This window comes from Streptomyces sp. NPDC030183 (assembly GCF_055573455.1).
The window spans coordinates 169,883-217,642 of sequence record NZ_JBVIBK010000017.1; the positions used below are offsets into that span (position 1 = coordinate 169,883).

Annotated in this window: 41 protein-coding genes and 1 rRNA gene (1 of these 42 running past the window's edge); 16 read left to right on the forward strand and 26 right to left on the reverse strand. The window is 70.9% G+C overall.

The window, feature by feature from the left end:
- On the forward strand, positions 1 to 170 hold the end of the coding sequence (locus ACZ4Z2_RS21795) for a glycosyltransferase family 4 protein (protein WP_468078321.1). 1,135 nt of this gene lie to the left of the window's left edge; the window shows 170 of its 1,305 coding nt (coding positions 1,136–1,305); its start codon lies beyond the left edge, outside the window; its stop codon occupies positions 168 to 170.
- A gap of 83 nt (positions 171 to 253) precedes the next feature.
- Here ACZ4Z2_RS21795 and ACZ4Z2_RS21800 read toward each other — a convergent pair whose 3' ends face one another.
- Positions 254 to 1,333 (reverse strand): LLM class flavin-dependent oxidoreductase, encoded by a 1,080-nt coding sequence (locus tag ACZ4Z2_RS21800; protein WP_468078322.1) that lies wholly within the window; start codon positions 1,331 to 1,333, stop codon positions 254 to 256.
- Positions 1,334 to 1,472: 139 nt separating this feature from the next.
- On the opposite strand from ACZ4Z2_RS21800, the gene ACZ4Z2_RS21805 reads away from it, so the two are divergent.
- Positions 1,473 to 2,285, forward strand: a complete 813-nt coding sequence (locus tag ACZ4Z2_RS21805) for a DUF6597 domain-containing transcriptional factor (RefSeq protein ID WP_468078281.1) — start codon at positions 1,473 to 1,475, stop codon at positions 2,283 to 2,285.
- Here ACZ4Z2_RS21805 and ACZ4Z2_RS21810 read toward each other — a convergent pair.
- Positions 2,269 to 2,478: a hypothetical protein gene (locus ACZ4Z2_RS21810; RefSeq protein ID WP_468078282.1), complete on the reverse strand. Its 210-nt coding sequence runs from the start codon at positions 2,476 to 2,478 to the stop codon at positions 2,269 to 2,271. The two genes, ACZ4Z2_RS21805 and ACZ4Z2_RS21810, sit on opposite strands and share 17 nt — an antisense overlap.
- Positions 2,478 to 3,254, reverse strand: coding sequence for an SDR family NAD(P)-dependent oxidoreductase (locus ACZ4Z2_RS21815; protein ID WP_468078283.1), 777 nt, complete (start codon positions 3,252 to 3,254; stop codon positions 2,478 to 2,480). Before ACZ4Z2_RS21815 ends, ACZ4Z2_RS21810 begins: the two co-directional genes overlap by 1 nt.
- A 104-nt stretch (positions 3,255 to 3,358) precedes the next feature.
- Here ACZ4Z2_RS21815 and ACZ4Z2_RS21820 point away from each other — a divergent pair, with 104 nt between their 5' ends.
- On the forward strand, positions 3,359 to 3,802 hold the full coding sequence (locus ACZ4Z2_RS21820; RefSeq protein ID WP_468078284.1) for an ester cyclase: 444 nt from the start codon (positions 3,359 to 3,361) through the stop codon (positions 3,800 to 3,802).
- Between the two features lie 45 nt (positions 3,803 to 3,847).
- Here the strand turns inward: ACZ4Z2_RS21820 and ACZ4Z2_RS21825 are convergent, their stop codons facing one another.
- Complete coding sequence (locus ACZ4Z2_RS21825) at positions 3,848 to 5,041, reverse strand: RtcB family protein (protein WP_468078285.1); 1,194 nt, start codon at positions 5,039 to 5,041, stop codon at positions 3,848 to 3,850.
- 214 nt (positions 5,042 to 5,255) lie between these two features.
- On the opposite strand from ACZ4Z2_RS21825, the gene ACZ4Z2_RS21830 reads away from it, so the two are divergent.
- The 3 genes from ACZ4Z2_RS21830 to ACZ4Z2_RS21840 all read left to right on the forward strand — a co-directional run bounded on the left by ACZ4Z2_RS21830 (position 5,256) and on the right by ACZ4Z2_RS21840 (position 8,818).
- Positions 5,256 to 6,149: a DUF3558 domain-containing protein gene (locus ACZ4Z2_RS21830; protein WP_468078286.1), complete on the forward strand. Its 894-nt coding sequence runs from the start codon at positions 5,256 to 5,258 to the stop codon at positions 6,147 to 6,149.
- Between the two features lie 142 nt (positions 6,150 to 6,291).
- On the forward strand, positions 6,292 to 7,230 hold the full coding sequence (locus ACZ4Z2_RS21835) for a hypothetical protein (protein ID WP_468078287.1): 939 nt from the start codon (positions 6,292 to 6,294) through the stop codon (positions 7,228 to 7,230).
- Positions 7,231 to 7,471: 241 nt separating this feature from the next.
- Positions 7,472 to 8,818, forward strand: coding sequence for a DUF2637 domain-containing protein (locus ACZ4Z2_RS21840; protein WP_468078288.1), 1,347 nt, complete (start codon positions 7,472 to 7,474; stop codon positions 8,816 to 8,818).
- A 72-nt stretch (positions 8,819 to 8,890) separates the two neighbouring features.
- Here ACZ4Z2_RS21840 and lysS read toward each other — a convergent pair whose 3' ends face one another.
- A complete protein-coding gene (lysS, locus tag ACZ4Z2_RS21845; RefSeq protein WP_468078289.1) occupies positions 8,891 to 10,636 on the reverse strand; it encodes a lysine--tRNA ligase in 1,746 nt (581 codons plus the stop codon).
- A gap of 426 nt (positions 10,637 to 11,062) precedes the next feature.
- On the opposite strand from lysS, the gene argS reads away from it, so the two are divergent.
- Positions 11,063 to 12,850: an arginine--tRNA ligase gene (gene argS / locus ACZ4Z2_RS21850; RefSeq protein WP_468078290.1), complete on the forward strand. Its 1,788-nt coding sequence runs from the start codon at positions 11,063 to 11,065 to the stop codon at positions 12,848 to 12,850.
- Positions 12,851 to 13,175: 325 nt separating this feature from the next.
- Positions 13,176 to 14,042, forward strand: coding sequence for a DUF4253 domain-containing protein (locus tag ACZ4Z2_RS21855; protein ID WP_468078291.1), 867 nt, complete (start codon positions 13,176 to 13,178; stop codon positions 14,040 to 14,042).
- 85 nt (positions 14,043 to 14,127) lie between these two features.
- Here ACZ4Z2_RS21855 and ACZ4Z2_RS21860 read toward each other — a convergent pair whose 3' ends face one another.
- The gene (locus ACZ4Z2_RS21860) at positions 14,128 to 15,279 is read right to left on the reverse strand and encodes an aminotransferase-like domain-containing protein (RefSeq protein ID WP_468078323.1); all 1,152 of its coding nucleotides are present in this window, start codon (positions 15,277 to 15,279) and stop codon (positions 14,128 to 14,130) included.
- Between the two features lie 261 nt (positions 15,280 to 15,540).
- On the opposite strand from ACZ4Z2_RS21860, the gene ACZ4Z2_RS21865 reads away from it, so the two are divergent.
- Complete coding sequence (locus ACZ4Z2_RS21865) at positions 15,541 to 16,473, forward strand: phosphotransferase family protein (protein ID WP_468078292.1); 933 nt, start codon at positions 15,541 to 15,543, stop codon at positions 16,471 to 16,473.
- A gap of 55 nt (positions 16,474 to 16,528) precedes the next feature.
- Here ACZ4Z2_RS21865 and ACZ4Z2_RS21870 read toward each other — a convergent pair whose 3' ends face one another.
- Positions 16,529 to 17,956 carry a helix-turn-helix domain-containing protein gene (locus tag ACZ4Z2_RS21870; protein ID WP_468078293.1) on the reverse strand — a complete coding sequence of 476 codons (1,428 nt, stop codon included), beginning with the start codon at positions 17,954 to 17,956 and terminating at the stop codon, positions 16,529 to 16,531.
- Positions 17,957 to 18,231: 275 nt separating this feature from the next.
- Here ACZ4Z2_RS21870 and ACZ4Z2_RS21875 point away from each other — a divergent pair, with 275 nt between their 5' ends.
- Positions 18,232 to 18,948 carry a DUF4232 domain-containing protein gene (locus ACZ4Z2_RS21875; RefSeq protein ID WP_468078294.1) on the forward strand — a complete coding sequence of 239 codons (717 nt, stop codon included), beginning with the start codon at positions 18,232 to 18,234 and terminating at the stop codon, positions 18,946 to 18,948.
- Between the two features lie 150 nt (positions 18,949 to 19,098).
- On the opposite strand, the gene hemB is transcribed toward ACZ4Z2_RS21875, so the two are convergent.
- A complete protein-coding gene (hemB, locus tag ACZ4Z2_RS21880) occupies positions 19,099 to 20,091 on the reverse strand; it encodes a porphobilinogen synthase (RefSeq protein WP_468078295.1) in 993 nt (330 codons plus the stop codon).
- Positions 20,092 to 20,263: 172 nt separating this feature from the next.
- Here hemB and ACZ4Z2_RS21885 point away from each other — a divergent pair, with 172 nt between their 5' ends.
- Entirely contained in the window at positions 20,264 to 22,075 is a 1,812-nt protein-coding gene (locus ACZ4Z2_RS21885; RefSeq protein WP_468078296.1) for an APC family permease, read from the forward strand.
- Here the strand turns inward: ACZ4Z2_RS21885 and ACZ4Z2_RS21890 are convergent.
- From ACZ4Z2_RS21890 to ACZ4Z2_RS21905, 4 genes are all read right to left on the reverse strand, one after another.
- Complete coding sequence (locus tag ACZ4Z2_RS21890; protein WP_468078297.1) at positions 22,059 to 23,888, reverse strand: hypothetical protein; 1,830 nt, start codon at positions 23,886 to 23,888, stop codon at positions 22,059 to 22,061. The genes ACZ4Z2_RS21885 and ACZ4Z2_RS21890 overlap by 17 nt on opposite strands.
- Positions 23,885 to 24,913, reverse strand: a complete 1,029-nt coding sequence (locus tag ACZ4Z2_RS21895) for a hypothetical protein (protein WP_468078298.1) — start codon at positions 24,911 to 24,913, stop codon at positions 23,885 to 23,887. The genes ACZ4Z2_RS21890 and ACZ4Z2_RS21895 overlap by 4 nt, the downstream gene beginning before the upstream one ends.
- Before the next feature lie 5 nt (positions 24,914 to 24,918).
- The gene (locus ACZ4Z2_RS21900; RefSeq protein WP_468078299.1) at positions 24,919 to 25,398 is read right to left on the reverse strand and encodes a hypothetical protein; all 480 of its coding nucleotides are present in this window, start codon (positions 25,396 to 25,398) and stop codon (positions 24,919 to 24,921) included.
- A gap of 158 nt (positions 25,399 to 25,556) precedes the next feature.
- Positions 25,557 to 26,678, reverse strand: a complete 1,122-nt coding sequence (locus ACZ4Z2_RS21905) for a helix-turn-helix domain-containing protein (RefSeq protein WP_468078300.1) — start codon at positions 26,676 to 26,678, stop codon at positions 25,557 to 25,559.
- A gap of 417 nt (positions 26,679 to 27,095) precedes the next feature.
- On the opposite strand from ACZ4Z2_RS21905, the gene ACZ4Z2_RS21910 reads away from it, so the two are divergent.
- Together ACZ4Z2_RS21910 and ACZ4Z2_RS21915 are read left to right on the forward strand one after the other, a co-directional pair.
- Complete coding sequence (locus ACZ4Z2_RS21910) at positions 27,096 to 29,699, forward strand: hypothetical protein (RefSeq protein ID WP_468078301.1); 2,604 nt, start codon at positions 27,096 to 27,098, stop codon at positions 29,697 to 29,699.
- On the forward strand, positions 29,696 to 30,556 hold the full coding sequence (locus ACZ4Z2_RS21915) for an immunity 49 family protein (RefSeq protein ID WP_468078302.1): 861 nt from the start codon (positions 29,696 to 29,698) through the stop codon (positions 30,554 to 30,556). Before ACZ4Z2_RS21910 ends, ACZ4Z2_RS21915 begins: the two co-directional genes overlap by 4 nt.
- Positions 30,557 to 30,789: 233 nt before the next feature.
- Here ACZ4Z2_RS21915 and ACZ4Z2_RS21920 read toward each other — a convergent pair whose 3' ends face one another.
- From ACZ4Z2_RS21920 to ACZ4Z2_RS21940, 5 genes are all read right to left on the reverse strand, one after another.
- A complete protein-coding gene (locus tag ACZ4Z2_RS21920) occupies positions 30,790 to 32,538 on the reverse strand; it encodes a bifunctional uroporphyrinogen-III C-methyltransferase/uroporphyrinogen-III synthase (protein WP_468078303.1) in 1,749 nt (582 codons plus the stop codon).
- Positions 32,535 to 33,527, reverse strand: a complete 993-nt coding sequence (gene hemC / locus ACZ4Z2_RS21925) for a hydroxymethylbilane synthase (RefSeq protein WP_468078304.1) — start codon at positions 33,525 to 33,527, stop codon at positions 32,535 to 32,537. The genes ACZ4Z2_RS21920 and hemC overlap by 4 nt, the downstream gene beginning before the upstream one ends.
- Positions 33,524 to 35,239, reverse strand: coding sequence for a glutamyl-tRNA reductase (locus ACZ4Z2_RS21930; protein ID WP_468078305.1), 1,716 nt, complete (start codon positions 35,237 to 35,239; stop codon positions 33,524 to 33,526). Before ACZ4Z2_RS21930 ends, hemC begins: the two co-directional genes overlap by 4 nt.
- Positions 35,236 to 35,991 (reverse strand): redox-sensing transcriptional repressor Rex, encoded by a 756-nt coding sequence (locus ACZ4Z2_RS21935; RefSeq protein ID WP_468078306.1) that lies wholly within the window; start codon positions 35,989 to 35,991, stop codon positions 35,236 to 35,238. Before ACZ4Z2_RS21935 ends, ACZ4Z2_RS21930 begins: the two co-directional genes overlap by 4 nt.
- Before the next feature lie 316 nt (positions 35,992 to 36,307).
- Positions 36,308 to 36,586, reverse strand: coding sequence for a glutaredoxin family protein (locus tag ACZ4Z2_RS21940; RefSeq protein WP_468078307.1), 279 nt, complete (start codon positions 36,584 to 36,586; stop codon positions 36,308 to 36,310).
- A 158-nt stretch (positions 36,587 to 36,744) separates the two neighbouring features.
- Between ACZ4Z2_RS21940 and ACZ4Z2_RS21945 the strand changes: the two genes are divergently transcribed.
- The 3 genes from ACZ4Z2_RS21945 to ACZ4Z2_RS21955 all read left to right on the forward strand — a co-directional run bounded on the left by ACZ4Z2_RS21945 (position 36,745) and on the right by ACZ4Z2_RS21955 (position 40,406).
- Positions 36,745 to 37,683, forward strand: a complete 939-nt coding sequence (locus ACZ4Z2_RS21945; protein ID WP_468078308.1) for an HAD family hydrolase — start codon at positions 36,745 to 36,747, stop codon at positions 37,681 to 37,683.
- 419 nt (positions 37,684 to 38,102) lie between these two features.
- Positions 38,103 to 38,879, forward strand: a complete 777-nt coding sequence (locus ACZ4Z2_RS21950) for an ECF subfamily RNA polymerase sigma factor, BldN family (RefSeq protein WP_468078309.1) — start codon at positions 38,103 to 38,105, stop codon at positions 38,877 to 38,879.
- 294 nt (positions 38,880 to 39,173) lie between these two features.
- Positions 39,174 to 40,406 (forward strand): DUF5667 domain-containing protein, encoded by a 1,233-nt coding sequence (locus ACZ4Z2_RS21955; RefSeq protein WP_468078310.1) that lies wholly within the window; start codon positions 39,174 to 39,176, stop codon positions 40,404 to 40,406.
- Between the two features lie 114 nt (positions 40,407 to 40,520).
- Here the strand turns inward: ACZ4Z2_RS21955 and ACZ4Z2_RS21960 are convergent, their stop codons facing one another.
- From ACZ4Z2_RS21960 to rrf, 9 genes are all read right to left on the reverse strand, one after another.
- On the reverse strand, positions 40,521 to 41,600 hold the full coding sequence (locus tag ACZ4Z2_RS21960) for a lysophospholipid acyltransferase family protein (protein ID WP_468078311.1): 1,080 nt from the start codon (positions 41,598 to 41,600) through the stop codon (positions 40,521 to 40,523).
- A 14-nt stretch (positions 41,601 to 41,614) separates the two neighbouring features.
- Positions 41,615 to 42,682 carry an NAD-dependent epimerase/dehydratase family protein gene (locus ACZ4Z2_RS21965; RefSeq protein WP_468078312.1) on the reverse strand — a complete coding sequence of 356 codons (1,068 nt, stop codon included), beginning with the start codon at positions 42,680 to 42,682 and terminating at the stop codon, positions 41,615 to 41,617.
- 274 nt (positions 42,683 to 42,956) lie between these two features.
- Positions 42,957 to 43,055, reverse strand: coding sequence for a 30S ribosomal protein bS22 (locus ACZ4Z2_RS21970; RefSeq protein ID WP_003948845.1), 99 nt, complete (start codon positions 43,053 to 43,055; stop codon positions 42,957 to 42,959).
- Between the two features lie 167 nt (positions 43,056 to 43,222).
- Positions 43,223 to 43,435: a helix-turn-helix domain-containing protein gene (locus ACZ4Z2_RS21975; RefSeq protein WP_004984898.1), complete on the reverse strand. Its 213-nt coding sequence runs from the start codon at positions 43,433 to 43,435 to the stop codon at positions 43,223 to 43,225.
- A gap of 129 nt (positions 43,436 to 43,564) precedes the next feature.
- Entirely contained in the window at positions 43,565 to 44,380 is an 816-nt protein-coding gene (locus tag ACZ4Z2_RS21980) for a phosphatase (RefSeq protein ID WP_468078324.1), read from the reverse strand.
- A 161-nt stretch (positions 44,381 to 44,541) separates the two neighbouring features.
- Positions 44,542 to 45,714, reverse strand: coding sequence for an acetoin utilization protein AcuC (locus ACZ4Z2_RS21985; RefSeq protein WP_468078313.1), 1,173 nt, complete (start codon positions 45,712 to 45,714; stop codon positions 44,542 to 44,544).
- Positions 45,665 to 46,882 carry an MFS transporter gene (locus ACZ4Z2_RS21990; protein WP_468078314.1) on the reverse strand — a complete coding sequence of 406 codons (1,218 nt, stop codon included), beginning with the start codon at positions 46,880 to 46,882 and terminating at the stop codon, positions 45,665 to 45,667. Before ACZ4Z2_RS21990 ends, ACZ4Z2_RS21985 begins: the two co-directional genes overlap by 50 nt.
- Positions 46,883 to 46,936: 54 nt before the next feature.
- Positions 46,937 to 47,581: an HAD family hydrolase gene (locus tag ACZ4Z2_RS21995; protein WP_468078315.1), complete on the reverse strand. Its 645-nt coding sequence runs from the start codon at positions 47,579 to 47,581 to the stop codon at positions 46,937 to 46,939.
- 84 nt (positions 47,582 to 47,665) lie between these two features.
- Positions 47,666 to 47,760: ribosomal RNA gene (rrf, locus tag ACZ4Z2_RS22000) — 5S ribosomal RNA — on the reverse strand; the annotation flags it as partial.

A 47,760-nucleotide genomic window follows, 5' to 3' on the forward strand; every position in this document is an offset into this window, starting at 1 on the left:
CCCGGCTCCAGCGCACCTGGGAGAAGGAGACGACAAGGGCGAGCGGCTGGCTGCGCCGCAGGGCCGCTTCCTGGAAGAGGACGGCCCTGGCGCCGCTGAGGGGCGCGGGGCTGTCACCTGTACGGCTCCGCCGCACGGCCACGACCAACTCCGGACAACGCCCGGCCTGACCGGAACCCCCTGGCCCCGCGCGGCGGTTCTCAGCCCTCGGCCCCCCGCGGCGGTTCTCAGCCCTCGGCCCCCGCGGCAGTGCTCAGCCCTTGGCGTCGGCGGTGGTCAGCGCCTTGTGGGTCGGGGCGTCCGGCACGCCCGCCGGGCGCCCCTTCGCGAACTCCTCCCGCAGCACCGGCACGACCTCCTCGCCCAGCATGTCGATCTGCTCCAGCACCGTCTTCAACGGCAGCCCGGCGTGGTCGACGAGGAACAACTGCCGCTGGTAGTCGCCCGCGTACTCGCGGAAGGCCAGCGTCTTCTCGATCACCTGCTGCGGCGACCCCACGGTCAGCGGCGTCTGCTCGGTGAACTCCTCCAGGGACGGCCCGTGGCCGTACACCGGCGCCACGTCGAAGTACGGGCGGAACTCCCGTACCGCGTCCTGGGAGTTCTTCCGCATGAACACATGCCCGCCGAGCCCGACGATCGCCTGCTCGGGCGTGCCGTGCCCGTGGTGGGCGTACCGCTCCCGGTACAGCTCCACCATCCGCTGGGTGTGCTCGGCCGGCCAGAAGATGTTGTTGTGGAAGAAGCCGTCACCGTAGAACGCGGCCTGCTCGGCGATCTCGGGCGAGCGGATCGACCCGTGCCAGACGAACGGCGGCACCCCGTCCAGCGGCCGCGGCGTGGAGGTGAAACTCTGCAACGGCGTACGGAACTTGCCCGCCCAGTTCACCACGTCCTCGCGCCACAGCCGGTGCAGCAGCGCGTAGTTCTCGATGGCGAGGTTGATGCCCTGGCGGATGTCCTGCCCGAACCACGGGTAGACCGGCGCGGTGTTGCCGCGCCCCATCATCAGGTCCACCCGGCCGTCGGCCAGGTGCTGGAGCATCGCGAAGTCCTCGGCGATCTTCACCGGGTCGTTGGTGGTGATGAGGGTGGTCGCGGTGGAGAGGATCAGCCGCTCGGTGCGGGCGGCGATCCAGCCCAGCATGGTCGTGGGCGACGACGGCACGAACGGCGGGTTGTGGTGCTCACCGGTGGCGAAGACGTCGAGCCCGACCTCCTCCGCCTTCAGCGCGATCTCGACCATCGCCTTGATGCGCTCGCGCTCGGTCGGTGTACGGCCCGTCGTGGGGTCCGGCGTCACGTCACCGACGCTGAAGATCCCGAACTGCATCATCGTTGCCACCCTCTCAGGTTGTTTACGATTCAACCATAGCGCCAAACAGGTGCTCCGCTTCCACTATTCCGCCGGCGCCCCGCACCGGCCTCCCCACGCCCCGCAGAATGTCAGTCCCCGTCCCTACCCTCTCCATATGGCCGCCCCACGCCGTGACACCCGAGGCATCGTGGACGCCGCGGAACTCTTCGCACGCGTCCGCTTCCGCCGCCGCGAACCCGCGGCGCCGCTCCGCCCCTACCTGGAGCACTACTGGCTGATCGACTGGGACCTGCCCGAGCCGTACGTCTCCCAGGTCGTCCCGCACCCCTCGGTCAACGTCGTCTTCCAGCGGTACGAGGGGCAGGCCCCCTTCGCCGAGGTCTCCGGCGTCGGCCTCGACCTCTTCACCCAGAAGCTGGAGGGCAGGGGCCGGGTCTGCGGCATCCAGTTCCGGCCGGGCGGCTTCCGCCCCTTCGCCCCCGGCAGCCCCGTGTCCGACTGGACCGGCCGCCGCGTACCGCACCCCGAGGTGTTTCCGGGGACCGACCCCGACACCGTCCTCGGCCCCGACGACGAGGACGCCCGCGTCGCCGCGCTCGACGCGTTCCTGCTGGGCCTCGACCCCCGCCCCGACCCCCAGGCCGACCTCGCCATGGCCCTCGTCGACCGTGTCCGCACCGACCGCGCCGTCCGCCGGGTCACCGACCTCGCCCGTGCCGAGGGCCTCTCCGTACGGCTGCTGCAACGCCTGTTCGCCACGTACGTCGGGGTCGGGCCCAAGTGGGTCATCCTCCGGTACCGCATCCACGAGGCCCTGGAACGCGCCGAGACCGAACGCGCGGTCGACTGGGCCGCGCTCGCCGCCGACCTCGGCTACGCGGACCAGGCCCACCTCGTCCGTGACTTCACGGCGACGGTGGGTGTCCCGCCGAGGGCGTACGCGGAGGCGGTCACTTGGCGTGCGTGACCGCGTAGATCATCACGAACGCCACGAGGTGGATGCCGAAGAGGAAGTACGCCAGGTACCACCACACGTACCGCTCGTTCTTCTTCTCCTCGACGAGCCGGCGCCGCTCGGCGTCGAGGTCCCGCTCGGTGTCGAGGTCCCGCTCGGAGTCCAGGTCCCGCTCGGCGCCGGGATCCCGCTGCTCGGGCGGCATCACAGTTCCCGGTGGACCTTGGTGTTGGACGCCTGGGCGCGGGGGCGCAGCACCAGCAGGTCGACGTTGACGTGGCTGGGCCGGGTGACGGCCCAGGTGATCGTGTCGGCCACGTCGTCGGCGGTCAGCGGCTCCGCCACCCCCTGGTACACCCGCGCCGCCTTCTCCTCGTCGCCGCCGAACCGGGTCAGGGCGAACTCCTCGGTCTTCACCATGCCGGGCGCGATCTCGATGACCCGCACCGGCGTCCCGACGATCTCCAGCCGCAGCGTCTCCGCGAGGACGTGCGCCCCGTGCTTGGCGGCGACGTAGCCCGCGCCGCCCTCGTACGTCCCGTGCCCCGCCGTCGACGACACCACGACGACCGTGCCGTCACCGCTCGCGGTCAGCGCGGGCAGCAGGGCCTGGGTGACGTTGAGGGTGCCGATGACGTTCGTCTCGTACATCCGGCGCCAGTCGGCGGGGTCACCGGTGGCCACCGGGTCGGCGCCGAGGGCGCCGCCCGCGTTGTTCACCAGCACACCGATCGTCCGGAAGGCCGTCGCGAACTCGTCCACGGCCGCCCGGTCCGTGACGTCCAGGGCGTACGCCGTGGCCTGGCCGCCCGCCGCGTTGATCTCCTCCGCCAGCGCCTCGATCCGGTCCTTGCGGCGCGCCGTCAGCACGACGCGGTACCCCGCGGCGGCAAGCTGCCGGGCCGTGGCGGCGCCGATGCCGCTGCTCGCACCCGTGACGACGGCGATACGGGAGGCGGCGGACGGTGTGGCGGTGGCCATGAGCTGCTCCTGGGGCGCGACGACTGAGTTGCCCGGCCAGGATAGGCGTGCGGTGGGACAATGAGATGAACGAGACGGGTGATCCCCTGTTCAGGAGGTGGATCATGGGACAGGCGCGCGAGGTCATGGACCAGCTCACCGAGGCCCTCACCACACACCAGGACCCGAAGACCATCGGCAACCTCTTCGCGGAGGACGCGGTCGCCTACACGCCCGACGGCGGGGAGATCCACGGCCGGGAGAACATCGCCGAGTACTGGCGCCAGATGACGGACGCCGTACCGGAGGCCCGCTTCGAGACGCTCAGCTCCTTCGAGATCGGCGACACGGCGATCGACGAGGGCATCTACAGCGGCAGGAACACCGGCCCCATGGCGTTCCCCGACGGAACGACCCTCCCGGCGACCCAGAAGGACATCAGCATCCGCGGCGTGGACTTCGCCAAGGTGGAGAACGGCCGGATCACCAGCTACCGGCTGTACTTCGACCAGCTGGACTTCCTCGCCCAACTGGGCCTGCTCCCCGAGGAACTGACCAGCGATCAGTGAAGCCGAAAGGGCCCGAGCCGGTGACGGCTCGGGCCCCGGCACGGGTCATCCCTTGACGCAGACGACCTGCTTCAGCTTCGCCACGACCTCGACCAGGTCCCGCTGCTGGTCGATGACCTGCTCGATCGGCTTGTAGGCGCCCGGGATCTCGTCGACGACCCCGGAGTCCTTGCGGCACTCCACGCCCCTCGTCTGCTCCTCCAGGTCCTTCGTCGTGAAGCGACGCTTCGCCGCGTTGCGGCTCATGCGCCGACCCGCGCCGTGGGACGCGGAGTTGAACGCCTTCTCGTTCCCGAGACCCTTCACGATGTACGACCCGGTGCCCATCGAGCCGGGAATGATCCCGTAGTCGCCGGAGCCGGCACGGATCGCGCCCTTGCGGGTCACGAGGAGGTCCATGCCGTCGTAGCGCTCCTCGGCCACGTAGTTGTGGTGCGCGCTGATCTCGGGCTCGAAGGTCGGCTTCGCCTTCCGGAACTCCTTGCGGACGACGTCCTTGAGGAGCGCCATCATGATCGAGCGGTTGTACTTCGCGTACTCCTGCGCCCAGAACAGGTCGTTGCGGTAGGCCGCCATCTGCGGGGTGTCCGCGACGAAGACAGCGAGGTCGCGGTCGACCAGGTCCTGATTGTGCGGCAGCTTCTGGGCCACGCCGATGTGATGGTCCGCGAGTTCCTTGCCGATGTTGCGGGAGCCGGAGTGCAGCATGAGCCAGACAGAACCGGTTGAATCCGTGCAAATCTCGACAAAGTGGTTTCCGCTGCCCAGGGTTCCTATCTGCTTCCGCGCCCGCTCCTGACGGAACCTCACCGCCTCCGCCACCCCGTCGAAGCGCCCCCAGAAGTCGTCCCAGCCCGCCGCGGGGAAGCCGTGCACGTGCCCGGGGTCGACGGGGTCCTCGTGCATCCCCCGCCCCACCGGAATCGCCTGCTCTATCTTCGAGCGCAGACGGGAGAGGTCGCCCGGCAGGTCGTTGGCCGTCAGGGACGTCTTCACCGCGGACATGCCGCAGCCGATGTCCACACCCACGGCCGCGGGGCACACCGCACCCTGCATCGCGATGACCGACCCGACCGTCGCGCCCTTGCCGTAGTGGACGTCCGGCATGACCGCCAGGCCCTTGATCCAGGGGAGCGTCGCGACATTGCGGAGCTGCTGGAGGGCGACGTCCTCCACCGACGCGGGGTCGGTCCACATCCGGATCGGCACCTTCGCGCCCGGTATCTCTACGTACGACATCTCGCCCTCATTCCCCCGGAAATCCATCAAAAGTCTCAGAACGCAAAACCGGCGCCAAGGTCAACGAAAGGGATGCCGGACCGGCGTCCGCGGCAGTGCGTGCGATACACATGGTGCCCGGGGATCACCCCCGGTCGGCAAGTGAAATACGCACAGGCCACAGGACAGAACAGCGCAGGCGTCCCCAGGGACCCCGTCGAGAGGAGCCCCCACGGTGCAGCGGAAGGCGTACGTACCCGGCGTCGCCGTGCTCCTCGCGGCAGTGCTGACCGCGTGCACGGGATCGGGCGACGACGGCGTCCCGGACGACCCGCGCCCCGGCGAGGTCACCACGTCCGCCTCCGTCGCGCAGCCCGGCCGCTACGACACGCTCCCCGACGCCTGCGGCTCCGTCGACGACGACACCCTCGACGTGCTCCTGCCGGGCCTGAAGCAACTCCCGGACGTCGAGCAGCGCGAGGAGGCGTACGAGGGCCAGGCGACGCTCACCTACGACACGGACCGGAAGGCGGGCTGCCGCTGGAAGGTGGGGTCGCCGACCGCCACCGACTATCTGTTCGTCGACTTCGAGCGCGTGGTGTCGTTCAACAGGTCGGTCAGCGACGACAGCAAGGCGCAGGAGGTGTACGGCGGCAAGGTGGAGGCCGCGGACCTCCCGGAGCCGTCGCCGAGCACGACCGAGGGGGACGACGAAGGGGACGAGGGAGCAGGGGACGGCGGCGCGTCGGCGGCTCCGTCGCAGAGCGCTTCCCCCTCCGACTCCGCCGGCTCCTCCCGCTCCCCCGAGTCACCCAAGTCGCCCAAGTCGTCCCCCTCTTCCGATTCACCCGGTTCTTCCGATCCATCCGGTTCCGCCACCGCGTCCTCGACTCCGGCCTCCCTCCAGCCCCGTACGCTCGACGGTCTCGGCGACGAGGCGTTCCTGGACGACACGCTCGGGACGAGCCGGCAGCGCACGGTGACTGTGGTGTTCCGCACGTCGAACGTGATCGTGACCGTCGAGTACGAGGAGCAGTCGGCGACGACGACGGACGTGCCGGACAGCGAGGAAATGCAGGACAGGGCCCGGAATCTGGCCGAGTTGCTCGCGGAGGCGTTCGACGAGTGAGCGGTTTCCGGGGGTGCGGCGGGCGGCCCGCCGAACCCCCTGATTCAGGACCGCGCTTCCTTCGCACCGCGTACCGTGGCCCCTCGGACCCGATCCGACCGCAGGAACCACGAGCGTGATGAACGTCATGAGTGAAGGAACCATGCAACGAGCCGCAGAGTCAGGTCATCGTCAGCAGCAGTCGCGTACCGCGCGGGGCACGGGCGTCGCTCGTGCCGGGCGTCAGGGGCGGGCACGGGTGCTGGTCGGCGCCGCTGTCGTCCCGGTGATGCTGGTGGCGGTGGGCTGTTCGTCGGACTCCGGCTCCGACGACGCGTCGGGGAAGAAGCCGTCGGCGGGGGTGACCTCGGCGCCGCCGAAGTCGGCGACGCCCGAGGTGGTCGAGGCGGCGTACGCGGTGTTGCCGGACGCGTGCGAGGTGTTCGCGTCGAAGACGCTGAAGTCGCTGGTCCCGCAGGGCGTGAAGTCGGGGAAGGCGATCAACACCGCCGAGGAGAACGTGACCGGCGACTGCCGCTGGACCAGCCTCGACAACAACGGTGTGGACGGTTCGCAGTACCGCTGGCTGAGCGTGTCGCTGCATCTGCTGGCGTCGGACGCGGCGAACGGTCCGGGTGAGGACCGGGCGCACGAGGCGTTCGAGTCGAAGGTGGCCGCGGCGAAGGCGGTGGACGGGGCGAAGAACGTCAAGACGGAGCCGGTGACGGGCACGGGCGACGAGGCGACGGTGGTGCGTTACGACCTGAAGAAGGACGGCGACACCTTCAAGCAGCAGACGATCGTGGTGCGCACGGAGAACGTGGTCGTCACCCTCGACTACAACGGTGCCGGCCTGGCCGGTGACAAGACCCCGGACCCGGCGGCGCTGCTGAAGTCGGCGAAGTCGGCGGCGAAGGAGGTCGTGGAGGCGGTCGGCGACGCGAACGACGGCGACGGCGGCAAGTCGTCCCCCTCGGCGAGCGCGTCGAAGTCGCCCTCCAAGTCTCCGTCGAAGTCACCGTCCAAGGGGGCCACGAAGGCGGCGGGCTCGGGTTCCGGTTCGGATCTGGGCACGGGCTCCACCCGGAAGACCTCGCGGTAGCGGACGCGTACGACCGGTCGGCGCGGGGCCGCTCGGGCCGGGCCGGCGTAGTGCCCAACTCGTAATGCGCGGCGGGTGACGCCCGCTCCCACCAGGGCTTTCGTCCGGGCCCGGTCCTCTCGCGGGCCGGGCCCGACGCGTACCGGCAACCCGTTTGCCGTACACATGTGCCACCCTGTTGCGCGCAACAACACGCAAGGGGAGGGGAGTACGGGTGGCCGCGCCAATGCAGCTGACTCGAATGCACCGCGTTCTCATCGGCGTGGTCGTGTTCGGCGCCGTCATCATCGCCGGGATCGGCTTCGCGGGTTCCTACGCGGCGGTGCGGGAACTGGCCGTCAAGAAGGGCTTCGGCAACTTCTCCTACGTCTTCCCGATCGGTATCGACGCGGGTATCTGTGTCCTGCTGGCCCTGGACCTGCTGCTGACGTGGATCCGCATCCCCTTCCCGCTGCTGCGTCAGACGGCGTGGCTGCTGACGGCGGCGACGATCGCGTTCAACGGCGCGGCGGCCTGGCCGGACCCGCTCGGCGTGGGGATGCACGCGGTGATCCCGGTGCTGTTCGTGGTGTCGGTGGAGGCGGCGCGGCACGCGATCGGCCGTATCGCCGACATCACCGCCGACAAGCACATGGAGGGCGTGCGCCTCACGCGCTGGCTGCTCTCCCCCGTCCCCACGTTCCTTCTGTGGCGCCGGATGAAGCTGTGGGAGCTGCGCTCCTACGACCAGGTGATCAAGCTGGAGCAGGAACGTCTCGTCTATCAGGCCCGTCTGCGCTCCCGCTTCGGCCGGGCGTGGCGCCGCAAGGCCCCGGTGGAATCACTGATGCCGCTGCGTCTGGCCCGGTACGGCGTCCCGCTGGCGGACACGGCCCCGGCGGGTCTGGCGGCCGCGGGCATCGAGCCGGCGTTGCTGCCGCCCGCGCCGCGGGCCGAGGCCGACCCGGCCGAGGCGAGCCGTCCGGCCGGCGCGGCCCGGGCGGGGGTGGCCGCGCCCGCCGCCGAACAGCGCCCCCAACTGGAGAGCCCCCAGCGGCAGCCGGAGTACCCCGAGGACGAGGAGCAGGGGTACGCCGAGCAGGAACCGCCGGCCGAGGAGAGCCCCTGGCTGCACGCCCGCCACCCGCAGGAGGTCCCCTACCAGGGCGGCTACGACCCCTCGTACGACCCGGAGGAGGAGTACGAGCGCTGGTACGAGGAGCAGGACCCGGACCAGTACCAGCGGGAGCAGTACCAGGCGGAGCAGTACCAGGCGGAGCGGTACCGGCAGCGGTTCGAGGAGACCGAGGCGGCGCTGGTGGAGGAGCCCTCCTCGGAGGAGACCGGCGGTTTCCCCATTCCGGTGGCCCCGGGCCGCACCCGTGAACTGGGCGAGGGCGGCGGCACTCCGGAGCCGGACGAAGAGGCGTACTACCAGGTCTTCAAGCAGTCGATAAGCGCCGGCAGCGGCTACCCGACCCCCCGTGAGTTCAGCGACAACATCCAGATGACCTATGGCGTCAGCGTCCTGGACGCCGAGGCCAAGCGCATGGTGCTGCGCTTCCAGAACCGCCACACCGCGGAGCTGGAGGACGACCACATCGCGTGAGCGGCGTGCGACACGAAGAGGGGGCGCCCGGTGATGATCACCGGGCGCCCCCTCCGCGTAGGTGCGTACGCCCTACTGCCCGAGCAGCGCCCGTACCCGCTCCTGGCCCACCGCGAGGAGCAGCGTGGGCAGGCGGGGGCCGGTGTCGCGGCCGACGAGCAGGTGGTAGAGCAGCGCGAAGAACGACCGCTGGGCGGTCTTGATCTCCGGCGGGAGCTCCTTGGGCGTGGCGTCGGCGGAGAACCCGGCCTGGACCTTGGGCACGCCGTAGACGAGGTGGGTGAGCCCGTCGAGGGACCAGTGGTCGGCGAGTCCGTCGAGCAGCAGCCTGAGGGAGCCCTGGGCCTGCTCGTCGAGGGACTTCAGCAGCTCGGCGTCGGGTTCGTGGCGCACGATGGTCCGCTGGTCGGCGGGAACGTGCGTGTTGATCCACGCCTCGGCCTTGTCGAGCCGGGGCCGTACGTCGTCGAGGGAGGCGAGCGGGTCGGTGGGGTCCAGCTCGCTGAGGATGCGCAGGGTCTGGTCCTCGGCGCCCGCGGTGATGTCGGCGACGGACGCGAGGGTCCGGTACGGCATCGGGCGGGGCGTGCGGGGCAGCTCACCGGCGGCGGTGCGCACGGCACGGGAGTGGGCGGCGACGTCGGCCGGCAGGGCGGAGCCGTCGGCGACCTTGGCGTCGAGCTTGTCCCACTCGTCGTAGAGGCGCTGGATCTCCTGGTCGAAGGCGATCTTGAAGGACTGGTTGGGGCGGCGGCGGGCGTAGAGCCAGCGCAGCAGCTGCGGCTCCATGATCTTCAGCGCGTCGGCGGGGGTGGGCACGCCGCCCTTGGACGACGACATCTTGGCCATGCCGCTGATGCCGACGAAGGCGTACATGGGCCCGATGGGCTGCTTGCCGCCGAAGATCCCGACGATCTGCCCGCCGACCTGGAAGGAGGAGCCAGGCGACGAGTGGTCGACACCGCTCGGCTCGAACACGACGCCCTCGTACGCCCAGCGCATCGGCCAGTCGACCTTCCACACGAGCTTGCCGCGGTTGAACTCGTTCAGCGCGACGGTCTCGGAGAAGCCGCAGGCGGTGCAGGTGTACGCCAGCTCGGTGGTGTCGTCGTCGTAGGCGGTGACGGTGGTGAGGTCCTTCTCGCACTGCCCGCAGAAGGGCTTGTACGGGAAGTACCCGGCCGAGCCGGAGCTGCCGTCGTCCTCGGCGGCGGCGCCGGAGCCCTCCGCCGCCTCCAGCTCCGCCTCGTCCACGGGCTTCTGCGACTGCTGCTTCTTGGCCGGGTCCTTCTTCGTGCGGTACTGGGCGAGGATCGCGTCGATGTCGCCGCGGTGCTTCATGGCGTGCAGGATCTGCTCGCGGTACGCGCCCGAGGTGTACTGCTCGGTCTGGCTGATGCCGTCGAACTCGACGCCCAGCTCGGCGAGCGCGTCGATCATCGCGGCCTTGAAGTGCTCGGCCCAGTTGGGGTGGGCGGAGCCCTTGGGGGCCGGGACGGAGGTGAGCGGCTTGCCGATGTGCTCGGCCCAGGTGCCGTCGACGCCGTCGACGCCATGGGGAACCTTGCGGTAGCGGTCGTAGTCGTCCCAGGAGATCAGATGCCGGACCTGGTGACCGCGCCGGCGGATCTCGTCGGCGACGAGGTGCGGCGTCATCACCTCGCGCAGGTTGCCCAGGTGGATGGGGCCGGACGGGGAGAGCCCGGACGCGACGACGACCGGTTTGCCCGGGGCCCGACGCTCCGACTCCTCGATGACCTCATCCGCGAAACGGGAGACCCAGTCGGTGGTCTCGGTGCTCTGAGCCACGATCGGCACGTCCTCTTTTTCTGAGTGTTCTCCGGGGGCCGGCCGGTACGGTCCGGGCCGACGGGGCCCATTCTCCCAGCTCTGGCCATAACCACGAAACCGCGTTTCGAAGGGGGCCCGGGCACCTGGTGACTCGGGGGTGCGGGTTCGTCGGCGGCTGCGGGTGGTGTGTGGTTTCTCGCGCAGTTCCCCGCGCCCCTGAAGGCATGGACCTACGGCCCGGCCTTCAGCTGAAAAGCACGGGGCGCAGCCCCGGTCGCTTTTCAGGGGCGCGGGGAACTGCGCGAACAACCCCCACTCACCCGCACCCGCCGACGAACCCGCACCCCCGAGCTACAAGGCGCCCCTCCCCCACTCACCCAGAAAAACCCCTTTACCCCCCGTGGGATACTGAACGACATCCACCCGTACCCCGAGGAGAACGGCTCCCCTCTCATGGCCCCGGTCACGTCCCTCACCGCCTCCGTCCACCAGCGCCTCGCGACCGCCCTCTCGGCCACCCTGCCGGAGGCCCCCGCGGACCCGCTGCTGCGACGCAGCGACCGGGCTGACTTCCAGGCCAACGGCATCCTCGCGCTGGCGAAGAAGGCGAAGGCGAACCCCAGGGACCTCGCCACCCAGGTCGTCGCGCAGGTCGAGTCGGGCGTGACCAGCGATCTGATCAAGGAGATCGAGGTCTCGGGCCCCGGCTTCCTCAACATCACCCTCACCGACGCGGCGATCACCCGTAACCTCGCGGAGCGCTACGCGGACGAGGCCCGCCTCGGCGTGCCGCTCGCGGAGAACCCCGGTACGACGGTCATCGACTACGCCCAGCCGAACGTGGCGAAGGAGATGCACGTCGGTCACCTCCGCTCCGCGGTGATCGGCGACGCGGTCGTGCAGATCCTGGAGTTCACCGGCGAGAACGTGGTCCGCAGGCACCACATCGGCGACTGGGGCACCCAGTTCGGCATGCTGATCCAGTACCTGCTGGAGCACCCGCACGAGCTGGACCACAAGGCGGACAGCGAGGACACGGCGGTCTCCGGTGAGGAGGCCATGTCGAACCTGAACCGCCTGTACAAGGCGTCGCGGGCGCTGTTCGACTCCGACGAGGAGTTCAAGACGCGGGCCCGGCGCCGGGTGGTCGACCTCCAGGCGGGCGAGCCGGAGACGCTCGCGCTGTGGCAGCGGTTCGTGGACGAGTCGAAGATCTACTTCTACTCGGTCTTCGAGAAGCTGGACATGGAGATCCGCGACCCGGACATCGTCGGCGAGTCGGGGTACAACGACATGCTGGACGAGACGTGCCGGCTGCTGGAGGAGTCGGGTGTCGCGGTCCGCTCCGAGGGCGCGCTCTGTGTCTTCTTCGACGACATCAAGGGCCCGGAGGGCAACCCCGTCCCGCTGATCGTGCAGAAGTCGGACGGCGGCTACGGCTACGCGGCGACCGACCTGTCCGCGATCCGCGACCGGGTCTTCCACCAGAAGGCGAACACCCTGCTGTACGTCGTGGACGCCCGGCAGTCGCTGCACTTCAAGATGGTTTTCGAGACGGCCCGCCGGGCGGGCTGGCTGAACGACGACGTGAAGGCCCACCAGCTGGCGTTCGGCACGGTCCTCGGCAAGGACGGCAAGCCGTTCAAGACCCGTGAGGGCGAGACGGTCCGGCTGGAGGACCTCCTCGACGAGGCGGTGCAGCGGGCGACGGCCGTGGTCCGGGAGAAGGCCGAGAAGGTGGGCCTGTCCGAGGAGGAGATCGTCGAGAACGGCCGGTTCGTGGGCATCGGCGCGGTGAAGTACGCCGACCTGTCGACGTCCGCCGTACGGGACTACAAGTTCGACCTGGACCAGATGGTGTCGCTCAACGGCGACACGTCGGTGTACCTGCAGTACGCGTACGCCCGTATCCAGTCGATCCTGCGGAAGGCGGGCGGTACGCGTCCCGCCGCGCACCCGGAGCTGGAGCTGGCTCCGGCGGAGCGGGCGCTGGGTCTGCACCTGGACCAGTTCGGCGAGACGGTCGCGGAGGTCGCGCAGGGGTACGAGCCGCACAAGCTGGCCGCGTACCTCTACAAGCTGGCGACGCTGCTGACGACGTTCTACGACCAGTGCCAGGTGCTCTCCGCGGACAACGCGCCCGAGGTCGTGGAGAACCGGCTGTTCCTGGTCGACCTGACGGCCCGCACCCTGCACCGGGGCATGGGCCTCCTCGGCATCAGGACGCCCGGGCGTCTGTGACCTCGTCGGCCGTCGCTGCCGGCACCGGGCGCGGGTGTGCCCGGTGACGGCAGCGGTCCTGACAACGCCCTTGGCCCGGGGCAGCCGGTCGAATGCCTTCAGGAGCTTGGCCCAGGCGCTGCCGCCGTCCTTCTTCAGGAAGGCCCGGTAGTCCTGGACGGCTGCGCGACACCGTAAATTCCAGTCGAGTTGGCCGTAATCGTCTCTTGGGGCACTGCCCTATGGGACACGGCGGGGCGCGGCCCGCGAGTCGGCGGGGCGGCGGGGCCCTGCCCCCGGGCGGCCCGGGGGACCCGTTGTCAGTGTCCGGCCCTACAGTCGCGGCATGGCGACACTTCCCAACGCGCTGCCCGGGCTCGCGGCGGACCCGTCCGGCCGTTCCCTCGGGCTGGAGCGGCCCCTTCCGCCCGGCCGGCTGATCGACACGACCGACGAGGGCCCGTGGCACGAGCCGCTGCTGTGGTGCGCCGACGAGCCGGCCGCGCCCGGTGCCTGGGCGGCCGTGGGGTCCGCCCGCCGTACGGCCGGTCTCCTGCCGGTGCTGCTGGACGTCGGGGGCGGCCAGGGCGGCCCGGAGGAGTGGGAGCTGATGCCGGGCGAGATGTCCTACCCCGGGGACCACGACCCCGAGGAGGTCCTGGCCGACCTCTGGGACGCCTGCGCGCCGCACGACGGCACGACGGGGGACGGCACGACGGGCGACGGCGGCGAGGCGGGGACGGAGGAGTGGCCGGGCCTCGCGGAAGCCGGCCCGGACGACGGCCCCGACGCGGACGCCGACGGCCCCGACCCGGACGCCGTCGCCACCGGCGTCGCCGACGCGCTCCTGGCCGACCGCGCCCGGCTGAGGGATCCCCGGCTGGCGCTGGTCCCGGCCCGCCGCAGCGCCGACATCCCGGCGGCCGTCGGCTGGGGCGGCCCGCTGAACCACGAGAGCGACGTGGCCCGGCTGTGCGCCGTGCTGCGCTCCTGGGAGGACCGCTTCGGCATACGTGTCGTCGCCCTCGGCTTCGACCGCCTCGTCCTCTCGGTGCCCGCCCCGCCCACCACCGAGGCCGAGGCCCGGCACCTCGCCGCCGAGCACTTCGCCTTCTGCCCCGACAACATCCGGCAGGGCACGTCCGACGCGTCCCGTGACACGTACGCGAAGACACTGATCGGCGCGGACACCTGGACGTTCTGGTGGGACTGACGGCGCCCCGTGCTCTTCAGGGGCGCGGCGAACTGCGCGAGACAGCACGACGAACCCGCGCCCGCCAACGGAACACGGTCCCGCGCTATGGGGCGCCCAACCCCTCCCCCAGCCTCCGCAACCCTTCCCGGATCTCCCCCGGCGCCTGCGTCACGAAGCACAACCGCATCGTCGACCGATCAGCGACCCCCGCATAGAACGGCGCCCCCGGCACGTACGCGACGTCATGCCCGACCACCCGCGGCAGCAGCGCCGTCGTGTCGTACCCCGCCGGCAACCGCACCCAGAGGAACATGCCGCCCTCGGGCCGGTTCCAGGCGGAGCCCTCCGGCAGGGCGTCCGGCAGCCCCGCGAGCATCGCGTCACGGCGCTCGCGGTACGCCGCCGCGACCCGGCCCACATGGGCGTCGAGGTCCCGGTCGGCCAGATACCGCGCCGCGGCGAGCTGGTTGACGGTCGGGGTGTGCAGGTCGGCCGCCTGCTTGGCGACCGCGCAGGCCCGCCGCAGCGCGGCCGGCGCACGCAGCCAGCCCAGCCGCATGCCGGGCGCCATCACCTTGGAGAACGAGCCCAGCAGCACCGTACGGTCCTCGGCGCCCGGGCAGGACGCGATCCAGGGCACCCGCTCGCCCTCGAAGCGGAGTTCGCCGTACGGGTCGTCCTCGACGATCCACAGCCCGAGCCGGGCCGCGACGGAGGCGACGGCCGCCCGCCGCTCGGCGGGCAGGGTGCGCCCGGTGGGGTTCTGGAAGGTGGGCACGGTGTAGAAGAGCTTGGGCCGGGTCCGCGTCACCAGGTCCGCCAGCGCGTCGGGGTCGACGCCGTCCGCGTCGCCGGGCACGGCCAGCACCCGCGCCCCCGCGAGGCGGAACGCCTGGAGCGCGGCCAGGTAGCACGGGTCCTCGACCAGCACGACGTCCCCCGGTTCGAGGAGCGCGGTGGCGAGCAGCGACAGCGCCTGCTGCGAACCGGTGGTGACGAGCAGCCCGTCGGCGTCCGTCGGCAGCCCCCGGGCGCCGTACCGGGCGGCGAGCGCCTCACGGAGCACCGGCTCGCCCTCGGTCGTCGCGTACTGCAGCGCACGCCCGGGCGACCCGGCGAGCACGTCCCGGTAGGCCGCCGCCACCCCCTCGGTGTCGAAGAGCTCCGGCGCGGGCAGACCGCCCGCGAAGTTGACGACTTCGGGCCGTGAGGTGACGGCGAGGATGTCCCGTACGGGGGAACCGCCGACGGACATGACGCGCTCGGCGAGGGTCGGCACGGGCGCCCCGGCGGCCTCCGCCGCCCCGGCGCGCACTTCGCCCGGAACCCTCGAACCCCCGACAAATCCCACGTCGTTCGCGGCCCGCACAGCGTCCACAGCACCCACCCCACACCCGTAGTGGCATATTCAGGGCGGTTCACCCCCGCCCGGACCCCCACTCTAGAGAGATCCATGCCCCTTACATTTACCAATTCCGCGATGCGGACCCGGTCCCGCACCCCCTAGGCTGCGCCCATGCTGCCCAGCGTGGACACGAACGACGAACTGGAAGAAGTCGTCGGCGACGAGGCGCTGCTGCGACCGGCCGCCCAGGACCTGTGTGCCCAACTCGGCCTCGCAGGCGCGCGAATCGTGCGTTTCCCCGAGGGCTCGCTGCCGGTGTACGCGGTCGGCGACGCCCTCGTCCTGAAGCTCTATCCGGGCTTCGAAGCGTCGGAAGCCGTGAGAGAGGCCCGTCTGTTGTCCCATCTGTGGGGACAACTACCGATCCCCACACCTCGGTTGCACGCCGCCGACCAGTACAAGAACGGCTGGCGCTACGTCCTGATGTCCCGGCTGCCCGGCGACGACCTCAACGAGGCATGGCCGCGTGTCCCGAGGGCGGACCAGGAGCGGATCGTCGTGGAGACCGCCGAGTGCCTCGCCGCCCTGCACGCCCTGGACCCGGCCCCGGTGGCCGGCTTCGTCGGGCCGCCCGACTGGTCGCGGTTCCTGACCGGCCAGCGGGCTGCCGCGGTGGAGCAGCAGGCCGGCGGGGGCCTGTCGGAGCTGTGGCTCGAACAGATCCCCGACTTCCTGCGCTCCGTGACGCTTTCCGTCCCCGACCGGCCGGTGCTGCTCCACACGGAGTTGATGCGCGAGCACCTCACGGTCGACCCGCACGACGGCTGGCGCCTCACCGGCCTGTTCGACTTCGAGCCCGCCATGATCGGCGCGCCGGCGTACGACTTCGTCAGCGTCGGCCTGTTCCTGACCGGCGCCGACCCGGCACTCCTCAAGCTCTTCTACGAGGCGTACGGCCACCCCCCGTTCGACCCCCGGGAACTGATGGCGTACACCCTCCTGCACGTCTACAGCGACCTGAACTGGTATCTGCGCAGGCTCCCGGCCCCGCCCCGCAAGGACCTGGACGCACTCGCGGAAACCTGGTTCGGCACGGGCGGCTGAGCGGAGGGGACGCCGGCTCCCCCTTCCGGTGGCCGGGTACGGGCCTCGTCGCGGCTCAGCCGTCCTCGCCCAGCGTCGTCCCCTCCTTGACCCACTGCTTCCCGTTCAGCGGGTACTCGTAGGCCGGGCGCCCGTTGTTGCCGCTCGTGCGGAACGGTCGGCCGCCGTCGTTGACTGTCAGCGTGTCGCTGCGGGAGCCCGACGACCACTTGACCTCCAAGTACCAGCTGACGTCGTACACCGAGGCGTCGGCCTTGATGAAGTACACCTCCGGGTCGGACTCGCTGACGGAGTACGGGAAGTCCCTGCTCCCCGCCTCGGGCTTGACCAGGGGCCGCGCGGCGTCGAGGGCGACCGTGAAGGACCGGGTCGGCACGCCGGCGCCGCACCCGACACCGGGATACCCCATGACGTAGTCGTTCCAGGGCAGGGGCTGCCGTTTGGCGACCGTGCGGACCTGGACGCTGTTCACGACGACCGTCTCCTTGCCGGTGCCCTGGACGGTGAGCCTCAGGTACTGTTCGCCGGACGAGACCGCCCCCGTCCGCGCCACCCAGGACGCCGCGTCCTGCTCCGGCGGCGGCTCGGGGACGTCCGTGGGCGGCCGGTTCACCAGATACCGCTGGCCGCACGGGCTCTCCCAGAGGAACGGCTCCACCTTCACGGACAACGGCGGGTCGAGGGACGCGGAGTCACCGCCGCCCGTCCCGGCACCCGTCGGGGTGGCCGCACCGGCGGACGCCGGCGCCCCCTTCCCGTCGCCCTTCGCGCCCTTCTTCGCGCCCTTGCCGTCCGCCCCGCTCCCGGAGGGCGAGGGCGAGGCGTCGGACGGGGACGGGGAACCCGCCTCCGGCCCCGTGACGTCCCCGGCGGGCACATCCGCCCGGGACCGGCCGCCGCCCTTCGCCCCGGACTCGTCCGACGGCAGACTCACGGCGAGCGTGACGGCGCCCACCAGGGCGGCGACGGCCACTCCCGCGACGAGAGCGACCCGGGCACGCCGACGCGGACGCGGAGCCGTACCGGACGTCCGGGCACCCGGACCGCCTTCGACGACCACGTCCTCGGACAGGGCGAGCTGGGGCATCGCGGGCCCGGACATCACGGGCTCGGCCGCCACGGGCTCGAAAGGAACAGCCTCCGCGGCAGCCGACGTCCCGGACGGATCGACGGCACCCCCGGTCCCGGTCCCTGCCCCCGCCCCCGCGGGATCACCGCCGACCGCACGGACGTCGCCGCCCTTGCGCCCCCGCGTGGCGTCCGCGAGCACCCATCTGCGGTGCAGCTCGACCAGTTCCTCGGGCGTGGCCCGGCAGAGGCGGGCCAGCCGCTCCACGGGCGCGTAGTCCGTCGGTACGGCGTCCCCGTTGCAGTACCGGTGCAGCGTCGACGTACTCATGTGGAGCCGCTTGGCGAGCACCCCGTAGCTCAGCCCGGAGCGCTCCTTCAACTCCCGCAGCTGTTCCGCGAAACCAGCCGCCATGCCGTTCCCGGCACCGCTCCCCGACACCCTCTCTCCGCCCCCTCACATCACCGGCGTCCCGTTCCACGTTCCAGGGAAGGGATGTTCGCCCAGGTCACAGGCGCTGCGAGCGTTCCAGCGTCCCTGATCTCCCGCCGGATGTGGCGGCTGGGACGGATCACCCCGCAAGCTCTTGTCATCCAAACACGCCGCTCCCGAAAGTCCGGTCGAGCGGCGCGCGTTCGACCACTTGTTCTCAGCCTTCTCCACCGGCTTTGTCCGAAAGGGACTCCGTCATGCGTACGTACCGCTCCGCCCGCACCCTCCGCCCCTCCCGTCTGCTCGTCGCGGCCGGAGCGGCCCTCGCGGCCCTCTCCCTCACCGCGTGCGGCGACGGCACGGGCACGAAGGACGAGGGCGCCGCCCACTCCACGGTGTCGGCCGCCGACGGCTCGACGCGGACGGGCACGGACAAGGGCACGGACACCGGAACCGACTCCGGCACCAGCATCGGGAGCACCGGCCAGAGCAAGCCCGCCGTGAACCAGGCGTCGAAGAAGGGCGGCGACCCGTCCGACCCGGCGAACCGGGTCACCTGCAACGGCTCCAACACCGCCGTGACCATGAAGCCGGTCGCCCGCCCCCTCAACCACATGCTCATCACGGTCAAGAACACCGGCACGAAGGTCTGCGACCTGTACTACTACCCGACCGTCCGCTTCGACCAGGTCCAGTGGGCCCCGCGGGTCATGGAGGAGTCCCAGCCGCAGGCGGTCGTGACCCTCGCCCCCGGCGAGTCGGGCTACGCGGGCGTCCTGCTCTCCGCCGCCGACGGCAGCGGGGAGAACGGCACCACGGCCAAGAAGGCCACCGTCGGCTTCCAGGGCAGGGAGCCCGGCAGCAACGGCGGCGCCACCGCGTCCCCGTCCCTCCCCGCCAAGGGCGTCTACTACGACAGCACCCTGGCCGTCACGTACTGGCAGTCGACGATCGACGACGCCCTGATGTACTGACCGGACGCTCTCGAACGAGAAACGCCTCGACCGAGAAACGGCCCCGAACTCCGGACGGCCCCGAACGGCAGACGGCCCCGAACGCCGGACGGCCCCGGCCGACGCACACCGCGTCGCCCGGGGCCGCGCCCGCGCAAGGGATACAGCCGCTCAGCGCACCATCCGGGCGGCCTCGACGGCCCAGTAGGTGAGGATGTTCTGCGCGCCGGCCCGCTTGATGCCGGTCAGCGTCTCCAGAATGGCCCGCTCCCGGTCGATCCAGCCCTTCTCCGCGGCGGCCTCGACCATCGAGTACTCACCGGAGATCTGGTACGCGGCGACCGGCACGTCCACGGCGTCCGCGACCTTCGCCACGATGTCGAGGTAGGGCCCGGCCGGCTTCACCATCACCATGTCGGCGCCCTCCTCCAGGTCGAGGGCCAACTCCCGCAGCGACTCCCGGACGTTGGCGGGGTCCTGCTGGTAGGTCTTGCGGTCCCCCTGGAGCGAGGAGGCGACGGCCTCGCGGAAGGGCCCGTAGAACGCGGACGCGTACTTGGCGGTGTAGGCGAGGATCGCCACGTCCTCCCGCCCGATCTGGTCCAGCGCGTCACGGACGACGCCGATCTGGCCGTCCATCATGCCGCTGGGCCCGACCACGTGCGCACCGGCGTCGGCCTGCACCTGCGCCATCTCGGCGTACCGCTCCAGCGTGGCGTCGTTGTCGACGCGGCCCTCCGCGTCGAGCACACCGCAGTGCCCGTGGTCCGTGGTCTCGTCGAGACACAGGTCCGACATCACCAGCAGCTCGTCGCCGACCTCGGCGCGTACGTCGCGGAGCGCGACCTGGAGGATCCCGTCCGGGTCCGTCCCCGGCGTGCCCAGGGCGTCCTTCTTGGCGTCCTCCGGCACCCCGAACAGCATGATCCCGGAGACCCCGGCCTCGACAGCCTCCGCGGCGGCCTTCTTCAGGCTGTCGCGCGTGTGCTGCACGACCCCCGGCATCGCGGCGATCGGCACCGGCTCGCTGACACCCTCCCGCACGAAGGCGGGAAGGATGAAGTCCGCCGGATGCAGCCGCGTCTCCGCGACCATCCGGCGCATCACGGGCGAGGTGCGCAGCCGCCGCGGCCGCGTACCGGGAAAGGATCCGTACGTCGACATACCTCTACGCTACGCCCGCCCCGGCACCCCCTTTACCGACGTACCGTCGGCGGCCCACCCCCGGCACGGGCCCCGCACACGGCGGATTCTGTGCTTCATGTCACCAGGCGTGTCCATGCGTGCGTAACCTGCGAGTAGGGGCAGTTCGTACGGGGGCGGCGACCAGAGGGGGATGGCGTTGGTGCGGATGGGGGACCGCGACACCGCGTGCGCGAACTCGGCGGAGGCCACCGACGAACGACGTCGGCTGTCCACGCTGGATCTCGTGGGCCTGGCGGCCGGCGGGGTCGTGGGGTCGGGATGGCTGCTGGCCGCCGGGCGGGTGTACTGGGAAGCTCACGCGAACGCCCTGTGGGTGTGGGTGATGGGCGGGGCACTGATGCTGGTGATCGCCGCCGTCATGGTCGAACTGGGCATCGCCGCTCCCAAGACCGGCGGGCTGATCTTCCTCCCGCTGCAGGCCGCCGGGCCGCTCCTGGCCACGTTCGTGGCCGCCGGGCTGTGGATCGCCTACGCGGCGAACCCGGCCAGCGAGGCTGCGGCCATGGTCCGCGGGCTGGCGTACTGGTTCCCCGAACTGATGAAGAACGGGAAGAGCCTGGAGGGGGCCGAAGAACTCACGGTCTCGGCCCTGGCGCGGCCGTACGACCTCTCCGACGCGGGCTGGCTGTGCACGGTCGCGTTCATGACGCTGATCATGGCGCTCAACCTGTTGCCGACGCGTCGGCTGATCAGGCTGAACGTCCTGGTCACTGTGGTGAAGGTGCTGATTCCGGTACTGATAGTCGTCCTCCTCGGTTTCGACTGGTACGACGAGGTCGGCAGACTCAAGGAGTGCACGCCGGCGGACGCCCAGTACTTCCGGGGGGACGCGAAGCAGCAGAGCGAGGGCCTGCCCCTGCATCTGGTGCTGGGCGGCGCCGTCGTCTACTCGTACATCGGTTTCCAGGCCCCCCTCGACTCCGCCGGCAACGTCAAACGGCGGGGCATCGGCGAGGCGGCGCGGCTGCGGTGGGCGGTGTACGGCACCCTCGTCGGCGCGTTCCTGCTGTACACGGCCCTGCAATGGGTGTTCACCCGACGTTGCGGCGGGCTCAGCACCAGCATCCTCGAATCGCCGTACGCCCAGTTCGCCACGGAACTGGGGCTGGTCTGGCTGGCCTGGTCGATCTGCCTGAACGCGGTGCTGTCGCCCATGGGCGCCGGCATCGTCTTCACGCACGCCCTGACACGTGAGGTCGCCGCGCTGAGCCGCGCCCATCTGACCCACCGAGGGCTCCAGACGGCGCGTCGGGCCTCGTTCCGCTTCCGCGGCGCCGAGATCGACGCGTACTGGATGATCCTGCTGGTCAACTTCGCCGTCGCTCTGGTGATGCTCGCCGTGGCGGGAGGCGACTGGGGCAAAGTGGCCACCCTCAACAGCGTGCTGACACTGGTGGTGTACGCCATGCCGGGCGTCGTCCTCGTGGCGCTACGGCTCCCGACCTTCGGGCGCACCCGCCGCACGGTGCATCTGGCTCTCGCCTTCACCGCGTTCGTCGCGATCGCCGTGGTGTTGCACGAGGCGGGCTGGGACGCCGTATGGCAGGGCATGGCCGCCGTGGCGATGGGCGCGGTACTGCTGCTCGTACTGCCGTGGCTGGCGAGACTCGATCTGCCCTTCGTGGGCCGCCTGCTCAGCCGCTACGACGCCCGGGACCACGTTCTGCGGCTCGCCGACCGCAAGGACCCCGCCGTCCGGCCGCTGCTGCTGTTCGTCGCGCATCTGTCGGTGGTCGTGCTGTGCACGAAGCTCCGCCACTCCTTGGAGGATCGGTACCCCGACGTGGAGCTGGTGACCCTGCCCATCGCCGCCTTGTCCGCGATGGTCGTCTTTCCGCTCCTCGTCGGGGCCTGCCGCCGCTACATGAAGGCCGTTCGCCCCACCCTTCCCGCTCCCCGCCCCGAACCGGAACCGAAGTCACCGGTCAACGCAGGGACTTGATGACCCAGTCCGCCGCCTCGTACCGCCCGGCCACCCGCAGCGCGGCCACGGCGTCGTCGCGGTGGCCGCCGTCCGACCAGCGGCCCACGGTCGCGCGGAGCAACAGCTCAGCGTCCGGCAGCGGAAGCGCCAGCACCCCGCCGACGACCTCGACGACGTCGTCAGGAGCCACCAACTGCTCGTTCTCCAGGAACCGTTCGAGCAGGGTCCAGGCGACCTTGTGCAGTCCCGCCCGGTGCAGCCGACCCGCCACATCGGCGACCAGCGCGGCATCGACCGGCACCCTGTCGAAGGGATCGGACAGTTCGCGGCACGCGGCGCGCACGGCGTCGAGGTGCCTGGCCTCGTACAGCGCCCCCAGGCAGCCCACGAACCACTCCCGGTCCCGGTCATGGCCCCGGCCCTCCTCCGGGCGCATGACGGCCATCGCCAGGCGGCGGCCCACCGTGTGAGCGGCCCGGGACCGGTCACGGCTGCGTTCGACGCGCCCCAGCAGCCGCACCAGGTCGGCACCGGTGCGTCCTTCGACGTACACGGCTGCGGCGTGGCGCAGCAGCCGGGAGCACGAGGGGTCGGCGTCCGCCTCGCGCAGCCAGTCGTCCAACTGCTCCAACTCCTCCAGGGGGCGGGGAGCGTGCCCTTGGGCGGCCGTGTCGGCGTCGGCGGTACCGCCGTCGACGTCGCAGGCCACGATGTCGGTCAGCAGGTCCCGGGTGGTACGGGTCAGGGCCGGTTCCTTGTGCCAGTGCGCCACGAGCACGGCCAGGTCCTGCACGTTCTTGAACGTGGCCGCGTACTGCCGCACCAGGGTGCACTTGCCGGGGGACGCCTCGGCCTTCGCCAGCAGCGCGCACAGCTTCACCACGTGCCGGGGTCGTGCGGTGCGACCGATGTGCTCGGCGAGGGCGTCGTGCCCGGCGCCGCGCCGGGCGATCAGCCTCGCCGCGAGTATCCGGGTGCGCTCCACCTTGGTCGCGTCCGCGGCGTTCAGACGTTCCTCGACCCACCGTTCCAGGACCCGCCCGGCCGGGCTGAGGTGCTGGAACGCGCCGGCCAGGTCGGCCATCTCCTCCTCCTCGTCGCCCTCACCCGCGCCGCCCGGCGGACTGTCGGCGATCGCTTCCAGGGTCAGCCCCAGCAGCCGGTCGGCCTCGTCCCCGCAGCCCTCGTCGCCCAGCGCGGTGTGCAGCAGCGCCTTGTCGAGGTTGGTGCGGCCCGAGGTCGGACTCGCGAACACCTTCACCGTGCGCTCGGCGAGCACCGGCTGCTGCCGCTTCAGTACCCGCACGAACACCGCCACGTCGAAGGCCGTGCGCTGGCAGGCCACGTCGTGCACGATCGTCGCGGTGATCGGGCCGCGCTCGCTGCTGTGGGATTCCGCTCGGTGCTGCATCAGGGCCAGTTCGGCCGCCTCACCGACGGGCCGCGACAGGGCCGCCGTCGCCATCAGCATGACCGCGTCCCGCCGGTCGAAGTGGTCGGCGAGTTCGACCAGCTCACCGACGGGGCGGTGCAGGGCGAACGCGTGCAGGGCACGCATGGCCGCCGCCTCGCGGCGCTCGTCCCGCATCTGGCCGAGGATGGCCACGAACCGCTCGACCGGCGTCCACGTCACCCAGGCGTACCCCTCATTGAGTGCCTGTGCGACATCCGTCTGGAAGAGGTGGTCGGTGCGGCGGGCATCCGCGCGGCCGTCGCTGCCCTGACCACCGCCGTCGGGGACGTCGGCGTGGTGAGCGGTCGTCCGAACGCGGTGCCCGCCTTCGGCGCCACCGGTGCCGTCGAGCCCGTCCGTTCCGCCGGCGCCGTTCATCCGCCGCCCAGCATGGCGCGTTCGATGACACCCCAGTACCTGACGAAGTCGGCCGGTTCGGGCAGCAGTTCGCCCGCCCTTCGGTCCACACGACGGGCCAGATCGCGGCTCTGCTCGTCCCCTTCCTTCAGTCGTACGACCACTGCGCCCGCGAGGTCTGGGCGGCGCATCAGTTCGGGAAGGCTGCGCTCACCGTTGAGGAGCAGTTCGCGCACCCACCCGTCCACCGTCTCCAGCGACCGAACCCGGGGCCGGCGGCCCTTGGCCTGGTTGGTGAACAGCGTGGCCGCCTCCGAGGCGTCGTTCAGCAGCATCCGGGGCGCGTGGTGGACGCCGCACTCCTCCATGCCCTCGTCGATGCCGGCGCGCAGCGCGCCGAGGGTCAGATCGTCGGGGTGGCCCGGCATGCCCTGTCCCAGCACGTTCAGCAGGTGTCCGCTGAACGGCGTGCATGTGTCGAGGGGTGCGGGCAGGTTGACGCAGGCGTCCGCCCAGGCGTTGTGGACGTTGCCGCCGACCGCCGTGAGCACACAGGTGCCCCGGTAGCGGGTGCCGAGGGCGCCCGGCAACGCGGACTCGGGCCCGAGGTGGGGCAGCATGTTGGAGTAACAGCAGTCGGCGATCAGCACCTTGAGGCCGGCCTTGCTCTTCCTGATCGCCCGGTACACGTACCAGGCGGACAGCCAGGTCCAGGGCTCGCTGACACGGGACGACCCGACCGCGAAGTGGACCTGACCGCCCGGCACGTCCTGCCAGTACGCGCCGTGCCCGACGTACACCACGAGCAGGGTGTCCTGCGGCCCTTCGCCGGCGGCGGCTGCCTCGTGCAGGGCACGCATCACGCCGTCCGAGGTCCGCGTCCGCTCCGGCTCGAGCACCGCGGACGCCGCCTCGGCACCCCACCGGGGGTCCCGGGCCAGCGCGGCCCCGTACGCGCGGGCGCTGGCCTCGATCGTCGGATACCCGTCTATGCCGGAACCGTCGTCGTACGAACCGACGCCGATCACCAACGCCCGCGACGCCATGACCGTCAGCTCCCTTCGGGGCTGCCGGACCCGGCGGACCCGTCGGCGTCGTCACCGGGGCGCCGCGGCGGCTCGGGGGCGTGCGGAGGCTCAGGGCCGCGCGCCGGGGTTGGCGCCGATGTGGTCGGCGGGGTCCCCGTCCCCGAAGTGTCCGGAGCGCCCGGCGTGCCCGCAGTGCCCGGCGCCGACGGCGCCCCCGGCGTCTGCGACATCTGCACGACGATGGTGACCGTCGGCGGGTCGAGCCGCCTCCCCCGCCAGGCGTCGACCGCCCGCTGCGCGGCGACCCCGACGGCCGCGCCGACTGCGCCCTCCAACAGCGCCTCCAGCAGCGTGAAGGCAAGGTCGCCGCCCAGCGTGCCCTTCTGCCCGACCTTCTCCAGCCGCCAGTCCAGGCCGGTCTCCCGCCCCAGCTCTTCGAGCAGTTCCTGCGGCTCGTCCAGCCCGACCGGCCCCTCGATCTTCACCGAGATCATCGCTGCCATGCTCCCGTGCCTCCCCCGTCGGCCCCCGCGATACACGTCCACTCTGCCAGCGCGAACACCGACTCCGCGAGGGCCAACTGACGCACACCGCAACCGTCTTACGCCCCCTGAATGCCACCCCCTCCCGTACGGGTGTTCTCCTCGCCCTCGGCGGCGGCTCAGGCCGCGCGGGCGGATACCGTCCCCGCCACCCCGGCAACACGGCGATCACGTTCCGCACGGCAGTCCCGGCACCAGGTGCCCTCTGGTTGCCGGAAGACACGATTGCAGCCGCCCGCGCAGTCGGTCATGGGGTAGGAGGGGGACGGCTCGCCCTTTGGACCCTCGCCCTCTGAAGCCTCCGGCGAGGGCGGCAACGGCGGTGGCAGCAGTTCCCGCAGCCGATAGGCGAGGAAGCCGGCCGGGTGCTCGACGAGGGCGGGCACGTCGGCCGTCATGGCGTGGTGCACCGCCGTCGCGCTGGCACCGTTGTCGAACCAGGCGATGACGGCCGGAGTGAGGCGGCGTACGTCCCGCCGGGAGAGCGTGAACCGGTCGTCGGCCCGACGCAGCCCCACGAGCAGGGCGACGGCCTTGTCGTGATGTTCGCTGCCGGACGGCTCGGTTTCGGCGGCCTCGGTTTCGGCAGCCTCGGTTTCGGCGGACTCGGGTGGGGTGGTCCGCGGTGCGGCGGGCAGGCCGTTCTCGGCGCCGGACGCGCCATCCCCGGCCGTCGGCTCGGGAGCGGCAGAAGCAGCAGGGGGCGCCGAAGCCACGGTGAGGGGCGGACCCACAGCGCCGGCCGAAGCCGCGGCGAGGGGCGGACCCGCGGTGGCGGCCGGGCCCGCGCAGCCCCCGTGGCCGACGGGCGCGGGCCGCGGCGGCGGCGCGGCGGTGAGGCCCACCCCGCCCGTGGTCGCCCCACGGGCACGCGTGAGCGCCGGAGCGTTGTACGCGTACGTACGCGTGACGACGCGCCCCCCGTCGACCCGCTCACGCACCCGCTCGATATATCCGTGCGCCTCCAGCTCACGCAGGGCGAAGGCGATCCGGTCCCGCCCTTCGGGGAACCGCTCGGCGAGGGTGCGGATGTCGGCGGAGGCACCTTGGGGCAGCGACAGGATGTGGGTCCCGAGCCCGATGGCCGTCAGGGACAACTCGCGGTGTTGCGCGAGGTGGTTGCCGATGATCGTGAACCGGTCGGGCTGGTACTCCCTGATGTGGGTGACCCCGGAACGGGTGGCGCTTTGCCGAACAGGCGACTGCGGGCGCACGGCGCCGCTAGGCTTCGTCTCAGCCATGGGGAAGAGGTCCTGTCTTCCTCGGTGGTCAGGCCCTCGCACTGGGATTGCAGTCCCGGCGGGGGCCGTCGCATGTCTGCGGTTGTCTCCGCCGAGCCTGCACGCGCAACCGCCCACCACGCCAGCCGACTTGGGACAGTTCACCCCGGAGAGTGACGAACACGGGGTTTGGTTGGTTTGGAAGGTTTCTCTCCCAAGAGTTCTTCCTCTCTTACCTCCCGGACCTCCGACACCCGGACCCTCGGCACCCGGCCGACCGGAACCCGCGTTCCCGGGCTCCGGTGCGAGTCGCTTCCACCAAGGGGCGAGCCTTGGCCAGAAGTACATGGGATCGCGATCGCGATTTTGGTACGAATGATCGACTGTTGAGGGCAGCGATCTGCGAACGAAGCTGCGAGGGCGTCCACGGGGGTAGGCGTGAGCGAGGACAGGCCCGTTGTCTCGGCCGAGATACCGGAGTTCACCGGAAATCTGGAGCAACTGGAGACGGACGCAGGGGACATCGCGTTCGACGGGATGGCGATCGGCGCGGCGGGTCTGCTGATCGACGCCAACTTCAACCTGCTGGAACCTTTCTACAAGGCCCCCGAGGCCGACCAGCTCTTCGCGACGACGGCGCCGGTCGCATCGGCCGGCAACGACCTGCACACCGAACTGAGCACAGTCTCCCAGGCGCTGCTCGACTACGCGGCCGAGGTCCGGCCCCTGGTCAACCGGCTCAACACGCTCCGCGAGGAGGCTGCGGCGTTCGAACGGCGCGTAGCGGACGACGACGACTGGGTCGCGGACGGCGACCTCATCGACGAGAACACAGCCCGCCGCAACGCGGTGAACGCGGCCTGGTCCGCCTTCCAGGCCGCCGAGCGGGCCTGCCACAACAAGATCGTGGCACTGGTCGGCGGAGAGCCGCTCGTCGTCGGCGACGGGTCGAACAAAGAGAACATGTACGGCTACCGGGCCGAGGACCTCGACAATGCCGGGGGTCTGCCGTGGGGCGACCCCGTCCAGGAGTCCAACCCCTGGTACTACTTCCACGAGCACGCCTGGGACTTCACGGTCGGCTTCGTCGTGGACGGCGTGTGGGGCACGATCAAGGGTCTGGGCACCCTGGTCGGCTTCAACGGCTGGGACGCGGCGGGACAGGCATGGACCGGCCTCGGCAAGCTCGCGACCGGCGTCCTGATCACGGGAACGCCGCTCGGCGCCGCGTACTGGCTGACCCCGGCCGACAAACTCCCCTCCTGGCTGCGCGACTCCCGCACGGCGGTCGTGGAGACCGGCAAGGCCCTCATCGCGTACGACGAGTGGGGCAAGAACCCCTCCCGGGCAGCCGGCGCGGTCACCTTCAACGTCGTGACCACGATCTTCACCGGCGGAGCAGGCGGCGCGGTCGCGGCGACCGGCAAGGCCGGTGCGATCGCGAAGGCCATCTCCTTCGCGGGCAAGGCGGGGCGGATCGTCGACCCGATGACGTACATCGCGAAGGGCATCGGCGGGACCGCCGTGAAGATCAGTGACGTCATGGCCGGGCTGCGGGGGATCACGAACGGCACGCACATCAGGCTCGGCGAAGGCACCTACCAGATAGCCGACACCCCGAACCTCGCCGACGACCTCCCGGCCGGTCTCACCCCCGAGAACTCCGTCCGCATGACCACCCCCGAGGGCGAGGTCGTCTACCTCGACACCAAAACCCTGGTCATGCACAACGCGGACGGGACAGTACGGGAGTCCTTGGACGACATCCGGCACGAGCGGACGGCGGAACAGCGGGCCGGGCAGACCGCTGCGCGGCAGGATGAGCCCGCGAGTGGCGTCGGCGAGCGGGAGCCGGCGGCGGTGGGGGCTGGCGCGCGGGGCGGGGACGCCGCGGCGGTGGGTGGGCGCGGAAGCGACACGGTGACCACAGGCGGCCGAGGGGGCCACGGACCAGGGGAAACCGGCGGCCTCGGTGACGCCGGTGCACCAGAGGGCCGGGGTGGCGCTGGTCCGAACGAGGTCGGGCGCACCGGTGACGACGCGGCAAGCGACGGATCGAACGACGGTCCGCGGTCCGAAGGTCCGCGATCCGACGGCGACGGTCCTGGTCCTGGTCCGACACAGACGACGCGACCTGCCTTCATGCGTGAGGGAGACAATCCCTACGGGCCCAAGGGGTCGCTGTCGTTGGAGCAGATCGAGGAGATTCAGGTCTACCGCGCCAACCATGAGCCGGGATACATGGAGCGGTATTACAAGGAAAACGGTTGGCGAAAGAATCTAAAGCTCCAGGACGAGAGCGGGTTCACGCCGCCCCAGCTCGCTCGGCTCTCGGAGGACGCGCCATGGATTCAGGCCAAGGAAACTCCCGCAGCACCTGAACCGCATTTCCTCGACGACGACTACATAAGTGTGGGGGCAGACACTGTCACAAGCCGAGCAAGGCTTGAGGTTCTCGACAGAGCGGCACAGGAACGCCATTTCGCTGTTCAATGGGACAACGTCGTCAAGGAGTGGAAGGCGGAGACCGGAAAGGCTCATGAAATCCATGGCACGGCTGACTCTGCTGCGGAGTGGGGAGAGGCGAGAGGGGCATACAAGGAGTCTCACACAGCCATGGGAAAGGCGACCGAGGCGTTCGGTGAAAACGCGGCGGAGCACCACTACATTGCCGAGCGCTACCCGGACTTCGAAAAACAGACCCTGCTCGGCCCGAAGAACGGGAATGATCAGTTCGACCAAGTATGGAAGCATGATGACGGCCGGATTGTCGTCGTCGAGGCGAAGAGCAGTACGGGAACGGAGCTCGGCGGTAGGTCCCTGCCAAACGGCAGGAGGGTTTCACAGGGAAGCAGGGAGTATTTCTTCGACATTCTCCGGGAAATGAGAAAGCGAGGAGAGCTCGACCTCGTGGAGGATCTCAAGGCGGCGCTCAAAGGGGGCAGGCTGGAATATGTGGTCGTCAAGGGGGAGAGGAACTCGGGCACGTACACTGGCTACCAGTACCGACGGTTCGACATCAGTAGGGGGACCCTTCCGTGACCGTGACTGTTGCCAGGCATGGTGTGGTGATCCCCGATACCGAGCGCTTCGTGGAGCGCCTCGGCGAAGCTGTCGCCCGGGACATCGACGAACTCGAAGAGTCGACGGAGATGATCGACTTCGCCTTCCCCAGTGCCGTCACGGCACTGCAGGCACGCTGCGTCGACGACCCCGAAGCATCGGCCGTGGAAACGTGGGAAGCCGCGGTCAACGCGATGCAGTTGGGTTCGGCCCTGTTCGCGGTGTCGGAGGCGAGCGAGGGGCACGTCGAGTGCCGTATCAACCACAAGATGCGCCGCCTTCCCGCGACCGGCCGGCTGTCCGCCGCCGATGCCGGGAACTGGCTCACCGCCTTCTGGCTGGCTGTCATCTGCCGTGACCAGCAGCGCATGACGCAACTCTGTGAGATTCCGGTGGAGCGGTTGCGTGCGCCGGAGGGGCACTATGACGAATACATCTACCACTGGGTCGACACTCTGCAGACCTACTGGCTGCGGCGTCCGGGGTTGGTGGAGAAGTTGACGGTCACCCTCCAGTCCTCGGACGCCTCGGTTGCACGGATCGCGCCACGTGATCTGCTCCAGGGCGTCCTTTATCCGCCGATCAACCTCTTCTACAACTTCGTGCGCAGAAACGAGGCGGGCTTCGGTCCCGCCCTGGAGGAAGCACTGAAACTGCACAGGCTGTACTGGACTCACGACGAGAGTCGGGAGTCGGACATCGACGGCGCTGTCGCCCTCGGTCCTCTTGCCGTCGCGTGCCTCGCGTACGACGGCGGATTCCCTATCGGAATCGAGTCCGGCTATCTGCCCAAGCACCTTCTCCAGCGCGACTGGTTGGGTGAGTTCCCCACCTGACAGACCTGGTTGGGCAGAGCCTCCGAGGTGCCGCCCGACCACGCGGCCGAGGGCGCGACCATACGCGTCGCGGACCGGACGGAGAACGCGTCTCCTTCCTTCTCCGGTCATGGCCAAGGAGATCGATGTGTGCAGCAGAGCACGGGAGCTCGCCGCCGCGTGACGGAAACAAGCGCCCACCCGCACAAAGGGCGGCAGCCGCAAGCGGCCACCGCCCCTCTCCGTACCTCACCTCAGGTCGTGTTCCGCCTCCGTCGAGCCCCCGGCCGCCGCTCGCTCGGCCGCGTCACCGGGTCCCCCGCCTCCAGCGCGGCCGCGCGCCGCCGCAGGCCGAAGTCGGCGAGCGCCTCCGCCAGCTTGTGCACGGACGGCTCGGGAGCCATCACGTCCACCCGCAGCCCGTGCTCCTCGGCGGTCTTGGCCGTCGCGGGGCCGATGCAGGCGATCACGGTGACGTTGTGCGGCTTGCCGGCGATGCCCACCAGGTTCCGCACCGTGGACGACGACGTGAACAGCACCGCGTCGAAGCCACCGCCCTTGATCGCCTCGCGGGTCTCCGCCGGCGGCGGCGACGCCCGCACGGTCCGGTAGGCGGTGACGTCGTCGACCTCCCACCCGAGCTCGATCAACCCGGCGACCAGCGTCTCGGTCGCGATGTCGGCCCGCGGCAGGAACACCCGGTCGATCGGGTCGAAGACGGGGTCGTACGGCGGCCAGTCCTCCAGCAGCCCGGCCGCGGACTGCTCCCCGCTCGGCACCAGGTCCGGCTTCACACCGAAGGCGACCAGCGCCTTGGCGGTCTGCTCGCCCACCGCGGCGACCTTGATCCCCGCGAAGGCCCGGGCGTCGAGCCCGTACTCCTCGAACTTCTCCCGCACGGCCTTGACCGCGTTCACCGAGGTGAAGGCGATCCACTCGTACCGTCCGGTCACCAGGCCCTTGACCGCGCGCTCCATCTGCTGCGGGGTGCGCGGCGGCTCGACGGCGATCGTCGGCACCTCGTGCGGGACGGCCCCGTAGGACCGCAGCTGGTCGGAGAGCGAGGCGGCCTGCTCCTTCGTGCGCGGCACGAGGACCCGCCAGCCGAACAGCGGCTTGCTCTCGAACCACGACAACTGGTCGCGCTGGGCCGCGGCGGAACGCTCACCGACCACGGCTATCACCGGCCGCGCGCCCTCCGGGGACGGCAGCACCTTGGCCTGCTTCAGCACCTGGGCGATCGTGCCCAGCGTGGCGGTCCAGGTCCGCTGCCGGGTCGTCGTCCCGGCGACGGTGACGGTCAGCGGCGTATCGGGCTTGCGGCCCGCGGCGACGAGCTCGCCGGCGGCGGCGGCCACGGTCTCCAGCGTCGCCGAGACCACCACGGTCCCGTCGGACGTGCCGACCTCGGTCCAGCACCGCTCGGACGCCGTCCCGGCGTCCACGAAGCGCACATCGGCGCCCTGCGCGTCCCGCAGCGGCACACCGGCGTAGGCGGGCACGCCCACCGCGGCCGCCACACCGGGCACCACCTCGAACGGCACGCCCGCGGCGGCGCACGCCAGCATCTCGCCCGTGGCGTAGGTGTCCAGGCCGGGGTCGCCGGACACCGCACGGACGACCCGCTTGCCGCCCCGCGCGGCCTCCATGACAAGATGTGCCGCATCCCGCACAGCGGGTGCACCAACGGTTGTCGACGCGCCGTCAACAACCGTTAGCTGAGGCGTGCCTGTGGCCGAGAACGTATCCGCTGAAGTAGCCGCGGAAGAGGTCGGGGGCGCCGCGGCCACGGGCGGCGGGCCCGTGTCGGTGTCCAGTACGGCGACGCCCGGACGGGCATGCGCGCGCACCACGTCGAGCACGTCGTGCTCGGCGACGAGGACGTCCGCGTTCGCCAGCGCCTCCACGGCGCGCAGGGTCAGCAATCCCGGATCCCCGGGTCCGGCACCGAGGAAGGTGACGTGACCGTGGTCCGGACCGGCGGAAAGGGTGGTGGGGCTCAATGTGCTCGCTCCCCCATCAGACCGGCCGCGCCCTTGGCGAGCATCTCGGCCGCGAGTTCACGGCCGAGCGCCATTGCCTGGTCGTGCGTCTCGGGCACGGGACCGGTGGTGGACAGCTGCACCAGCGTCGAGCCGTCGGTCGTGCCGACGACGCCGCGCAGGCGCATCTCCTTGACAGTCTGCCCGTCGGCCAGCAGGTCGGCGAACGCACCCACGGGTGCGCTGCAACCGGCCTCCAGGGCGGCGAGCAGGGACCGCTCGGCGGTCACGGCGGCCCGTGTGTACGGGTCGTCGAGTTCACCGAGCGCGGCGACCAGCGACGCGTTGTCCGCGACGCATTCGATCGCCAGTGCCCCCTGGCCGGGGGCGGGCAGAACCGTGTCGACCGACAGGAAGTCGGTCACCTCGTCGATCCGGCCGATCCGGTTCAGTCCGGCGGCGGCCAGCACGACGGCGTCCAGCTCACCCTTCCGCACGTATCCGATCCGGGTGTCTACGTTCCCGCGGATCGGCACCGTCTCGATCGTCAGACCGTGGCTGCGCGCGTACGCGTTCAACTGGGCCATCCGCCGCGGAGAACCGGTGCCGACGCGGGCGCCGTCCGGCAGCTGCGCGAAGGTCAGACCGTCGCGGGCGACCAGTACGTCCCGCGCGTCCTCGCGCACCGGCACGGCGGCCAGCGCCAGCTCGGCGGGCTGCGTCGTCGGCAGGTCCTTCAGCGAGTGCACGGCGAAGTCGACCTCGCCGCGCAGCAGCGCCTCCCGCAGCGCGGTGACGAAGACGCCCGTGCCGCCGATCTGCGCCAGGTGCTCGCGCGAGACGTCGCCGTACGTCGTGATCTCCACGAGTTCGACGGGCCGTCCGGTCACCTGCCGGACCGCGTCCGCCACCAGCCCGGACTGGGCCATGGCGAGCTTGCTCCGCCTGGTCCCGAGCCGCAGCGTCCCATCGGCTCGGCGCCGGGGCGCCTCACGTGCCTGCTCACTCATGATCGCCCTCGGTTCTCGGCGTTCTCTTGGCTGTCATCGGCCCGGGACACGGCGGCGACCGTCTCCTGGTCCAGGTCGAACAGGGTCCGCAGCGCGTCCGCGTACCCGGCGCCGCCGGGTTCGGCCGCGAGCTGCTTGACCCGTACGGTCGGCGCGTGCAGCAGCTTGTCGACGACGCGCCGCACGGTCTGGGTGATCTCGCCGCGGTGCTTGTCGTCGAGGCCCGGCAGCCGGCCCTCCAGGCGGGCGATCTCGCTCGCGACGACATCGGCGGCCATGGCGCGCAGCGCCACCACGGTGGGGGTGATGTGCGCGGCCCGCTGGGCGGCGCCGAAGGCGGCCACCTCGTCCGAAACGATCCTCCGCACCATGTCCACGTCGGCGGCCATCGGCGCGTCGGCGGAGGCCTCGGCGAGGGACTCGATGTCGACGAGCCGGACGCCGGGCAGCCGGTGCGCGGCCGCGTCGATGTCGCGGGGCATGGCCAGGTCCAGCAGCGCCAGCACGGGTTCGGGCCGGGGCACCTCGGCGACCGGCTCGGGCCGGCGCAGTTCGGTGATCCGCCCGGTGACGGCGAAGGTCGCGGCGAGCGCGGTGATCAGCTCGGCCTCGGCGGCGGGCGACCGGCGGGCGGCGGTGCGCCGGTCCACGGTCGCGTTGTCGACCCAGGCCGCGTGCTGCTCCAGCGTCGCCGCGTCCATCCCGGCGACCGCGGCCTCCCCGTGCACGGAGAAGCCGCCGCCCTGCACGGCGGGGAGGTCGAGCGGGCAGTCCTCGTCGGTGCCGAGGGACGTCGGCGGCAGCGCCGTCCGTACGTCGCCCCGCGCGTCCGTGCGGGCATCGGGCCCGGCGGCGACCGCGCCTGCGGGGACCCGCCCCTCGACGGCCGCGGCGACGGCGTCGGCGGTCAGGACCAGGCCCGTCGCGCCGGTGCAGGAGACGACGACATCGGCACGTGTCAGCTCGGAAGGCACCGATTCCATCGGTACCGCGCGGGCCGCCACGTCCGTTTCGCCCTGTTCCCTGAGAATCTGCGCGAGCCGCTCGGCCCGGTCGTACGTCCGGTTGGCGACCACGATCTCGGCGACCCCGGCACGCGCGAGCGTGGCGGCGGCCAGCGACGACATCGACCCGGCGCCGATCACGACGGCCCGCTTGCCCCGGGCCCACGCCTCGACGGCGCCACCGGCGGTGAACTGCTCCAGGCCGAAGGTCACCAGCGACTGCCCGGCCCGGTCGATCCCGGTCTCGGAGTGCGCCCGCTTGCCGACCCTGAGGGCCTGCTGGAACAGGTCGTTCAGCAGCCGCCCCGCGGTGTGCAGCTCCTGCGCACGGGCCAGCGCGTCCTTGATCTGCCCGAGGATCTGCCCCTCGCCGACGACCATGGAGTCCAGCCCGCAGGCCACCGAGAACAGATGGTGGACGGCCCGGTCCTCGTAGTGCACGTACAGGTAGGGCGTCAGCTCGTCGAGCCCCACCCCGCTGTGCTGGGCGAGCAGCGTGGACAGCTCGGCGACACCGGCGTGGAACTTGTCGACGTCGGCGTACAGCTCGATGCGGTTGCAGGTGGCGAGGACCGCGGCCTCGGCGGCCGGCTCGGCGGCGACCGTGTCCTGAAGCAACTTGATCTGCGCGTCCAGGGACAGCGCGGCCCGCTCCAGCACGCTCACCGGAGCGCTGCGGTGACTCAGCCCGACGACCAGGAGACTCATGCCGGCATCACGGCGGGGACATCCCCGTCGGGTCCTTTCCCGGACTCCTTGGGAGCCAGCGCCACGGCCGCGGCCTCGCCCGCGGCCTCCTCCCCGGCCTTGCGCTGCTCGTGGAAGGCGAGGATCTGCAGCTCGATGGAGAGATCCACCTTGCGCACGTCGACACCGTCCGGCACGGAGAGGACGGTGGGCGCGAAGTTCAGGATGGACGTGACCCCGGCGGCGACGAGCCGGTCACACACCTGCTGGGCGGCTCCGGCGGGGGTGGCGATCACGCCGATGGAGACCCCGTTGTCGTCGATGATCTTTTCCAGGTCGTCCGTGTGCTGGACCGGGATGCCCGCGACCGGCTTCCCCGCCATCGCCGGGTCGGCGTCTATCAGCGCGGCGACCCGGAACCCACGGGAGGCGAACCCGCCGTAGTTGGCCAGGGCGGCGCCGAGGTTACCGATACCGACGATCACGACCGGCCAGTCCTGCGTGAGGCCCAGCTCACGGGAGATCTGGTAGACGAGGTACTCGACGTCGTAGCCGACGCCCCGCGTTCCGTACGAACCGAGGTAGGAGAAGTCCTTGCGCAGCTTCGCGGAGTTGACCCCCGCCGCGGCCGCCAGTTCCTCGGATGAAACGGTGGGTACCGAGCGCTCCGACAGCGCGGTCAGGGCACGGAGGTACAGCGGAAGCCTGGCGACGGTGGCCTCGGGAATCCCTCGGCTGCGGGTCGCCGGTCGGTGAGTTCGGCCAGTTGCCACGGTGCTCCTGCGGGTAGAGCGGGGCTGCGGGCGGTCATGCGTCCCCAGACCGCCCCGTCGACAGCAGGCTATGTCTTTGTGAACGCGTGCACAAAGATGGTGTCCGATTTGCCCGGCCAACGTGACCGGGGTCACGCACACGCGACGCGCACGTGCGGAACCGGCACGGACGCGCCGTCGTCCCTCACGCGGCGCCCAGCTCGGCGCCTTGTTCCACGGGGGCAAAACCGCACACTCTCCTCACGAATCCCGCCCCCGAGACCAATAGCCCGTCGATCCTAAGCGACTTTCTGGACCACTTGGACTGGTCGGTCAGTCACAGCTGTGTAAGGGCTTTGCGCAGACGCGCCTCGTCCACCCGCCAGAAGGTGTGCTGCGCGCCGTCCACCAGCACGACCGGGATCTGCTCCCAGTAGGCGCGGTGCAGTTCCTCGTCCTGGGTGATGTCCTTCTTCTCCCAGGGCACCCCGAGCTCCCCGCACACCTTCTCGATCACCGACTGTGCGTCATCGCACAGATGACATCCCGGCTTGCCGATCAGGGTGACGAGCCGCTCCCGAGGGTCACGCGACCGTCGCCGAAACATGGCACTCATGCCGCCATTGTCGCAGCGCGCAAGCCACCGGCCCGTCACGCGTTCCGCACGGGGACACGCCGCGCCGACCGCCTCTTTAACGACGCGGTCGTGGAGAGTTCACACCTTGCGAACCTCTCGGCTCCGGAACCACCGAACAGACTGGCTATGCTCACGACATGGCCGCTCTAGGATGGCTCACTCCTCGTAGGCGCTCCGCCACGGCACGGAGTGTGTTGGCAGGCGAGGCCTCAGCCGAGGCCGCGCGCAAGTCCTCCCAGGAACTGGAGGACATCGCTCCCGCGCCCGACGCCCCTGCCGCCGAACCGGAGTTCCCGGTCCTCGGCGACGAGAAGGCCGCCGCCTTCTTCGACCTCGACAACACGGTCATGCAGGGCGCGTCGCTGTTCCACTTCGGCCGGGGCCTGTACAAGCGGAAGTTCTTCGAGACCCGCGACCTCGCCCGGTTCGCCTGGCAGCAGGCGTGGTTCCGGCTCGCGGGCTCCGAGGACCCCGAGCACATGCAGGACGCCCAGAACTCGGCGCTCTCCATCGTCAAGGGCCACCGCGTCGCCGAACTGACCATCATCGGCGAGGAGATCTACGACGAGTACATGGCCGAGCGGATCTGGCCGGGCACCCGCGCCCTCGCCCAGGCCCACCTCGACGCCGGCCAGAAGGTGTGGCTGGTGACGGCCGCCCCCGTGGAGATCGCCCAGGTGATCGCCCGCCGCCTCGGTCTGACCGGCGCGCTCGGCACGGTCGCCGAGTCGGTCGACGGCGTCTACACCGGCAAGCTGGTCGGCGAGCCGCTGCACGGCCCCGCGAAGGCGGAGGCCGTCCGCGCCCTGGCCGCCGCGGAGGGCCTGGACCTCTCGCGCTGCGCCGCCTACAGCGACAGCCACAACGACATCCCGATGCTGTCCCTGGTCGGCCACCCCTACGCGATCAACCCGGACACCAAGCTCCGCAAGCACGCGCGCTCCATGGACTGGCGCCTGCGCGACTACCGCACGGCCCGCAAGGCGGCCAAGGTCGGCCTCCCGGCCGCGGCCGGCGTGGGCGCGGTGGCCGGCGGCACGGCGGCAGCGATCGCGCTGCACCGCCGCCGCCGCTGATCCGCTGATCCGCTGATCCACCCGATCGCTCACACCTTTTTTCGAGCACACCTTCTTTCGAACGCCGGAGGGCCGGGGGACCGGCCCTCCGGCGTTCGGCGTTCCCGCACGCCCGCACGCATTCCGGCTGTCCTACCCCCGCCGCCCGCCCCTCAGTCCCGCCAACCGCACCCGACCACAACACGCCCCGCACCCAGACGGAACACGAACCCAACCGATCAACAACCGATCACGCACCGGCACTTGAGCAGCCGTCAATCGGTAACAGAAGCGACGTAATCGATGATTTGAGCAACTGGGTGTAGCAGTGCCTGCACGAAGCGTTATTCTCCTCAAACGCAAACCGGTACCCCTCCGTCGCTACGACGGGTGAATGGTTCCGTACTGCACGTGATGGAAGCTCTGCCTCTGGGAGTCCCGTGTACCCACACGTCGGGGTTGACGCCTCGGGCCTGGCTACGCTGCGCGCGACGGTCAACGACCTGTTGCGCGGCTTCGTCCCCACCGCGTACGCCGTCCCCGCCCTCGCCTCCGCCGCCGCGCCCGTAGGCCCGTGCTACGCACTCGCCGAGGGCAGCGCGGCCGTCGGCAGACGAGGGCGTTCGGGATCCACCGCCACCACCACCCGCCGTCCCGCCGCGGACAGCGACAGCGCCCGCATGATGGACCTCGTCGAACGCGCCCAGTCCGGCGAGGCCGACGCCTTCGGCCGCCTGTACGACCAGTACAGCGACACCGTCTACCGCTACATCTACTACCGCGTCGGCGGCAAGGCGACCGCCGAGGACCTCACCAGCGAGACGTTCCTGCGCGCCCTGCGCCGCATCGGGACGTTCACCTGGCAGGGCCGCGACTTCGGCGCCTGGCTGGTCACCATCGCCCGCAACCTCGTCGCCGACCACTTCAAGTCCAGCCGCTTCCGGCTGGAGGTCACCACCGGCGAGATGCTCGACGCCAACGAGGTCGAGCGCTCCCCGGAGGACTCCGTCCTGGAGTCCCTCTCCAACGCCGCCCTCCTCGAGGCCGTACGCCGCCTCAACCCCCAGCAGCAGGAGTGCGTCACCCTCCGCTTCCTCCAGGGCCTCTCCGTCGCCGAGACCGCCCGCGTCATGGGCAAGAACGAGGGCGCGATCAAGACCCTCCAGTACCGGGCCGTCCGCACCCTCGCCCGCCTCCTGCCGGACGACGCCCGCTGACCCGGCCCCCTGGCGGGACCCACCCGGCGAGCCGCCGCCGGCCCCGCGCCGAGCGCCCCCTCCGCATGCGCTCGGCAACCTCCAACTCACCCTCGGTCACCCTCCGTTGACTTCTTCGCCGGTTCATCCTCCGTCCGTAACCCAAGTGCCGCGCCACTCGTTGTGCGGGATACAGGCTCCCTGTGGTCACGGCCCGACCTACCTCGATCACCCGATCGTGTGCACCGGTCGGAGGCGTGCAACCCTCAGGACCCCCTGGGGAGTCGACCGTCATGACGAGAGGAGGTGCCGCCAGTGATCGCGAACGTATCGGCGCACCGGCGGGCGAACGCCTTCGCCCAGGCCCTGGAGGAGCTGTCCGACCGGGGCACGGCGGCCGAGCAGCCCGAGGGATCGGCACCGGCCCCGGCAGCGGAACAGACCGATCAGGGCCGCCTGTTGACCCTGGCGACCGGTCTCGGCGAGCTGCCCAAGCCGGAGCTTGACCCCGAGGTCAAAGTGGTCCAGCGCGCCCAACTGGTGGCCGCGATGGAAGCCATGCTGCGGGACGGCACGCTCGCGGGGCGCGAGGCGAAGGACTCTTCGGTGCCCGAGCAGCGAGCCGGCAGGGCGCGGGGCGCCCACCGGGCAGGTCCGCTGGGCAAACTGCGACCACGCACCCGGCTCACGAAGAGCCTCGCCGCGGGCGGGCTCAGCGTCGGAGTCGCGGCGGGAGCCTTCGGCGGTGTGGCCGCCGCCAGCTCGGACGCCCTGCCCGGCGACTCGCTCTACGGCCTCAAGCGCGGCATCGAGGACGTGAAGCTCACCCTGACCGACGACACCGACGACCGGGGCCGGCTCTATCTGGACCAGGCGTCCACCCGGCTCAGCGAGGCCCGCAGGCTCATGGAGCGCGGCCGCGGCGGACAGCTCGACCACGAATCACTGGGCGACGTCCGCCGGGCCCTCACCGGCATGAAGCACGACGCCGCCGAGGGCCACCGCCTGCTGCACGAAGCCTATGAGCGCGACCCGGGCTCCCTCGGCCCCATCCAGGCCCTGTCGGCCTTCTCCCAGTCCCACCGGGAGGCGTGGGGAGCACTGCGCGAGCGGCTGCCCGTCCAGCTCGGGGACGTCAGCCAGGAGGTGTCGTCGGTCTTCGACGCCATAGACGAAGAGGTCGCCCCGCACCGGTCACTGCTGCCGCGGCACCCCGCACCGGACGGCGGCGGCAAACACCGCCGCTCCCCCGGCTCCAGCGCCCCCGGCTCGGCCGACTCCGGCCGCCCGGCGCCCAGCGTCAGCGGCGGCTCCGGGGGCCGCCAGGACACCGGCGGCAAGCCCAAGCCGTCCGCCTCGGACAGCGACGGCGAGAGCCTCGTCGGCGGCGCCACCGGCGGTCTGCTCGACCCGCCCGAGGACAACACCTCGAGCACCGCCCCGTCCACCGGCGGCAGCGCGCCCGCCCAGGAGCCCGACGTCACCCTGCCGCCCCTCCTCCCGGGCCTCCTGCCCGGCCTGGGCATCGACGGCGACAACACGGACTGACCGGCACGACGGTGGGGCGCCCTTCCTGAGGAAGGGCGCCCCATCGTCGTCTGTGCGGAGGGGCGAGCCGCGGAGTGGCGGGCCGCGGAGGGGCGGACCGCGGAGGGGCGGGCCTCAGAAGAACACCGAGCGCCGCTGCACCAGCAGCTTGTACAGCGTGTGCTGGATCTGCTCCCGCACCTGGTCCGTCAGGTTGAACATCAGCATCGGGTCCTCCGCGGCCTCCGGCGGATAGCCGTCGGTCGGGATCGGCTCACCGAACTGGATGGTCCACTTCGTGGGCAGCGGGATCGCGCCGAGCGGGCCGAGCCACGGGAACGTCGGCGTGATCGGGAAGTACGGGAAGCCCAGCAGGCGGGCCACCGTCTTGGAGTTGCCGATCATCGGATAGATCTCCTCCGCGCCCACGATCGAGCACGGGATGATCGGCGTGCCCGCGCGCAGCGCGGTGGACACGAAACCGCCGCGGCCGAACCGCTGGAGCTTGTAGCGGTCCCCGAACGGCTTGCCGAGGCCCTTGAAGCCCTCCGGCATGACACCGACCAGCTCGCCCTGCTGCAGCAGCCGTGAGGCGTCCTCCGCACACGCCAGGGTGTGCCCCAGCTTGCGCGCCAGCTCGTTCACCACCGGCAGCATGAACACCAGGTCCGCCGCGAGCAGCCGCAGATGGCGCCCGGCGGGATGGTTGTCGTGGACGGCGACCTGCATCATCAGGCCGTCCATCGGGAGCGTCCCGGAGTGGTTGGCGACGATCAGGGCGCCGCCCTCCGCCGGAATGTTCTCGATGCCCTTCACCTCGACCCGGAAGTACTTCTCGTACAGCGGCCGCAGCAGGGACATCAGCACCTGGTCGGTGAGTTCGGCGTCGTAGCCGAAGTCGTCGACCTCGTAGTCCCCGGTGAGCCGCTTGCGCAGGAAGGCGAGGCCGCCCGCGATCCGTCGTTCCAGCGCGCCGCCGTCCGGTGCCTCGGCGGCCTCCTGGGGCGGCTCCGGCTTCTCCCGTGTCACAGGAACATCATCGGCGCCGGCCGGCAGTCCGGGGAGGGCCTGGACCTCACCGGATTCGCGGACATCGCGTACGACCGCGTTCTCGCCCTTGCGCCGGCTCCCCGCGCTCCGGCGTCGCGACGGGCGCTGCGCGGCGCCCCCACGGGTCCGGTCGTCGTCGAACGGAATGACCTTGGCATCCGCCATCGTTGATGCGCTCCTCAGTTGGCGCTCTGCGTCGGGGTGGGGCCGCCGCCCGGAGCGGGCACCGCGAGTGCGGCGAGCCGGTCGACGGCTCCCGCGACGGCCTCGGGGGGCAGCAGGCCGGGGCCCCTGCCGCGCGCGAAGTCCGCGAACGTCTCCGCGGTCGTGTACCTGGCCCGGTACCCGAGCGTCTCGCGCATCTGGTTCGTGGACACGACCCGGCCGTGGGTGAGCAGCCGCAACTGCTCCGGCGAGAAGTCCGTGACCCCCAGCGTACGGACCATCGAGCCGACCCAGCTGACGGCCGGCATCAGCAGCGGCACCGTCGGCCGGCCGAGCCGCCGCGCGCACTGCGACAGCAGCAGGACCCCGTCACCGGCGATGTTGAACGTGCCGCTGTTGAGGGTGCCCCGCGCCGGCTCGTGCGAGGCGATCCGCAGCACCTCGATCACGTCGTCCTCGTGCACGAACTGCAGCCGGGGGTCGTAGCCGAGCACGGTGGGCAGCACCGGCAGCGAGAAGTACGAGGCGAGCGGGGAATCGGCGCTCGGCCCGAGGATGTTCGCGAACCGCAGCACGCACACGGCCACATCGGGCCGGCGGCGCGCGAAGCCCCGCACATAGCCCTCGACCTCGACGGTGTCCTTCGCGAAGCCACCGCTCGGCAGCGACTTGGGCGGCATGGTCTCGGTGAACACGGCCGGGTCGCGGGGCGCGGAGCCGTACACGTTCGTACTGGACTTCACGACCAGACGCTTGATCAGCGGGGACTTCTGGCAGGCACCGAGCAGCTGCATGGTGCCGATGACATTGGTCTCCTTGAGCGTGGCCCGGCCGCCGCTGCCCAGCGGGGTGCCCGTGACGTCCAGGTGCACCACGGTGTCGACGTTGTGCTCGGCCAGCACACGGGCGATGGCGGGGTGGCGGATGTCGGCCTGCACGAAGTCCGCGCCGCCCAGATGGTGCTCCGGCGGCACCGCGTCCACCGCGATGACACGGTCCACATCCGGGTCACGCTGGATCCGACGTACGAACCGGCCGCCCAGCTGACGGGCCACCCCGGTCACGAGCACGACCTTCCCCAAGATCAGCGCCTTCCTTCCCAACGTCGGCGCCCGTAGGCGTATCTCCGCTCGTCCTGTGCCGAGTTCCCCGTGTGCGGCCACGTTAGCGGGTTGTTGTTGCGCTGTGATGACTGCGACCCCGCCAACGACCGGCAAAAACACTGAGACCCCCCACCGGAATCCGGTGGAGGGTCTCAGCAACGCGCTCTCCACAGCGCTCGCACAAGCGAGCAAGGCGTGCGGCGCCCGTAGGGGACGGGCGTCCGCCAGGCCCCTCTTCAGGGGCCGGGCCGCCTTACTTCTTGTTGCGACGCTGAACGCGGGTGCGCTTGAGCAGCTTGCGGTGCTTCTTCTTCGCCATCCGCTTGCGCCGCTTCTTGATAACAGAGCCCACGACTACCCTCGCTCACTTCTCATCACTCGGTGTTTGGGCGCCATGGGCCCATACGACCTACGAGGGGCCAGCCTACCCGCCCGAGCGCTGAGGTCGTAATCGAGGGTGAACCAGGGGTATCCCGGACGCCCCGCGGGACCTCCGGGAACTCCCGGACCCGATGACCGTCAGGCAGTCTCCACCCCCACATAGCTCTCGCGGAGGTACTCGTGAACCGCTTGCTCCGGCACCCGGAAGGACCTGCCCACCCGGATCGCCGGCAGATGACCGCTGTGCACCAACCGGTACACGGTCATCTTCGACACTCGCATCACCGAGGCGACTTCCGCCACGGTAAGGAACTGAACCTCGTTCAGAGGCCTCTCGCCAGCTGCAGCCATGACACACCTGAACCTTCCGCACTCGACGGCCACCGGCTTCCCCTTCCGGTGACTCTTCGTCGCTGCGTGCTCACTCCCCAATGTAGGGGCGGGTGATGCGAGTGGGGAAGAGGGGATGCCATCGGCGGCCTACTGTGACAGACACGCCCGATTGAGTACGTAGCGGGTCAGCGGTCGGTAGTAATCAGACCGCACACCGTCATCAAGTGGAACGGCGACGGACACGCGCCCCTCCGCCTCACCCACGAAGGGCGCCGGATCGTCCGTGTCGGCCAGCCCGATTGCCTCGAACCCCAGCTGACCTGCACCGCAGACCCATCCGTGGTCTCCGATGACGAGTTCCGGGAGGGGCCCGCCGCCCTCCGCGGCGGCCGCCAGAACCGTCCGAACCGGCAGCGGGGAATGCGTGTGCACGCCGGTCGCACAACGGGAGCGCGAAGCGGTCGCCTCCCGTACCACGGAGACACCTCGTACGTAGTCGAGGTTGTACGTGCGTAGGCCGAACCGGGTCGTTATGTCGACACGTCTACCCGTCGCTGGGGTGAGGACCTCACATCCCGCCGCCGACAAAGCGTCCGCCAACGCGCCGTAGAAACCGATCAGCCGATGCGGATGCCCGGTGCCGAGGAGCACCGGTCCACCACGGCGAGCGACCACCGCGAGCCGCTCCGCGAACCGGTCCAGCGCCGCCAGGGTGCGCCCCGGGTCGATCACATCCTGCCCGGTCGTACATCCCGGGTCAGCCGAAACCCCGCACTTCCGCGCCATCAGATCGAGCACATCCCGCTGCCGCCAGGTCAGCTCGGGATCAAGTCCGATCAGAAACCGAGGATCCCGAGCGGCGAACAGCCGGTAGCTCCGCAGGCTCGACTCCCGCGAGGTGGCCACCCTGCCGGCCAGCCCCACCGCGACCAGATGAGCCCGCAACGCCCCCGCACTCCACACACCCCGATGCTGACGCACCAGCCCCACGCCACCACCGGAATCCCTGGCCGAACCACACAGTTGGCCTAACCACCCTCGGCCCAACGGCACTCGGCCTGACGACCCCCGCCCGACGCGCCGCCTTACGGCCTCGCCTCGCGGCCCTCGCCCTATGGCCCGCCCTACGGCAGCAGCCCCCGCAGCGGGAAGACAGCCTTGCGCGCGGCCAGCACCGCCTGGTCCAGCCGGTCCGCCGGGTCGTACCCGGCGTCCCACCCGGCCCACTCCACGGGCCACCGCCCGTCGGTCATCCGTACCGGCGCCAACTGCCGCGTACGGGCGAAGACCTGCTGCCGCCACTCCTCGGGAATCATGGTCTCGGGGGCGATCTCCCGTCCGGCCACGATCCCGACGAGATGCGTCCAGGAGCGCGGCACCACGTCCACCACCGCGTATCCGCCGCCGCCGAGCGCGACCCACCGCCCCTCGGCGTGCTCGTGCGCCAGGTCGTGCAGCGCCACCTGCACCGCCCGCTGCGCGTCCAGCGACACCGCCAGATGCGCCAGCGGGTCCTCGAAGTGCGTGTCGGCGCCGTGCTGGGTCACCAGCACCTGCGGCCGGAAGTCGGCCAGCACCTCCGGCACCACCGAGTGGAACGCCCGCAGCCACCCCGCGTCCCCGGTCCCGGCCGGCAGCGCGACGTTCACGGCCGATCCCTCCGCCGAGTCCGCCCCCGTCTCCTCCGGCCAGCCGGTCTGCGGGAACAGCGTCCGGGGGTGCTCGTGCAGCGAGATCGTCAGCACCCGCGGGTCCTCCCAGAACGCGGCCTGGACCCCGTCCCCGTGATGCACGTCCACATCCACGTAGGCGACCCGCTCGGCGCCCAGCTCCAGCAGCCGGGCGATGGCGAGAGAGGCGTCGTTGTAGACGCAGAACCCGGAGGCGCCGCCCGGCATCGCGTGGTGCAGGCCACCGGCGAAGTTCACCGCGTGCAGCGCGTCGCCACGCCACACGGCCTCCGCCGCCCCCACCGACTGCCCGGCGATCAGCGCGGACACCTCGTGCATCCCGGCGAACGCCGGGTCGTCCATGGTCCCGAGGCCGTACGAGCCGTCGGCGCTCCCGGGGTCGGCGGACGCGGCCTTCACCGCCGCCACGTAGTCCTCACGGTGCACGAGCCGCAGGGTCGACTCCCCCGCCGGCTTCGCCGAGACGACGTCCATCTGCCGGTCGAGCCCGAAGGCGCTCACCAGACTCCGGGTCAACGCGAGCCGGACCGGATCCATCGGATGGTCCGGACCGAAGTCATAGCCCGTTACTGCCTCGTCCCACATCAGCTGTGCGCGGCCGCTCATGCCCGCCACCGTATCGGTCCGGTTCAGTCTCGAACGACCGGGCGTAGACCAACGTCACCAGTACCAACGCCATCGGTACGAGCATCGCCCCGCGATAGCTCCAGGCGTCCCCCAACGCCCCCACCAACGGAGAACCGATCAGAAAGCCCACATAGTTGAAGATGTTCAACCGCGCTACGGCCGCGTCCGAAGCACCCGGGAACAGTCGCCCCGCCGCCGCGAACGTCTGCGGGACGAGCACGCACAGCCCGAGCCCCAGCAACGTGAACCCGAGCATCCCCACCCAGGCCCCCGGCGCCCCCGCCACCACCGCGAACCCGGCGGCCGCGATCACCGCGCCCGCCCGTACGACGGCCGCGGCCCCGAACCGCCGCACCCCGAAGTCCCCGATGGACCGCCCCAGCAGCGTGGTCACCATGTAGACGTTGTACGGAACGGTCGCCAGCTCGTCCGAGCTGCCGAGCACATCCTCCAGGTACTTGGCGCTCCAGTTGGAGACGGTCGAGTCCCCGATGTACGCGAAGCACATCACCAGACACAGCGGCAGCAGCAGGGAGAAGGCGACGCGTCCGCCCGGGGCAGCGGTGTCCGCGGCCTTGTCCTCGGGCCCGCCCCCGTCGACGTACCACCGGCTCCCCACCAGCGCGGCCGGCAGCAGCACGAGGACCACCGGCAGATACGACACGAGCAGCGGCAGATCCCAGTGCGCCCCCACCCACGCCAGCGAGGCCCCGGATATCCCGCCCAGGCTGTACACGGCATGGAAGCCGAGCATGATGCTCCGCCCGTACGACCGCTGGAGGCTCACCCCGAGCATGTTCATCGACGCGTCGAGCGCCCCGACCGCCAGCCCGAACGCGGCGAGCGAGACCCCGAGCTCGACCATGTGCTCGCCGGCCCCCACCCCGAGCAGTGCCAGGAGCACGACGGGCTGCGACCACCGCAGCACCCGGCTGGCGGGGATCTTCTTCACCAGCTGCTCGGTGCAGACACTGCCGACACCGGCGAGCACCGGCACCGCGGCGAGGAAGGCGGGCAGCAGCGCGTCGGAGACCCCGTACCGGTCCTGAATGGCCGGAATGCGCGTCACGAGCAGTGCGAAGGCGACGCCCTGGGCGAAGAAGCTGAACGCCAACGCGGCCCGGCCCCGCCGCAGCACATCTGTCATGGCCGAACAGTAGGGGCCGCCCCCTACTCATGGGTAGAGGAAGTTGAAGATTGCTCAACTAAGCAGGGGGAGCAGCTCCCTCATGTCCGAGAAGTGCCCCTGGACCCCGGTCAGCTTCTCCGCCGGCGTCATCGCCGTGAACCCGTACACGTCCATCCCTGCCGCGATCCCGGCCCGCACGCCGAGGGGGCTGTCCTCGACCACCGCACACCTCTCCGGCGCGACCCCCATCCGCTCGGCCGCGTACAGAAAGAGATCGGGCGCCGGCTTCCCCCGCCCCACATCCTGCGAACTGAACACGAGCCCATCCCCGAACCACCGGTCGAGCCCCGTCGCCCGATGCCCCACCCGGATCCGCTCATGACTCCCGGACGACGCCACGCAGTACGGCACCCCCTCCGCCACCAGCTTCTCCAGCACGTCGACGACCCCGGCGACCGGCGTCAGCTCCCGCTCGAACGCCTCGAACACCCGCGTGTGGAAGACCTCGTCGAAGTCCTCGGGCAGCCGCCGCCCCGTCCGCTCGTGGATCACCTCATGGATCCGGTGCATGGCCGACCCCATGTAGTCACGGATGGACTCCTCGTAGGAGGTGGGGTGACCGAGCTCGGTCAGATAGGCGGCAAGGAGCCGATTGGAGAGGGGCTCACTGTCGACGAGCACACCGTCGTTGTCGAAGATCACGAGGTCGTAGCGCATTCGAGCACTCTACGAACCGGACGCGTGAACCGCTAAACGCAGAAAGCCCCCGCCGGTTTCCCGGCAGGGGCTTTCTCAACAATTGTTCGGCGGCGTCCTACTCTCCCACAGGGTCCCCCCTGCAGTACCATCGGCGCTGTAAGGCTTAGCTTCCGGGTTCGGAATGTAACCGGGCGTTT

What these genes read in the sequence shown, in the direction of transcription:
- ACZ4Z2_RS21815 (WP_468078283.1), bottom strand. Translation starts at nt 3,254, where the DNA reads ATGGCCACCGCCACACCGTCCGCCGCCTCCCGTATCGCCGTCGTCACG.
- ACZ4Z2_RS21805 (WP_468078281.1), top strand. Translation starts at nt 1,473, where the DNA reads ATGGCCGCCCCACGCCGTGACACCCGAGGCATCGTGGACGCCGCGGAA.
- ACZ4Z2_RS21855 (WP_468078291.1), top strand. Translation starts at nt 13,176, where the DNA reads ATGGCGACACTTCCCAACGCGCTGCCCGGGCTCGCGGCGGACCCGTCC.
- ACZ4Z2_RS21985 (WP_468078313.1), bottom strand. Translation starts at nt 45,714, where the DNA reads ATGAGCGGCCGCGCACAGCTGATGTGGGACGAGGCAGTAACGGGCTAT.
- ACZ4Z2_RS21820 (WP_468078284.1), top strand. Translation starts at nt 3,359, where the DNA reads ATGGGACAGGCGCGCGAGGTCATGGACCAGCTCACCGAGGCCCTCACC.
- hemC (WP_468078304.1), bottom strand. Translation starts at nt 33,527, where the DNA reads ATGAGTGAGCAGGCACGTGAGGCGCCCCGGCGCCGAGCCGATGGGACG.
- ACZ4Z2_RS21835 (WP_468078287.1), top strand. Translation starts at nt 6,292, where the DNA reads ATGCAACGAGCCGCAGAGTCAGGTCATCGTCAGCAGCAGTCGCGTACC.
- ACZ4Z2_RS21825 (WP_468078285.1), bottom strand. Translation starts at nt 5,041, where the DNA reads ATGTCGTACGTAGAGATACCGGGCGCGAAGGTGCCGATCCGGATGTGG.
- ACZ4Z2_RS21905 (WP_468078300.1), bottom strand. Translation starts at nt 26,678, where the DNA reads ATGGCTGAGACGAAGCCTAGCGGCGCCGTGCGCCCGCAGTCGCCTGTT.
- ACZ4Z2_RS21995 (WP_468078315.1), bottom strand. Translation starts at nt 47,581, where the DNA reads ATGCGCTACGACCTCGTGATCTTCGACAACGACGGTGTGCTCGTCGAC.
- ACZ4Z2_RS21800 (WP_468078322.1), bottom strand. Translation starts at nt 1,333, where the DNA reads ATGCAGTTCGGGATCTTCAGCGTCGGTGACGTGACGCCGGACCCCACG.
- ACZ4Z2_RS21885 (WP_468078296.1), top strand. Translation starts at nt 20,264, where the DNA reads ATGGCGTTGGTGCGGATGGGGGACCGCGACACCGCGTGCGCGAACTCG.
- ACZ4Z2_RS21810 (WP_468078282.1), bottom strand. Translation starts at nt 2,478, where the DNA reads ATGCCGCCCGAGCAGCGGGATCCCGGCGCCGAGCGGGACCTGGACTCC.
- ACZ4Z2_RS21975 (WP_004984898.1), bottom strand. Translation starts at nt 43,435, where the DNA reads ATGGCTGCAGCTGGCGAGAGGCCTCTGAACGAGGTTCAGTTCCTTACC.
- ACZ4Z2_RS21865 (WP_468078292.1), top strand. Translation starts at nt 15,541, where the DNA reads ATGCTGCCCAGCGTGGACACGAACGACGAACTGGAAGAAGTCGTCGGC.
- ACZ4Z2_RS21875 (WP_468078294.1), top strand. Translation starts at nt 18,232, where the DNA reads ATGCGTACGTACCGCTCCGCCCGCACCCTCCGCCCCTCCCGTCTGCTC.
- ACZ4Z2_RS21895 (WP_468078298.1), bottom strand. Translation starts at nt 24,913, where the DNA reads ATGGCGTCGCGGGCGTTGGTGATCGGCGTCGGTTCGTACGACGACGGT.
- ACZ4Z2_RS21900 (WP_468078299.1), bottom strand. Translation starts at nt 25,398, where the DNA reads ATGGCAGCGATGATCTCGGTGAAGATCGAGGGGCCGGTCGGGCTGGAC.
- ACZ4Z2_RS21840 (WP_468078288.1), top strand. Translation starts at nt 7,472, where the DNA reads ATGCACCGCGTTCTCATCGGCGTGGTCGTGTTCGGCGCCGTCATCATC.
- ACZ4Z2_RS21890 (WP_468078297.1), bottom strand. Translation starts at nt 23,888, where the DNA reads ATGAACGGCGCCGGCGGAACGGACGGGCTCGACGGCACCGGTGGCGCC.
- ACZ4Z2_RS21945 (WP_468078308.1), top strand. Translation starts at nt 36,745, where the DNA reads ATGGCCGCTCTAGGATGGCTCACTCCTCGTAGGCGCTCCGCCACGGCA.
- ACZ4Z2_RS21940 (WP_468078307.1), bottom strand. Translation starts at nt 36,586, where the DNA reads ATGAGTGCCATGTTTCGGCGACGGTCGCGTGACCCTCGGGAGCGGCTC.
- ACZ4Z2_RS21860 (WP_468078323.1), bottom strand. Translation starts at nt 15,279, where the DNA reads ATGTCCGTCGGCGGTTCCCCCGTACGGGACATCCTCGCCGTCACCTCA.
- hemB (WP_468078295.1), bottom strand. Translation starts at nt 20,091, where the DNA reads ATGTCGACGTACGGATCCTTTCCCGGTACGCGGCCGCGGCGGCTGCGC.
- ACZ4Z2_RS21930 (WP_468078305.1), bottom strand. Translation starts at nt 35,239, where the DNA reads ATGAGTCTCCTGGTCGTCGGGCTGAGTCACCGCAGCGCTCCGGTGAGC.
- ACZ4Z2_RS21960 (WP_468078311.1), bottom strand. Translation starts at nt 41,600, where the DNA reads ATGGCGGATGCCAAGGTCATTCCGTTCGACGACGACCGGACCCGTGGG.
- ACZ4Z2_RS21870 (WP_468078293.1), bottom strand. Translation starts at nt 17,956, where the DNA reads ATGGCGGCTGGTTTCGCGGAACAGCTGCGGGAGTTGAAGGAGCGCTCC.
- argS (WP_468078290.1), top strand. Translation starts at nt 11,063, where the DNA reads ATGGCCCCGGTCACGTCCCTCACCGCCTCCGTCCACCAGCGCCTCGCG.
- ACZ4Z2_RS21990 (WP_468078314.1), bottom strand. Translation starts at nt 46,882, where the DNA reads ATGACAGATGTGCTGCGGCGGGGCCGGGCCGCGTTGGCGTTCAGCTTC.